Raw genomic sequence first — 56,243 nt, 5'->3', positions numbered from 1 at the left:
ATACGACCGTCAGGTCGCCGCCGAATATGCCTGGGTGCCGCGTCTGGTCTATGGCTTCAAGCGCAGGCGGGTGCTGCGCGGCTTTCTGGACCAGGCCTTCATCTATGCCACACCGCACTTTCGGCAACTGCTGGAGGCCCAGGCCCGCAGCAATCTGCAGCGGATCACCTGAACAGGTCTACATCTCGTCAATGACCGTGCTGGCCGTGGCGCTCAGCGCGGGCGCCCTGCCCTCAAGGGCCTCGACGGCAAAGCGGTCGCGGCAGTTGACGTAGAAGCTGGCCCCGAAACGCCCTACCGGGAAGAACTCCTGCAGACGCACCCGCCATTTCTCGGTGTCCACCAGCCCTTCGCGCACGGCCAGCCACTGGACGCCGCCGATAAAGACATAGCGGCTCTCGGTCTCCAGCGTCTCGTGCAACACGCATTCAAAGGCCACTGGCGCCTGGGCAATGCGCGGCGGCTGCACGCTCTGCGACGGGGTCGCTGTCAGGCCTGTGTGCTGCAACTCGCTGTGCTCGGGCGGCAGGCTGTCGCCGCAGCGGTGCATGGCGGCGGCCATGGCCTCGTCGGTGATGTGCACCACGAACTCGCCCGTGCGCAGGATATTCGTGGCCGTGTCCTTCTGCGCCATATCCTGGCGCTTGTTGACGCTGAGCATGACCACCGGCGGGTCCTCGCCCATCATGTTGAACATGCTGAAAGGCGCCGCGTTTACCGTGCCATCGACTCCCAGCGTGGTCACGAGTGCAATCGGGCGCGGCACGATCAGGCTGGCCATCAGCTTGTAGCGGGCATAGGTGTCCAGTTGCGCAAAATCAATTTCGGTCATTGCAGTCTCTCCCGGCCCTTGCGGCCGTTCTCGCCCTGGCGGCGGATCTGGTATGGATTCGATAGCAGGCTGCGCAATCAGCAGCAGCCCTGAAGCTGTACAGGACTGCAATATTCATGCCGGACGCCTCCGGACGACCCGCTCTCGATCTGCGCACGGCCACGCACCATCGCAGGCACCCCATGCACCAGAGCCGGACATGCAGGTACGGCACGCACCGTCGCAGTGCCCTCTCCAGCGGTTCACACTTTGTATACACATTGGCATCGATCTTGCGCACAGGCAGCAGTCCCTTCGCCATCGATAAACCAAGGAGTCATATGCGCAAACGAACCTTTCTTCAGGCCGCCACGGCCGTTGCAGCCCTGAGCTGGGGCGCTGCCCAGGCGGCGGACACGCCGCTCAAGTTCCAGCTGGACTGGCGCTTCGAAGGACCTGCAGCCCTGTTTGTCCACCCCGAGCAAAAAGGCTATTTCAAACAGGCCGGTCTGGATGTGAATGTGGAGGCCGCCAGCGGCGCAGGCGCCATCCAGCGCGTGGCCTCCGGCACCCATGATCTGGGCTTTGCCGACCTCGCCGCACTGATGGAATTCCACGCCAACAACCCCGACGCGCCCATCAAGCCCGTGGCGATCATGGTGATCTACAACACCACACCGGCCTCGGTGATGGCACTCAAGAAGTCGGGCATCACCAAGGCCGCCGACCTGACGGGCAAGAAAATGGGAGCCCCCATCTTTGACGCCGGCCGCCGCACCTTCCCCATCTTCGCCCAGGCCAATGGCGTGGGCGAGGTGCAATGGAGCACCATGGAGCCGCAGCTGCGCGAAACCATGCTGGCGCGTGGCGATCTGGATGCCGTCACCGGCTACACCTTCACCAGCCTGCTCAATCTGGAGGCCCGCGGCATCAAGCGCGAGGATGTAGTGGTCCTGCCCTACGCCACACACGGCGTTCAGCTCTACGGCAATGTGATCATCGCCAGCCCCAGGCTGATTGCCGAAAAGCCGGAAGCCGTACGCGCCTTCCTCAAGGCCTTTGCGCGGGGTGCCAGGGAAGGGATTGCCAATCCCGAAGCCGCCATTGCGTCCATGAAAGCCAAGGATGGACTGGTCAACGTGCCGCAGGAGGTCAAACGCCTGAAGCTGACGATCGAGACCGCCATCGACAGCAAGGGCGCACGTGAAGAAGGCTTTGGCCAGTTGCGCACCGAGCGCCTGGCCAGGATGGCCGAGCAGGTTGCCAAGGCCTATGCCACCAAGAACCCGGTGCCGGCCAACGCCGTATGGAACGGCAGCTTCCTGCCCACCGCAGCAGAGCTGGACATCCTGCCCAAACGCTAGGCCTACATTGAGTCAGCCACCGCCGAGGCCTCAGGCCTCAGGCCTCGGGCACCATGGCGTCGGCATAGTCGTAGAGCTCGCCCAGAATCTCCTCGGCGCGCTCGTCGGCGGTTTCGGACAGGGTGTCGATCATGGCGAACATCTGCTCCGCCGTGCGCGCCCCACCCTGGCCTTCGATCAGGCAGGCAGCGCGGTGCTGCTCCCAGCGCTGCTGCTCGCCGGCATCGAGCGTCTGCGGGAAGTTGCGCGCACGGTAGCGCCAGACCAGCTCGGTCAGGCGTGCGTCATCAAAGCCGGTCTTGTCCAGCGCCAGCTCCTGGGGCGAGAGGCGCTTGATGCGCTCCAGACGGCGGCGGTCCTCGTTGCCTACAAAGCCGCCATACAGATCCTGGTCGGCATCCAGCGGCTCACCCGCCTCGCGCGTGAAGACGGCCTTCCATTGCGCGCTCATATCGGGCAGGTCTCGGGCCACCGCCGCATGCCGCATCGCCAACTCCATGTCCACGCCCCATTTTTCGGCCATGGCCGGGCTCAGGGTCTTGAGGCTGCCCACCACCATGGGCGACTTGTTGACGTGGATGCTCTTGATGGGCAGACGGCTCACACCCTCGGGCAGCTCGGCCTGGCGCGTAAACAGGCGCAGACGCAGGTCTTCGATGCTGATGCCGGCCAGCTCCGAAGGGTCAGCTGCCAAGTCCCAGCAAATCACCTCGTTCTTGTTGGTGGGGTGGGTAGCCAGCGGCCACATCACGCCGATGCAACCACGTGCGGGGCTGATCATGCCGGTCACATGCAGAAACGGGCGTGCGTGCTCCTGCGTGGCGGGCAGGCCCATCTCGCGCAGAGCGCCTTCCTTTTTATGCAGACCAAAGGCAAAGTCAAACAGGCGCGGCTGCTTTTCTCGGATCAGCCGAGCCAGGGCGATCGTGGCGCGCACATCGCTCAGCGCATCGTGTGCCTGCTCGTGCAGCAGACCATTGGCGCGGGCCAGGTCCTCGAGTTTGAAGCTGGGCGTGCCGTCCTCCTTGGTCGGCCACTGAATGCCATCGGGACGCAGCGCATAGACCATGCGCACCACATCCAGCAAATCCCAGCGGCCGCAGCCATTCTGCCACTCACGCGCATAGGGGTCGGTGAGATTGCGCCAGAACATGAAGCGCGTGATTTCGTCGTCGAATCGAATGGTGTTGTAGCCCACGCCCACGGTACCGGGCTGCGCCAGCTCGGCCTCGATCAACGCTGCAAACTCATGCTCGGCAACGCCTTCCTGCAGTGCACGCTGGGGCGTGATGCCCGTGATCAGGCAGGATTGCGGATCGGGCAGATAGTCATTGGCCGGCTGGCAATACCACATCACGGGCTCGCCGATCTCGTTGAGCTGGTCATCCGTGCGTATGCCCGCAAACTGCGCGGGACGGTCATAGCGCGGCTGAGCGCCAAAGGTTTCGTAGTCGTGCCAGAAGAAGGTATGAGCCATGGGCCCGAAGTATGCCTGCGAACCGGCACAGCTTAGGACTCAGCCCCATCAACTTCAAGCCTTTTTGGCCTTTATCCCTTATGGATAAAGCGCAAGCAGCTATCAATATGATTGTTTGAGCTGCTCCCAATTCAAACCAAATTTGTGCAGAAATTTACGCAGCCGGTCTGCATCGTTGACCACGGCTTTCTGCTGGCGCGACTGATCAAACAGTTTGCGACCCGCATCGGACAGCGTGGTCGATGCGCGGCAGACGGCGATGACGGACTGCAGTTGCAAGCGGTCAAACAGATCGATCTGGGCGATGGCGTCTTCGGACAGATAGTCGCCCAGATCCACCTCAGCCTTGGGCAGGACATGGCTTTGCGAATGCTGCCACAGCCAGTCCAGGCGCTTGATCTCGGCCTCCACCTGCCTGGTCGTGATGCGACCGCTGTCGGCCAGTGTGGCCAGCCGCGTGATGCTGGCCGCAAGGTCGCGGAAGTTGCCGCTCCAGGGAGCCTGGGCAGACTTGGCGAACTGCAGATACAACGCCCTGGCCTCGGCGTTGAAACGCACGGAGCTGCCGGTCTCGGCCACAGCGCGCAGCAGCAGGTGGTCGATATTGGGCTCCAGATCCTCGGGGCGCTGTGCCAGACCTGGCAAGGTATAGGACCAGAGATTGATACGCGCGAACAGGTCTTCGCGAAAGCGCCCCTCGGCCACATCGACGCGCAGATCGCGATGGGTACCGGCTATGAGCTGGAAGTCGCTGCTGACCTCCTTATCACTGCCCATGGGGAAAAAGCGCTTTTCCTCCACGGCCTTGAGCAGCATGGCCTGCTCGTCCAGACCGAGCTCGCCGATCTCGTCGAGAAACAGTACGCCTTCATGCGCCGTGCGCAGCAGGCCAGCACGGTCTGCCGCCGCCCCGGTGAACGCGCCCTTTCTGTGGCCGAACAAGGTGGAGGCCGCGCCGTCGCCACGCAAGGTGGCGCAGTTGACCTCGACAAAATCGCCAACCACTTGGTGGCGCGATTTCTTGAGCTCGAAGATGCGCCGCGCCAGATGAGACTTGCCCGCACCCGTGGGCCCGGTGAAAAGAATCGGTGCACGCGAACGAATCGCCACGCGCTCTATCTCTTCAATCAACTGGTTGAACTGCGGGTTGCGCGTGGCAATGCCGTTCTTGAGGAAGTCCAGCGCCTCGGTCTGGGCCTGATGGAAGCGCTGGGCCAGGGCTTCGTAGCGCGTGAGGTCCAGATCGATCAGGATCATGCTGCCTGGCGAGCCCGCCTGCTGCTTGCGCGGTGGCGAGGTCTGCAGCAGCACACCCGGTATCTGGCGCGACTCCACCATCAGGAACATGCAGATCTGGGCCACATGGGTGCCCGTGGTGATGTGTACCCAGTAATTCTCGCGCTCGGTATCGAAACGGTAATTGCGCGCCCAGTCGTAAAGCGCGGCATACATCTCGCCAAAGTCCCAGGGGTCCTGGACCTCGGAGTCCACCAGGTTGACCCGGGTTTCGGGCGAGACATTGGCAATGTCCTGCACCAGGGTCTGCGCCAGCTTGTCATAGCGGCTGGAGTACAGCAGCTCCAGCCGGTCTATCACCTGGTCTTCATGCTGCATCAGAGACACCGTGGGCCGCCACTTGCTCCAGCGCCCTGCTCCCTGCCCTGAATCGAGCTGCGTGCCCATGAAGCCAATCACCACATTCTTTTTGGACATATCTTTCCAGATAAATATCTATCTTTAATTCTAATAATCTTTCAATCTCTCTTCCACCACATCTACCACAACAAACAGTCGAAATGAAATTTATCCAATAAATTCAATGACTTAAAAATTAATCACTCCCTCCTCAAGAAGTTGGCACACCGCTTGCAATAACCAAAGCATCTGCAAGTTGAATGCAAACAGGAGAAGAAGAATGGTCAACACGCAATTGTTTCAAACCAGCCGCGGCGCACTGGCTGCAGCCGCCAACACGGTCAATCAGCAAGGCGCAGCAGCCTATGCCTTCAGCCCCCGCCACCAGCTGGCCCAGATGGCCGTGACCGGCTGCCTGAGCCAGACTTTCTATGCGGATGGTCAGGATCAACTGGAGCAGCTGAGCAATCTGGTGCTGGAAGTGGACACGCGCTTTACAGCCCAGACGGCCGTCTATGCCCGCCAACGCGGCTATATGAAGGACATGCCAGCCACCCTGGCTGCCGCGCTGGCTGTCTGGGATACCGCGCTGCTGAGCCAGGTGTTTGGCCGCGTGATCGACAACGGCAAGATGCTGCGCAACTTTGTGCAGATCGTGCGCAGCGGCGCCATGGGTCGCAAGTCCCTGGGCTCGGCACCCAAGAAGCTGGTGCAGAACTGGCTGCTCAATGCGAGCGAGAAGCAGCTGCTCAGCGCTGCCGTGGGCAAGCAGCCATCGCTGGCCGATGTCGTGAAGATGGTGCACCCCAAGCCTCAGGAGGCCTGGCGTTCCGCATGGTTTGCCTGGTTGATCGGCAAGCCTTTTGATGAGGCATCTCTGCCTCCCATCACCCAGGCCTTCGAGCGTTTCAAGCGCGATGCGGCCCAGGGCCTGGTGAGTGCCGAGCTGCCTGATGTGCCGTTTCAGATGTTGACCGCGCTGGAGCTGAACGCCCAGCAATGGGCGCAGATCGCCCGCAGCGGCTCATGGCAGATGGTGCGCCAGAACCTGAACACCTTTGCACGCCACGGCGTGTTCGAGATCAAGGGAATGGCGGAACTGATCGCCCGCAAGCTGGGAGATACCGACGCCGTGGCCAGGGCCCGTGCCATGCCCTACCAGCTGCTGTCGGCCTACCAGGCTGCCGGTGAGCAGGTACCGGCCCAGGTGCGCGATGCGCTGCAGGATGCCATGGAGCATGCCATTGCCAATGTGCCCTGCTTTGCGGGAGCGGTAGTGGTCTGCCCCGATGTATCGGGCTCCATGCACAGCCCTGTGACGGGTTATCGCGCCGGAGCCACCACGGCGGTGCGCTGCATCGATGTGGCCGGGCTGATGGCCGCCGCTGTGCTGCGCAAGAACAGGACGGCCCGCGTGCTGCCCTTCGAGCAGAAGGTGGTGAAGCTGGAACTCAACGGCCGCGACTCGGTGATGACCAACGCAACCAAGCTGGCAAAGATCGGCGGCGGCGGCACCAACTGCAGTGCACCACTGAAGCAGCTGGCCGATGAAAAGGCCAGGGTGGATATGGTGATCATGGTCTCGGACAACGAGTCCTGGGTCGACGGTGTGCGCCGCGGCGCCACCGAAACCATGTTGCAGTGGGAGCGCATCAAGCAGCGCAACCCCGACGCCCGGCTGGTCTGCATAGACATCCAGCCCTACGGTACGACGCAGGCCATGGAGCGTGACGACATTCTGAATGTCGGCGGCTTCAGCGATGCGGTTTTCGATGTGGTGGCAAGTTTTGCCGAAGGCACGCTTGGCGCCGAGCACTGGGTGGGCGAGATCGAGAAGATCGCTCTCGGGCCCCAGTGAGAGCTGATGGCACGGTCCAGCAAACCCAAGGTTTGCGTTTGAGACGATGCGCTTAGCCGCAGGCAGTACAAAAGTACGACAAGGCTGAGCAACGACGTATCAAGGTTCGTGCTAGCAGCTCGGAGTTGAAGTGATCATCTGTTGCTGGTGAATGCTGGTGGGACTACATATCCAAACTGTCCCGTCTCACCAACCCTTGTCGCCCGCAGCAGATGTCCTGAATGAAGTTGAACGGTTTGAATGGCTGGCTGCGAATGCCGGTGGAACTACATGGGTACCCGGATTGCAGGTTCGATTCCTGCCCGCCTCGTCGGATCGGAAGATCAACGAGCGGTAGCCAAAGGTACAGCACGGGTTATGTTTCACCCAACCCTTGTCGCGGCAAGACATTCATCACCACGGTTTGAGTTTGGCGCGAATGCCAGCAGGACTACATCGGTTGCCACGGGTTCGATTCCCAAGCCGGGAGACCGGTCATGGCTATGTCTTGCTTCTCTGGTCGCGCCGCCTTTTTTCGAAAACGACTTGCGCGAGCGTGAGTCCTGATGAATTTTCGGTTTGGCTGCCTTGCAGCGAATGCCGGTGGAACTACAGACTTTTAATCTCGTGGTCGCGGGTTCGAATCCCGCCAGCAGTTGCAAAGCTGTTGTAGCTCAGCCTGGTAGAGCACGATGTTTCACCAACCCTTGTCGCTGCAAGACCGCCATCCATGACATGAACAACAAGGAAACAACTTAGGCAAAACGGGTTCAGGCAAGACGACTGCCGCAGCAGGCAGCCCGTTGTTGCATTCTTGTTTGCGTAAGTGCTAAAGGAAATCAAGATGTCCGAACAGAATTACCAACTACTGGAAGTCGCTGGCGGCGTGCCCGTCAAGATGTGGACCAAGGGTGTGCCCGTGGAAACCGAGGCCCGGCAACAGCTGTCCAACGCTGCTCGCCTGCCCATTGTCTTCAAACATATCGCCGCCATGCCCGATGTGCACCTGGGCATTGGTGCCACCATCGGCTCGGTGATTCCCACCGTCAAGGCCATCATCCCTGCAGCCGTCGGCGTGGATATCGGCTGCGGCATGATGGCCGCCAAGACCACGCTGCGCGCCGAAGACCTGCCCGACAGCCTGGCCGCGCTGCGCTCGGCCATTGAGAAAGCCGTGCCCCATGGATCGGCACCCAAAAGCCGTGGCCGTGATCCTGGCGCCTGGGAGAACCCTCCCGAGCTGGTGGACCAGAAGTGGGCCACGCTGGCGGACGACTTCGACGCGCTGTGCGAGCTGCACCCTCGCCTGGAAAAGACCAATAACCGCAAGCACCTGGGAACTCTGGGTAGCGGCAATCACTTCGTGGAAGTGTGCCTGGACGAAGTGGGCTTTGTCTGGTTCATGCTGCACTCTGGCTCGCGTGGCGTGGGCAATGCCATCGGCAACCATTTCATCGAGCTGGCCAAGAAGGATGCCGAGCTGCACCAGCGCAATCTGCCCGACCAGGACCTGGCCTACCTTGAAGAGGGAGCCCGCTACTTTGGCGACTATGTGCGCGCCGTGTCCTGGGCACAGAAGTTCGCCATGAGCAACCGCGAAGTGATGATGGCCAACCTGATCGCCACCGTGCGCAAGGTGATTACCAAGCCTTTCGAGTCCCATGTGGAGGCCGTGAACTGCCACCACAACTATGTGCAAAAGGAAACTCACTTTGGCGAGGATGTGTTCGTCACCCGCAAGGGCGCCGTGAGCGCCAAGCGCGGCGAAATGGGCATCATCCCCGGCAGCATGGGTGCGCGCAGCTATATCGTGCGCGGCCTGGGCAACCCCGAGAGCTTTGAAAGCTGCAGCCACGGCGCGGGCCGCGTAATGAGCCGCACCAAGGCCAAAAAGCTGTACTCGGTGGCTGACCAGATCAAGGCCACCGAAGGCGTGGAATGCCGCAAGGACGAGGGCGTGATTGACGAGATCCCCATGGCCTACAAGGACATCGACGCCGTCATGGCCGCCCAGAAGGACCTGGTGGAAGTGGTCCATACCCTCAAGCAGGTGATCTGCGTCAAGGGTTAGCAAATGCAGCGGGAGCATTGGTTCTCGCTGCTTGTAAAAGAACGAGAACCATCATGCAAACCGTTGAACAAGAATTCAAACCCCAAGAGAGCGTGCTGAGCGCACACCCGATATCCGGCGCCATGCGCAGTGCCGTGCAAGCCCAGCTCAAGGCACTTGAGCGTGAGCGCGATGTGAAGGTGCTGTTTGCCTGCGAGTCAGGCAGCCGCGGCTGGGGCTTTGCTTCGCCCGACAGCGACTATGACGTGCGCTTTGTCTATGTGCCGCGCCTGCCCTGGTATCTGCGCACCCGCACGGGCCGCGATGTGATCGAGCTGCCTGTGAGCGCCGAGCTGGACGTGAGCGGCTGGGAACTGCGCAAGACTCTGCAACTGATGCAGGCTTCCAACCCGGTGCTACTGGAATGGCTGCGCTCGCCCGTGGTCTATTGCAGTGAGACAGACTGGGTCGAGCGCCTGCACAAGCTGGCGCTGCAGAGCTTTTCGCCAGTGCGCGGCTATCACCACTATCTGTCCATGGCCCGCAAGACCATGAAGAACCACCTGCGTCCGGACAGCGAAGTCGTGAAGTACAAAAAATACTTTTACGCGCTGCGTCCCCTGCTGGCTGCGCGCTGGATACGCGATATCGGCGGCGTGCCGCCCATGCGCTTTGCCGAGCTGGCGACAGCGCTGCTGCATGATGCCGACCTGCTGAGCGAACTCAATGCCTTGCTGACGGTCAAGATGCGCGCCGGCGAAGCCGCCACCAGCGCCCCCTGGCCTCGCATACAGGAGTTTCTGCAGACCGAGCTGGCCCTGGCCGAACAATATGCGCCGCAGGCCAAGCCATTGAGCGCCGAAACGGTGCAAACCACCGATGCGTTTTTGCTGGAGGCCGTAACGCGCTTCAGCACCCAGTAATCAAGAAAAAATCAAGAACAAGAGGAATAGAGCAATGATAGAAATCGACGGCTCCCAGGGCGAAGGCGGCGGCCAGATACTGCGCAGCGCCTTGGCCCTGTCCATGTGCACGGGCCAGGCTTTTGCCTTGACCCGGATCCGCGCGGGCCGCTCCAAGCCCGGGCTGATGCGCCAGCACCTGACCTGCGTTCACGCAGCCAGCGAAATCAGCAGCGCCCGGGTGGAAGGTGCAGAGCTCAATTCGCAGGCACTGCAGTTCACGCCCGGCACCGTGCGCTGCGGCAGCTATGCGTTCAATGTGGGCTCGGCCGGAAGCTGCACCCTGGTGCTGCAGACGGTGTGGCCCGCGCTGATGCTGGCTGCTGGCGAAAGCCGTGTCCAGCTCAGAGGCGGCACGCACAATCCCATGGCTCCGCCCTTCCATTTCCTGGAGCGCAGCTATGCGCCGCTGCTGCGCCGCCTTGGCGCGCCTGTGCAGCTGACACTGCAGCGCCACGGCTTCTACCCTGCCGGAGGCGGCGAGTTCGAGGCCGTGATCGGCGGCGCCCGAGAAGCGCTGACTCCTTTTGACCTTAACGAGCGAGGCAGCGCTCTCGAGGCGTATGCGGATTGCCTTGCTCCGGCCCTGCCTTCGTCGATTGCCCGGCGCGAACTCAACAAGCTGGCCGCCCTCATGGCCTGGCAGCCCGAGCAGTTGCGCCAAGCCGGCGTGCGCCAGAACGAGGGTCCTGGCAATGCGCTGCTGGGCACGCTGGTGCATGAGCAGGTGACCGAGGTCTTTACCGAATTCGGCGAAAAAGGCGTAACCGCCGAAACCGTGGCCACCCAGCTTGCGCAGGAAATGCGCCGTTACCAAAGCAGCGACGGCGCACTGGGGCCGCACCTGGCTGACCAGTGGGTGCTGCCGCTGGCGCTGGCCGTGCATTTGCGCGGGCAGCCCGCCAGCTACAGCTGCACGGAGCTGACGCCCCACGCACTGAGCAACTTCGCGGTGATTCAGAGCTTTCTGCCTGTGCGGATCACGACGGAGTCCGGGGCGAACGCCCATCGGGTGCGGATCACCCCGGGCTGATCCCCTTGCAGGAGCGGCTAGAGGCTCAGGCTCGTCAAGACCTGCCCCACATCGGCCTCGAGCTTGAAATCCAGCAATGCGTCGGCTCGCGTCACCCCCTGATTGATGGCCACGACGGACTTACCCTGCTCATGCGCTGCCAGCACAAAGCGGTAGCCCGAATACACCATCAACGAAGAGCCGGCGATCAGCAGTGCATCGGCCCTGGCGACGGCAGCCATGCAGGCCTGCACACGCTCACGCGGCACGGTCTCACCGAAGAACACCACATCGGGCTTGATCAGGCCCGTGCCGCAATGCGGGCAGGCCGGCACGACAAAGCGGCTGAAGTCCTGCCCTTGCAGATCGGCATCGCCATCAGGGGCAGGAGCCGCATACAGTTCGGCCCAGGCCGGGTTCAGCGCCAGCAGCCGCACTTGCAGATCGGCGCGGGCAGAGCGCTGGCCGCAGTCCATGCAGCGCACGGTGTCGATGCGACCGTGCAGGTCCACGATGTTCTGACTGCCGGCCGCATCATGCAGGCCATCGACGTTCTGGGTAATCAGCAACTCCAGCCGGCCTTGCTGCTCCAGCCGCGCCAGCGCCTGATGGGCGGCACCGGGCCGCGCCTGGCCCATCACGCGCCAGCCCAGCATGGAGCGCGCCCAGTAGCGCTGACGCACCAGCGCATCGCCCATGAAGGCCTGATAGGTCACGGGCTGCGGACGTTTCCACTGCCCGTTGCGGTCACGATAGTCGGGGATGCCGACTTCGGTGCTGCAGCCGGCACCGCCAATGACCACCACGCGCGGATGCGCATGCAGCCAGTCCTGCAGGCGCCACAGCGCCAGAGCGTCCACACAATGATTCACGGTTTCACTCATTACAGCAGCGGCGATGTCAGCCGGGCCATGGAGCCGAACAACCGTCGCCGCAGACCTTTCTCGCTGCGATATTGCACCATTCGAGCCTGGCCCAGGTCTGCCTCGAACTGGGCAGCGATGGCCTGATTGAGCTCCGGCCCATAGCCGATCACGCAGACCTCGTAATTGAGGAAAAAGCTGCGATAGTCAAAATTGGCCGTGCCAATCATGGCCATGTTGTCATCGACCACCAGCGTCTTGGAATGCAACATGCTGGCCGCATATTCATAGATGTGCACACCACAGCGAATCAGCTCGTCAAAATAGGAGCGCGCAGCGGCCGTCACCAATAGCGAATCCGACTTCTTGGGCACGAGGATGCGGACCTCCACACCGCGCAACGCTGCATTGGTGAGAGCCGTCAGTGCGCCTTCGGTCGGCACAAAATACGGTGTGGTCAGCAGGATGCGCTGCTGAGCCGCGTTGATGGCCGCCAGATAGGCGCGGTAGATGGCGTCCAGCTGATCGTCAGGCCCCGAAGTCACGACCTGCATGGGCATGGAGCCGTCTTCGCAGTCGGGCAGCAGGTCATCAAGATCGTCGGGCAGGCGGTGCGGATCATCGCTGCGGGTGTAGGCCCAGTCCTCGAGAAACACCGTCTGCAGCCAGTTGACGACGGCGCCTTCGACGCGCAGATGCACGTCGTGATAGGCATCGTCGCAGATGCGCTCGTTCTCTTCGTCGGTGACGTTCACGCCTCCCGTAAAGCCCACCTTGCCATCGCAGACCAGAATCTTGCGGTGGGTGCGGAAGTTGACCACAGGCCGCAGCCGCCGCCCTATCTTGGCGTCGTGAAAGCGCAGCACCTCGGCCCCGGCCTGCAGCAGCGGCTCCAGAAATTTGCGCCCCAGCTTCTTGGAGCCCAGAGCATCCACCAGCAAACGCACCTGCACACCTTCGCGTGCTTTATCGACCAGCAAATCACGCAAGGCCGTGCCGGTCTGATCGGGCTCGTAGATGTAGTACTCCAGATGCACATGGTGGCGTGCGGCGCTCACGGCCTCCGCAATCGCATCAAAGGTCGCGGCTCCGCCCACCAGCAACTGCATGGAGGTGGCCGTGCTTACCGGGAAATCGCTGGTCATGCCGACCAGCCGCGCCACCTGGCGCAGGCGCTCCTGCTGGGCCGGAATGCGTTCCCTGAGCTTTTGCATGCTGTTGCGCACTCGCGAGCGCTTTCGCGAGCGCAGCCGCTTGATGCGCTGGCGCTTCATGCGTTGCGGGCCGAAGTAGTAATAGACCAGCAGGCCCACCACGGGCAGCGCCGCCATGGACAGCAGCCAGCTCAGCGTGGCAATCGGCTGGCTGCGCTGCAGCAAGATCCAGATGCCCACCACGATGACATACAGCGACCAGCCCACGGACAGCCAGAGCTTGACGCTCTCGTGGCTCAGCTGCATTGCTATCCAGTCCAATTGCGCACTCCTGTTGTTCCGTGAACCATCACCACCATGCCCTCGCAGTATGGCAGTGACGTGGCAGACTGCGGCGCCCGGCCTGCTCCGGGGAAACACCCTCCAGCAGGCGCCACGCTTTTGTACCGCGCTACAAAGAGTATATTGATACGCATGACTTCCGAACTCATCACGACTTTGGCCCAGGCCCGCAAGGCTGCCCGTATCACCCAGGCCGATCTGGCCGAACGCGCCGGTCTGTCGCGCATGGCAGTGCAACGCACGGAAACCGGCGATGTCGACCCGCGCTTTTCCACCCTGCAGGAAATGGCCCGTGTGCTGAATATGGAGCTGATCGCCGTACCCGCCGAGCTGCATGCCCAGGTGCTGGCGCTGATCCAGACTCAAGCCGGCCAGGATTCACTTTGAAGTCTTACGTATTGTTAACTTGAGAACCCTGTTGGCTCGGCCACAATGGACCGAGTTTTTGCGCGATATGCAGAGGTTTGAGAGATGGCGATTCACAACTGGGACTACGCACCCGAGGCACTTGAGGTACAGGTCAGCGAATTGTTGCTGGCCACGGCAGATCAAAGCGACGAACTGGTCGATGAAAACGTGCGCCTGGTCCTGCAGGAGCTGCGCCAGCACCTGCATATGGAGGTGATTTTTGTCTCCGAGATCCGCAACGGCCAACGCATGTTCCAGCATGTCGATACGGCCCCCGGCAAGGAATTGATTGCCACCGGCGGCGGTGGCCCTCTGGAAGAGTCGTTTTGCCAGTGCGTGCTCGACGGCATTCTGCCCGGCCTGGTTCATGATGCTGCCACCCATCCGGCCTTTTCCAAGCTGCCGGCAACGCCTTTTCGCGTAGGCGCCCATCTGAGCACCCCTATCGTGCTGGCCAGCGGCAAGGTCTACGGCACGCTGTGCTGCTTCAGTCAGGCTGCCGATGAAAGCCTGACGGCCAAGGACCTGCAAAAACTCGAATGCGTGGCCAAGATCACCGCCAGACGAATCGACATCAAGCAGGCCCAGCATCCGTAGCCGGCCGAAGAAAGGCGCATGTCTTCCGATCCGGCGTCTCCCGGAATGCTCTGAAAGCCAGCTCTCCAGGAGGAATGCAGCTCAGTTCACGGCCACGCAGACCTGACGCTGCTCGCCCAGCCCGTCGGCACCCAGCCGCACCACGTCGCCGGGCTTGAGAAAGACGGGCTGCGGCTTTTGCCCCAGACCCACGCCTGCAGGCGTTCCGGTAAGAATCACATCGCCTGCCTCCAGGGTCATGAACTGGCTGATGTAGCTGATGACCCTGGGCACGCCAAAGATGAAATTGCGGGTGTTGCCGCTTTGCATGCGCTGGCCGTTCACTTCCAGCCACAGCGCAATGCAGTGCGGATCGGCCACCTCGTCGGCCGTCAGCAGCCAGGGCCCCAGCGGGGCAAAACTGTCATGGCTTTTGCCCTTGTCCCAGGTGCCGCCGCGCTCCATCTGCCAGGCACGCTCGGACACATCGTTGCCCAGCACATAGCCTGCCACATGCCCCAGCGCAGCCTGCTCGCTCACCCGCGTGGCGCGGCTGCCGATGACCACACCCAGCTCCACCTCCCAGTCCACCTTGGTCGCCGCCGGAACGATCTGTATGGCGTCGTTGGGCCCGCTGATGGCCGTGACCGCCTTCATGAACAGCACCGGCTCGGCCGGTGGCGCAGCCCCTGCCTCTGCCGCATGGTCCGCATAATTCAAGCCCACGCAGACGATCTTGCCTACCTGCGCCACCGGGCAGCCCAGTCGGGGGGCTCCTGACACTGCCGGCAGCTCCTCGGTTTGCCGGCCGCGCCATTGCGCCAGCTTTTCAGGTTGCAGCTCGGTGCCGCGCCAGTCGGCCACCCAGCTCGAGGCATCGCGCAACACCCCTTGCGCATCCAGCAGGCCGGGCTTTTCCTCGCCGACAGCTCCAAATCGAACCAGTTTCATAGTCTCTCCATTCCTCGGACATCACTTTCGGGCGCCAGGCACAGGCCCAGGCACTCCATCACCAGGCGCCCTCATCCTCGACTCGTCTTTCACCACCGCCTGCCGGCGGCCCATGCTTGAGCCACCGGCTGTCACGCCACTTCAAACAAGCGTCCCCATCCCTTGATATCTGCCGGATTGCGTCCTGCCGCACGCAGCATCCCCCACACCGTGGTGCTGACAGTATCGAGCAGCGGCACATTCCAGCGCCGCTCCACCTGATCCGCCAGCTGCGCTGCATGCAGATTCGTGCAGTAAGTCACCACCGCATCGGGGGCGCCCTCCTCGATCACCTCTTCGATCAGCCCCAGCAGTTGCTCAGGCTCCACGAGCGCAAAACGGTGATTGACTGAAATGTTCAGATGCCGGTGAGCCGTGGTCTCCACGCCGGCTGCGCGGTAATTGTTGACGATACATTGCTGCACATCCGCGGTATAGGGACTCACGATGGCCAGCTTCTTGACGGAAAGCTTTTGCATCAGCTCATTGAGCGCCAGGATGGCCGTCGTCGCCTTGATGCCCGTGCGCTGCTCGATGCGCTCGCATAGCTGCCGATCGCAGTCAAAGCCTCGCCAGCCTGCGGCGGTACCACTCCAGCCGATCACATCCACTTTGGCATCCGCCAACAGCTCTGCGGCCGCAAGAATCCTGCTGTCATCAAACTGATTGAGCGCGGCCTGAGCCAACGAAATCTCCGTCACCGTGAAGCGCGAAAAATGTGCCGAGCATCGACCCGCGCTGGCGGCAAGCGCACTGGTCAGAGGCTCCAGCGCCGTATTCGAGGAAGGCGTCAGCACGCCCAGGCATGTCTTGGTTGCAGTCATCTCTTGTGTTTCTCCGTGAAAGGTCGACCGTCTCGGCGGCCGGATCACATTGTTCTCAGTTCACCACAAAGCGTCAACAATACTGTCAACAACAATAAAAGCATCACTTCTTAAATTCGCCAGAAAATACATCCCACTTCGTCTGCTGCACTGTAGAAATTCTGATATCTCATCGCCAATTTGGTCGAATAGGTGTTTTCTATATTGTTTACAACATTGTCGACATTTAAATTTTCACCACATCAACCAACCCTGGATGGAGTGACCCCGAAGATGCATATCCCGACCACAGCCGCAGCGGAGCACACGCAAGCTCCGACCAAAGTCCGATGGAAGATCTTCCTGATGATGTTGTTCCTCATCTCGATCAACTACATCGACCGAGCTTCGCTATCGGTGGCCATGCCGATGATTGCCAAGGAATTCGATCTGAGTCCTGCCATGCAGGGTTTGCTGCTGAGTTCGTTTTTCTGGACCTATGCCTTCATGCAGATCCCGGGAGGCATGCTTGCCGACAAATATGGCCCGCGCTCCGTCATCGCCGGCGCCACCCTGGGCTGGGGTCTGTTTCAAACCATCGCCGCCTTCACCACGGGCTGGTTCTCTCTGCTGCTGACACGCCTGGGGCTGGGAGCCGCCGAAGCCCCCATCTACCCGGCCGGAGGCAAGCTCAACGGCATCTGGATGTCCCAGAACGAGCGCGGTCGCGGCGCCACGCTGCTTGACGGTGGCGCACCGCTGGGGGCCGCCCTGGGAGCCATCATCATTGCGAGCCTGATCGCCTTCTTCGGCTCCTGGCGCATCTCCTTCGTGGTCGCCGGCGTCGGCACGATGATCGCAGGCTACTTTGCCTGGTCCTATATCCGCAATCACCCTCGCGAGCATTCCGGTGTGAACGAGGCCGAAGCCCGTCACATCGAAGCAGCACATGCCGAAGATGCCAGGGCCGACGCCGGAACCAGCAAGGGCAAGCTGCTGGACTTCTTCAAGTACCGCTCGGTGTGGGGCATGTTCTTTGGCTGGATGTGCTTCAACGCGCTCTTTTACGGCCTGCTGACCTGGATGCCCACCTACCTGTCCAAGGTGCACGGCATGGACATCAAAGCCATGGGTGGCGCACTTTTCGCCATGTTCTTTTCCGGCTTCGTGGGAGAAATGATCGGCGGCTGGATCGCCGACAAATGGCGCGAGAAAGGTGGCAACCAGGCCACCGTGCTGCGCACCCTGTTCGGCATTGCATCCATCATCGCCACCATCGCCATCTATGGCGTCTCGCAGATCACCGACCCTGTCACGGTCGTCATCCTGCTGTCGATCACCTTGTTCTTCCTGCGCTGGTGCGGCCTGTTCTGGTGCATCCCCTCTCTGATCGGCACCCGCAATCGCGTCGGCTTTCTGGGCGGCGTCATGAACCTTGGCGGCAATTGCGCCGGCATTGGCGTGCCCATCATCGTGGGGCTGATCGTGCAGGCAACAGGTTCCTACTTCATGGCGCTGATGATGTTCACCGGCGCAGGCCTGGGCTTGTTCATCTGCTCGGCCCTGCTGATCGACTACAGCAAGAAAGTACCTGTATAGACCTCGGACCCGAAGACGGCAGGAGCCGCACGCTCCTGCCCGCCCGGCACCAGCCTCCCCCTCGCTGGAAGCGATGACATCTCGTCGCTCTGGAACCTCGCCACAGTCATGCCAGCTGCAACTGGCCTCTCACACTTACCGTAAAACCGATCCCGAACATGAACCCCTGCGAATTCGATATCGTGGTGCGCAATGCACAAGTCGCGACTGCCAGCGACATCTTTGAAGCCGACATCGGCATACGCAACGGCAAGATCGCCCAACTGGGCAAGCAGCTGCCCGCCGGCACTCACGAATACGACGCTCAAGGCCGGGTCGTCACACCGGGCGGCATCGACGCCCACTGCCACCTGGATCAGCCCATGGAGCCGCCAGTGCGCATGGCAGACGATTTCGAAAGCGGCACGCGTGCGGCAGCCTGCGGCGGCACCACCACGATCATTCCCTTCGCCGCCCAGGCCAAAGGCCAGTCCTTGCGCGCTGCCGTGGCCGATTACCATCGCCGCGCAGAAGGCAAGGCCTATGTGGACTATGGTTTCCACATGATCGTCAGCGACCCCACGCCCGAAGTACTGGAAAACGAGTTGCCCGCGCTGATTCGGGAAGGCTATACCTCCTTCAAGATCTACATGACCTATGACGATCTGAAGCTCGATGACGGTCAGATTCTCGATGTCCTGGACGTGGCCCGCAAATACGATGCCACGGCCATGATCCATGCCGAGAATGCCGACTGCATCCAATGGCTGACCAAGCGCCTGGAAGCCAGCGGCCGCACCGCCCCTCGCTATCACGCAGTCTCTCGCCCCATGCTGGTGGAGCGCGAGGCCACGCACCGCGCCATCGCGCTGTCGGAGCTTGCCGATGTGCCCATCCTCATCGTCCATGTCTCGGGCCGCGAGGCTGTCGAGCAGATCCGCTGGGCGCGCTCCCACGGCATGAACATCATGGCCGAGACCTGCCCTCAATACCTGTTCCTGAGCGCAGAAGACCTGGGCCTGGACGACAGCTACCAAGGCGCAAAGTGCGTCTGCAGCCCGCCGCCACGCGACAAGGCCAACCAGGAGGTCATCTGGAACGGTCTCAACGACGGGCTCTTCACCGTGTTCTCATCCGACCATGCGCCATTCAACTACGACGCCCCGGAAGGCAAAAAGCCGGGTGGCCAGGAAGTGTCCTTCAGCCATATTCCAAACGGCATCCCGGGCATCGAGACCCGCTTGTCCCTGCTCTACACCCATGGCGTGCTGGCGGGACGCATGACGCTCAACCGCTTCGTGGAGCTGACCTCCACCAACCCGGCCAAGGTCTATGGACTGCATCCGCGCAAGGGCAGCATCGCCATAGGTGCCGATGCCGACCTGATCGTCTGGCAGGAGGGCGAGCGAACCATTCGCAACCGCGACCTGCATCACAACGTGGACCATACTCCTTACGAAGGCCAGTTGATCAAGGCCTGGCCCTGCCTGACCCTGTCGGGCGGCCAGATCGTCTGGGACGGAGAGAGATTCCAGGCTCGCGCCGGCCAGGGACGATTCCTGCAGCGTGGTGCCCCGACCTTGCTGCCCAAGCGACCCGCACCCCGCTTCTGAGCTGGAGCACACACCATGAAACTGCTGATCATCAATCCCAATATCTCCGAGAGCGTCACTTGCTTGATAGAGAAAGAAGCCAGGCTGGCCGCTGCTCCGGGGACGGAAATCACCATGCTGACCGCCCCCATGGGCGTGGCCTATATCGAGACGCGCTTCGAGGCCATGATTGCAGCCTATGCCGTGGCCGAGCTGGCAGCCACCCATGCGGCGCGGCATGACGCCGTCATCCTGGCGGCCTTTGGCGACCCCGGTCTCGAAGGCCTGCGCGAGGCCCTGGACATTCCCGTGCTGGGCATGACGGAGTCCGCGCTCATGAGCGCATGCATGCTGGGCAAGCGCTTTTCCATCATTGCCATCTCCAGGCGCATTGCCGCCTGGTACCGAGACATGGTCGAGCGCAACGGACTCATAGACCGGCTGGCCAGCATTCGCTGTCTGGACGAGCCTCTGCGAGACATTGCCAGCGTACAGGACGATCATGGAGCACGCCTGCAAGCCTTGTGCGAAGCAGCGGTCAGCGAAGACGGCGCCGATGTACTGATCATTGCCGGTGCGCCGCTGGCCGGCCTGGCACGCTCCATCAAGCAGCGCTTGCCGGTGCCAGCCGTCGATGGCGTCTCCAGCGCCGTCAACCACGCGCAAAGCCTGGTCTCGCTGGCACCCGCAGCGGCACGCGCCGGCAGCTTTGCCAAGCCGCCACGCAAGGAGTTCAGGAATCTTCCCCCGGGACTCACCCAGCTCCTGAGCCAGCTACCCTGAACACGCGGCTGCGGGATAACCTTCATCGAGATGATGCAAGCCAGCATGCTGTCTGACACTAGAATTCAGCAGCATGTCGACAAAAAGCACTACAAAAGTGAACAATCGAAGCAATACATCTCGATCCGAAATTACCGTGGATGAAATGGCCGCCCGCATTGCCACAGCCATCCATGAGCATCGGCTGCTGCCGGGAACCAAACTCGGCGAAGACCGGCTGGCCAATATCTTCAACACCAGCCGGGCTCGCGTACGCGAGGTGCTGGCCCGCATGGCTCGCGACCAGATGGTGGAGCTGTTCCCGCAGCGCGGAGCCTTTGTCGCCAAGCCCAGCATCGAACAGGCACTGGACGTCTTCGAAGCACGCCGGCTGATAGAGCCGGGCATTGTGCGCCGCCTCGTCCTGCACATGGACAATGGCAAGATCCGTCGTCTGCAGGCCCATCTGAAGCAGGAGCGCGATGCTCGCGCCAACTCCGACAAGCGAGCCACGGTGCGCCTGTCCGGCGAGTTCCATGTGCTGCTGGCGGAGCTGGCCGGCAACTCCGCGCTGCTGCGCAGCATGCGTGAACTGTCCACACTGACCTGCCTGACGATCTCGCTGTATGAATCGGCAGTCAACACCTGCTGCCTGGTGGACGAGCACGAAGCCGTGGTCGATGCCATCGTCGCGGGCAATGGCGAGCTGGCAGAACAGCTGATGCTCAGCCATCTGGATCACATACAGGGCAGCCTGCGCCTGGAGGCCGATGCCGACGACGCAGATCTGGAACAGATACTGGGCGACCTCTGATCACAGCCGGCGTCGCGATCCGGCAACGGGAGCCATCGCAGTGATCGATACGCCCTTCTCGACTGGAGATGGCTGGCAGCTATCCGGGCAGAGGCGCCCGCATTAGCATCCACGGCTGATCGCCATCACTTTCTCCAGAGGCCCCGAGGCCGTTTCAATGAGCGCACCCGCCCCACATTCCTTGCCGCAAGCCCAGCGGCCACGCCCAGCCCATCTGAGCGAACTATTCTGGTCGCTGACCTTTCTGGCCTTGCAGGGCTTTGGCGGCGTGCTGGCCGTGGTGCAGCGCGAACTGGTCGAAAAGCGCCAATGGCTGAGCAATGAGGAGTTCATGGAGGACTGGGCTGTGGCGCAGATCATGCCCGGCCCCAATGTGGTGAATCTTTCCATCATGCTGGGCGAGCGCTACTTCGGCTGGCGCGGTGCCCTCGTGGGGCTGTGCGGCATGCTGACCTTTCCCATGCTGGTGGTCATCAGCCTCACCCTGGTCTATACCCAGTTCGCGGCCAACCCGGCCGTGGCCGGCGCCCTGCGCGGCATGGGTGCCGTGGCGGCGGGACTGGTCGCAGGCATGGGTCTCAAGCTGGCCGGCACGCTGCGCAAACACCCGCTGGGCAAATGGTATTGCGCAGGGCTGGCCATTGCCGCCTTTGTGCTGGTCGCCGTGCTGCGCCTGCCGCTGTTCTGGGCCTTGCTGCTGGTGGGCGCGACCGGCTGCGTGCTGACCTACCGGAGGCTGGCATGAACACGCTGGTGATCGATCTGCAGACCGTGGACTGGCTGCATCTGCTTGTCTACTTCCTGACGCTGTCGCTGATGGCCGTGGGTGGAGCCATCACCGCCGCGCCCGATATGCACCGCTATCTGGTCGACGGCAACCACTGGCTGTCGGAAACCCAGTTCACAAGTTCCATCGCCATTGCCCAGGCAGCCCCCGGCCCCAACGTGCTGTTCATCGCCCTGCTGGGCTGGAACGTGGGACTGAATGCAGGTGGCGGCACCGGCCCTGCGGCCTGGGGTCTGGGTGCACTCGGTGTTGCCGTATGCATGGTGGGCATTCTGCTGCCCAGCTCGCTGCTGACCTGGCAGGCTTCGCGCTGGGGCCAGCGCAATCGCGACAAGCGCGGCGTGCGCGCCTTCAAGCAAGGCATGGCTCCGCTGGTGATCGGGCTGCTGCTGGCGACCGGCTGGCTGCTGGGCAGCGCCAGCGGCAGCCCTGGCAAGGACTGGAAACTATGGCTGCTGAGCCTTGCGTGCACCCTGCTGGTATGGCGCACCCGGATTCACCTGCTGTGGCTGCTGGCTGCCGGTGCGGCGCTGGGTGCGCTGGGCTGGGTCTAGAGGCAGGAGTCAGCAGAGCTGTCTCGGCTGCGAGCCATCCCCGGGACTTGCCAGCAGCAAGGGCAGCGCCTGCGCCGACGGCATGGCGATCATCTGATCGGCCACCGAGTCCAGCTCGCTGGCATGCGGGTTGACAATGACCACGCGGGCCCGGTTGCGCCTGGCGATCTTGGCCAGACCTGCGGCCGGGTAAACGGCGCCCGACGTGCCGATCACCAGCATCAGCTGACATTGCTCTGCCGCCTGCTCTGCCCTGGCCCAGGTCTGGCTGGGCAGCGATTCGCCGAACCAGACGACCGCAGGCCGCAGCAAATTGCCGCAGGCAGCACAATGCGGCGGCTCGCCAGGGACAGCATGTTCGAGATCGCATGACGCACAGCGGCGATTCAGCCAGCGATTCCTGCTCAGCTCGCCATGCAGACTCAGCACATCTTCGCTGCCCGCCTGCTGGTGCAGCCCATCCACGTTCTGCGTGATGAGCGTCATCTGGCCTGGACGCTGCCTTGCCCAGCGCGCCAGCGCCAGATGCCCCTCGTTGGGAGCGACCTTGGCAAGCAGGGATCGCCGGTGCTGGTACCAGCGCCAGACATGAGCCGGATCGCGGCGATACCCCGCCTCGCTGGCCATTTCCTCCGGCTTGAACCGGGACCAGTAAGCGCTTGCCGTGTCCCTGAAAGTGGGCACTCCCGATTCGGCACTGACGCCGGCCCCGGTAAGCACGGTCAGCCGCTGCGCCTCGCCCAGCCAGCGACGTACGCAGGCAATCGCACCCAGGGAGGCCGAAGAATTGTCAATAAGTGCTTGAACCAAGGCAATGACCCCAAAAATCAAGTTGCAACGTGGAATACTTGAATCACTGTGCAGAGCGTTTGCCCTGCCGGATATTGCACCACACCAGCACATGAACGAGTCGGGCCGATTGTTCGCACTTCAGCAAGCCATGATGCCTGCAGCATTGGCATGGGCTCTTGTCGATGCCAGAACGCTGGAACTTCGCTTTGCCAACCCCGCAATGCAGCGGCTTCTGCAAGCCGGCAGTCAATCCTCCACCACGCGGGGGCTGGCGATGTTCGAGTCGGCCCGGCGGGCTGTCGGCCAGTGCATGGAAACAGGCCGGGAAACCACGACCCACCTGCCCGGTCACGCCGGGCTCTGGCATTTCTCACCGATTCCCGATGATGAAACGATATTTTCGGTGCAGTGCTATGTATTGCAGGCGGAGACCGCATCGCCCGAGCCCGATGACGAACTCGGGCTGGGCCATGTCAACCGCTTCGAGGCCTTTCTGGATCACCTGCCCTATCAGATCTGGATGGCAACCCCCCATGGAGAAGTGACCTGGTTCAACCAGGCCCTGCAAGAGTATGCCTACCGGGAGGTACGCCCGCTGAGCCTGCGCGAAGGCATCTGGATCGACATCGTGCACCCCGACGATCTGGCCGCCGTCAACACCGGGCTGTCGCGTGCCCTGATCACCGAAAAGCCGACGGGATACCGGCTGCGCATCAAGCGCCATGACGGCCAGTTCCACTGGTTTTTTTCTTCGCTGTCTCCGGTCAAGAATGCGCAGGGCAGGATTCTCTACTGGGTCGGCGCCAATCTGGGCATAGACAGCATCCGGCAGTCCGAGAACCAGCTGCGCGACCAAATCACCACGCTGAGCCACCAGTTGAGGCTCAAACAGCAGGCTCTGGATCAGGCTGAAACCTACCTCGCCCAGGCCCAGAAAATGGGCATGGTGAACCAGCTGTCTGCCGGTGTCGCGCACGACATGAAGAACCTGCTTTTCATCACCGGCCTGCATGCCGGCATGCTGGAAAAGCAACTGGGCGAGCCCGAGCAGCTCGAGCATGTGGACGTGATCCTCAACACGATTCAGAAAGCGGGCAGCCTGGCATCGCATCTGACCGGCTTCAGCAGCCGCAAATCCATGCAGCTGGCCGCTGCCGACCCCCGTGCGCTGGTGCAGGATCTGGAGCCTCTGCTGAGCAAGGCCGTCGGCCAGAACGCCGAACTGCAGCTGCACATGGCATCCAGCATCTGGCCCATCAGCGTGGACAAGCTGTATTTCGAGAACTCGCTGATCAATCTCTGCATCAATGCGCGCGATGCCACCGAAGAACACGGCCAGATCACGCTGACCGCAGAGAACGTGCTGCTCAAACGTGCCGGCCATGCGGGCGACTATGTCATGGTCAGCGTGGCAGACAACGGCATGGGCATGAGCGAAGAAATCAAGGCCCGCATCTTCGACATGTTCTTCACCACCAAACCCGAGGGCAAGGGCGCGGGCCTGGGCCTGCCCATGGTCAAGAACTTCATGGACCATGTCCAGGGCCTGATCGAAGTCGAAAGCACCCAGGGCCTGGGCACCATCGTGAGCCTGTACTTCCCGCGTGCACAGCCTGCTGCTGCGCAGGTCCCGCAAGCGGCTACCCCGGCAGGCCGGCAGGAAACGATCTTGCTCATCGAGCCGGACCTGGCCGCGCGCAATGCCATGGCCCAGGTGCTGTACGGACTGGACTACCAGGTCGTGACCGCCTACCTGCCCGAAGTCGCGCTGCGCTATATCAACAGCGGCATGAAGGTGGACCTCATCATTGCCGCCGATGAGTTCCCGGCTCCTTTGAGCATCGCGAACATGCAGCAGGAGCTGGCCCGCAAGCAGATTCTCATTCCGCTCGTCCTCATGACCAGCAGCGAAGAGGCCGAACTGCCGCAGGCCCGGGAATGCCGCTATGTGGTGCTGAGCAAGCCCATGGATATTGGCGAGCTGGCACGCACCGTACAGCGCATGCTGCACCCGGGCTGCACGACCCCGGCCGATCTGCCGGCCGCCTGAGAACGGTTCGGCCGCCCACAAAAAAGGCGTCACCGCTCTCGCAGTCGCGCCTTGCTTTCGCTTTCAGCGGCCTGGCTAGCCTGCTCAGGCTTTGATCGCCACGGCTACTGCCAGACGCTGGCGCAATGCCTCATACAGGCACACACCACTGGCAACGGACACATTCAGGCTTTCCACCGCACCTTGCATGGGGATGCTGACCAGCGCGTCGCAGGTCTTGCGGGTCAGCTGGCGCATGCCATCGCCCTCGGCCCCGAGCACCAGCGCCGTCGGACCGGTCAGATCCATCTGGTAGAGATGCTTGTCGGCATCGCCGCTGGTGCCGATGATCCAGACGCCGCGCTCCTTGAGTTCCTTGAGCGTGCGCGCCAGATTGGTGACCATGAAGTAGGGCACGGTCTCGGCCGCACCGCTGGCCACCTTGGCCACGGTGGCGTTGATGCCGGCCGCATGGTCCTTGGGAGCGATCACGGCGTGCACGCCTGCACCATCGGCCACACGCAGGCAGGCGCCCAGATTGTGAGGATCGGTCACGCCGTCGAGCACCAGCAGCAGCGGTGCCTTCACGCCTTCATCTTCCAGGTCATCGAGCAGCTCGTCGAGCGTACGTGTGTCCTTGACCTCTTCCACACGTGCTGCCACACCCTGGTGACCGTGCGAGCCGACGAGCTTGGCAATGCGCAGGGCATCGGCCTCGATCAGACGCACCCCGGCCTCCTTGGCGCGCTCCAGAAACTGGCGCATGCGCGCATCGCGGCGCGAAGCCTCGAAATAGACTTCGATGATGGATTGAGGGGCGGTCTTCAGACGCACGCCGACGGCGTGAAAGCCGAAAAGAACTTTGGGGGACGACATGGGGCCGTATTATCCCGGCGTTTGTGGCAGACCTGGGACTCGCAGGGCCATGTCTGGGCTGGCAGCTGAGGTTTTTCATTGCCGCTACACTGCGCCCCCAACGGGCGGTCCCCCATTCATCAGGCAGAACCGACATGGCTTTTGCCGAGTGCAAGTCTTTACATGAAGCCGCGTAGCCGCCCAGAGCGACTGGCAGCAGGCTTGCCCTGCAGCTCCCCCTGCATTCGCGCACAGGATCTCTTCATGCCCGGCATGACGAGAGTGGCGCGTTTGCATCCCCTTCCAATCCCCCTAACGAATACCCTGCATGCTCAAAGCCTTGCTCGATTGGTTCAACCGCACCAGCCTGGTGCTGCAGATTGTGATTGCCCTGATTCTGGGCGGCCTGGTGGCCTGGCTGTTCCCGGCTGCCGCCCAGCCCGCATCCTTGCTGGGCAGCCTGTTCATTGCCGCCCTCAAGGCCGTGGCCCCGGTGCTGGTCCTGCTGCTGGTCATGGCGGCCATCAGCAGCCACCGTCCGGGCCAGGAAACGCAGATCAAGCCCGTGCTCTGGCTCTACGTCATCGGCACGCTGGCGGCGGCCTGCGTGGCCGTGGCAGCCAGCGCCATCTTCCCCTCGGTGATTCACTTTCGTGAAGCGCCCAAAGTCCAGAGCGTGCCCGGCGAGATCAGCCAGGTGCTGAGCACCGTGGTCCAGAGCCTGTTCGACAACCCCGTCAATGCCTTGCTGAATGCCAACTACATCGGCATTCTGGCCTGGGCCATCGCCCTGGGGATTGCGCTGCGCCACGCCAGCCCCGGCACCCGCACCATGGTGGAGGACTTCGGCCATGCCATCACCCGCGTGATTCAGGGCGTGATCCGCCTGGCCCCCTTCGGCATCTTCGGTCTGGTGGTCGCCACCTTCTCCTCGGGCGGGCTGGATGCACTCAAGGACTACGCCCATCTGCTGGCCGTACTGGTCGGCTGCATGGTGTTCGTGGCACTGGTGGTCAACCCCGCCATTGTCTGGACGCAGACTCGCCGCAACCCCTACCCGCTGGTGCTGACCTGCCTGCGCGAGAGTGCGGTAACCGCCTTCTTCACGCGCAGCTCCGGCGCCAACATTCCCGTCAACCTGGCCCTGGCCCAGAAGCTCAAGCTCGACGAGAACACCTACAGCATCTCCATTCCGCTGGGCGCCACCATCAATATGGCCGGCGCGGCCGTCACCATCAGCGTGCTGACGCTGGCCGCCGCCCATACGCTCCATATCCCGGTGGACATCCCGACGGCCATCCTGCTGTGCGTGGTCTCTGCGGTCTGCGCCTGCGGCGCATCGGGCGTTCCCGGCGGCTCGCTGCTGCTGATTCCGCTGGCCTGCAGCCTGTTCAACATTCCCAACGATGTGGCCATGCAGGTGGTTGGCGTGGGCTATGTCATCGGCGTGATTCAGGACTCTACCGAGACGGCTCTCAACTCCTCGACCGATGTGCTGTTCACCGCCGCCGCCTGCCGCGCCGCCGAACGCAAGGCCGGACTGGAAGTGGCACGCATCTGAGGCCTGCTTCTCGAAAGCGATTGATTTGACAGCTGCGAGCGCTTTTCCGATAAGCGCCAGATGAAAGAAGGCCTGTGATCACACAGGCCTTTTTGCTTCCTAGACCGCGCGGCCGGCCTCGATGGTGATGCTGCGCTCACATTGCGCCGCTATCTCGCGGTCATGCGTGACCAGGATCAGTGTCGTGCCGCGCTCGCGGTTGAGCGCAAACATCAGCTCCATGATGGTCTGGCCCGTGGCGAAGTCCAGGCTGCCCGTGGGCTCGTCGGCCAGCAGCACGGCTGGCTCCACCACAAAGGCACGCGCCAGCGCCACGCGCTGCTGCTCGCCGCCCGACATCAGCCTGGGATAGTGATTGAGGCGCTGACCCAGGCCCACGCGCTCCAGCATCTGCGCGGCGCGCGCCCTCGCATCGCGCTGCCCCGCCAGCTCCAGCGGCAGCATGACGTTCTCCAGCGCCGTGAGATTGCCCAGCAACTGAAAGCTCTGGAAGACAAAACCCATCTTCTGAGCCCGCACCGCCGCCCTGTCGTCCTCGCTGAGTGCAAACAAATCCTGGCCCAGCAGCCGGACCGTGCCGTGACTGGGGGTATCCAGGCCGGCCAGAATCGACAGCAAAGTGCTTTTACCCGAGCCCGAGGCACCCACAATGGCAACGGTTTCACCGGCCGTGAAACTCAGATTGATATCCCGCAAAATATCCAGCACGCCTGTGGAATCGCTCACCGATTTGGATAGTTGCTCAACGGCAATCAAAGGAATGGCAAGAGTTGTGGACATGAATCAATTGGATAGCAAAAACGTCAAGGATCGCAGCCCGCAGTTTGCACTGCAGCGTCGTCACTGTATCGCTGTTGCTCTGACGCTCGCCACTTCGGGGGCTTGCTGCATTGCAGCGGCGGCCGCACCCGGAGCTAAATCCGGCCCGGTGCTGGTGCTGGGCGATTCGCTGAGCGCCGAGTACGGACTGACGCGCGGCAAGGGCTGGGTTCAGTTGCTGCAGCTGCGCATTAATGATGAAAAAAACCCGCGCAAGGTGGTCAATGCCAGCATCAGCGGCGAGACCACGGCTGGCGGCAGAGCGCGCCTGGCGTCGCTGCTCAGGCAGCATGAACCCGGCATCGTGATTCTGGAGTTGGGCGGCAACGACGCATTGCGCGGCCTGGCGCTGCAGAGCACGCAGCAGAATCTGGAAGTCATGATCAAGGCCGCCAAGGAAGCCGGAGCCCAGGTGCTGCTGGTGGGGATGCAGGTGCCTCCCAACTATGGAGCAACCTACACCGAGCAGTTCGCCGGCATGTTCAAGAAGGTTGCCGATGCGCAAAAGCTGCCGCTGGTGCCGTTTCTGCTGTCGGGAATCGGCGATGCAGCGGATGCCGAGCAGTGGTTTCAGAGCGACCGCATTCACCCCAATGCCCAGGCCCAGCCCCAGATGCTGGCCAATGTCTGGCCCAAGCTCAGGCCGCTGCTGAAATAGGCGGTGCCCGCGCGGCCTCAGTCGCTGCCGCCGCCTCCCCCATCACCGCCGGAATCGCCGCTGTCCGTGCTGCAGGCACTCTCGCCGCTGCCCGAGCCACAAAAATAGCTGTCGTTGAAGACGTCGCTGCCGTCTTCACGGCTGCTCGCCGAAGTCCACGCCAGCTGCGAATCGGCGCTGCGCCCCGGCACGCCGGACTGAGGCGAGAAGACTTTTTTCAACCAGTTCCAGAACTCCATGGCATCCCCCTCATTGCGCCTCAGGCAGCGACCTCCTTGCTTTCGGCGCGGACGCTGGCTTTGTACGCATGCCAGCTGGCACAGCCCAGCAGCGGCCCGATGACGATCAGACCCACACTGTAGAACAGCAGCGAGGCCGCGATCAACACGGTGATGATCAGCCCCCACAGCAGCATCACGCCCATGTTGGCGCCCACCACACGCATGCTGGTGATACAGGCCGTCAACGCATCGGTATCCAGATCGAGAATCGTGGGCAGCGAAACCACCATGCTGGCAAACACCAGGGCCGCAAATATCCCGCCAACGGCGCTGTAGCCCAGCAGGAACTCCCAGTTCTCGGGGCGCAGAAGGGTCTGCAGCAAGGTTGCCGTGCTGGGCATGCCGGTGTCGAACGAGATGGCAAACACCACCATGGCGGCGCGCCCCCAGAGCATCTCCAGCACCATCAGCACCATGACCAGCATGCCCATGCTGGCCAGGTGTCGGTCCCAGCAGGTCAGCGACTCCGACAGCAGCACGGGCTTGCCCTGCTCCAGCTGCTTGCTGACGTAGTACAGGCCCATGGCCATGAAGGGGCCGACCAGCAGACAACCGCTGGCCATGGACATCACATATTCGGGACTGGAGCGGAACACCCAGGCCAGCAGCCGCGCCATGCCCCAGAAGCACAGGCCGTAGAACAGCGCAATGACGGGTGCGCGCCGCACATCGCGCAAACCGAGCAGCAGCCACTGCCAGGGCTCGCTCCAGCGCAGCTGCAGAATCTGCAGATTGCCGGACTCGGCCTTGACTTCGGAAACAGGGGAAGCTTGCATGCGAGACCCTCCTTGTCGCCCGTGCCGCGCCTCGGTGGCGGCAGCTGACAGGAACAAGTTACCCGCTCAACCTTGAATCTGCATTGCGGAAAGCCCGCATGCCCAAGCATAGGTCTTCACTATAAAAACAAGAGCTTATAGCGTCTATCCATACTTAATTTCAATCAAAAAACACCTTGAAATCAATGATCAGGAGGCGCTATAAGCTCTCATCTCAATAGCATCAACCAAAAGCCTTGAACAGCGCCTGGGCCAGATCAGCCTGCAGATCGGTCGCATCTTCGAGGCCGATGGCAAAGCGCACCACGGTCCCCGCCTTGATATGCGGCGTGGCACGGCTGCGCATCTCGGGCAGCTCGTAGGGCACGACCAGACTCACCGGCCCGCCCCAGCTGTAGCCCAGCTTGAACAGACGCAGGCTGTCGCAGAAGCGATCCACGGCCGCCTGGTCGAAGCGTTCGTCGATGACCACGCTGAACAAACCGGCAGCCATGCCATCCTGGCCCTGGCCTTGTGCGCACAGCTGCTTCCAGTAAGCATGACCCGGGGCGTCAGGCATGGCGGGGTGCAAGACCTGCGCCACCGCACTGTGGGTGTCCAGCCACTGCGCCAGCTGGCGTGCCGAGCGATCCTGTGCGTGATAGCGCAGGCCGATGCTGGGCAGGCTGCGCAGCACGGCCTCGGCGTCGTTGCCGCTCACGCCCAGACCCAGGCGCATGTGCGCAAGCTTGATGCGCATATGCAGAGGCTGGTTGCGCGTGATGATGCTGCCCATCAGCACATCGCCGCCGCCGCTGGGGAACTTGGTCAGTGCATGGGCCGTGACATCGACGCCCAGGCTGCCGTCGCCCAGCAGGTCGAAGGGACGAAAAGCCAGACCCGCGCCCCAGGTGTTGTCCAGCACCATGGTCACGCCCCTGGCCCGGCACAGGCGCACCTGCTCGACGAGATTCGGGAACTCCATGGTCACCGAGCCCGGAGCTTCCAGCCAGACCAGCTTGGTGGCGGGCGTGATCTTGGCCGCAAGATCTTCGACACTCATGGGGTCGTAGTACTGGTGGCCGATGCCGAAATGGGCCAGTTCGCCTTCGGTCAGCGTCTTGTTGGGGCCGTAGACGTTATCGGGAACCAGCACCTCGTCGCCCGTCCTGAGCAGCGCCAGCGACACCGTGGCAATCGCGGCCAGGCCGCTGGGCACCAGCAGGCATTGCAGGCCACCCTCCAGCGAAGCCAGACGCTCTTCCAGCGCATAGGTCGTGGGCGTGCCATGCAGGCCGTAGGTGTAGCTGCTCTTGTCCAGCCAGCGGCGTTCGCGCATGGCCTGTACGTTCTCGAAGTACACGGTCGAAGCCTTGTGCACGGCCGGCTGCGGGCCTTCGAAGTCCGTGGGAGCCTTGTAGGGATGGTGAATCAGATGGGTGGAAAGCTTGTGGTCGGCTTGGGTCATGCCCTGATCTTAGTGCCATGCGAGCACAAAAAAGCCAGAGGGCTTGCGCGCTCTGGCTTCATGCGAGATGCAGGCCGAAAGGTATCAACCAGCCTTCACGGTCAGATTGTTGTTGACCGAGGTCACACCCTTGGCAGCCTTGGCGATATCGCCGGCCTGGGTCTTGACGGCTTCGCTGGGCACGGTGCCGGTCAGGGTCACTGCGCCGGCCTTGGTGTCCACATTGATCTGCAGCGCGCTGATTTCCGGGGCCTTGATCAGGTCGGTCTTGACGGCGGCGGTGATGCCTGCGTCATCCAGGGCAGCACCTGCCTTGGCAGCGCCCTCTTCCATCTTCTCGCCAGCCTTGTCCACAGCAGCGCCAGCAGCTTCACCAGCCTTGGCCAGCGCATCGGCAGCCGCATCGCCGGCCTTGGCCGTGCCTTCTTCAATCTTGGTGCCTGCATTTTCCGCAGCCTTCTCGGTCTGGGAAATGGCGGAATCGAGCTTCTGGCCAGCGGTCTTGTCCTCGGACTTGCCGCAGGCAGCCAAGCCAAAGGCCAAGGCGGTAATGGCCAGAACTTGAGCGGAACGCTTGAACATAGTGGTCATATCGATTTCTCCCTTAATGCTTGCAAAAACATGACTAGTAACTGTAACCAGCCCCCATTTTGGCCCGGATACGAACTTTTCCCGCATCCCTGTAGGACAAATTTATCCAAATTTGTGACATTTAATTAATTAATGTTAGTTTCTGTTATTTACAGAAACTATCTGCAAGCCCTTCCTCAGTCCGTAGCCTCCCGCATGCGTGGGTGCCGCACGAATGCCAGTCCCAACAGGGTAGCCAACAGCATGACAAAACAGGCAAACAGGCTCACGGCCAGCGTGATGCTCCAACGGTCTGCAATCCAGCCCACGACCAGCATGGGCAGCATGGAGCCGAGCAAGCCTATGGTCTGATAGGTGGACAGCAGGCCTGCCCGGTTGTCAGGCCCCGCAAGACGGCCAACCATGCTCATGCCGGCCAGCATGCACATGCCATGCCCGAGCGCCGTCAGACACACGCCCAGGACAAACAGCAGCATCGATCGGGCCTGCAGGTTCAACATCAGCACGGCGTTGCTGAGCGCCAGCAGCGCCATTCCGGCAAAGCCGCAGCGATGCAGCGGCAGACTGGCAGCCAGGAGCTGAATGCCCGCAGAGACGAGCAGGATCACCGCAATGGCCGTGCCGCTGACCACGGGGCCGCTCCAGGCAATCATCTGCTGCAGAAACAGCGGCGCCATGGAGGCATAGAGCCCGAACACGCCAAATGCCACGAACGGATATCCGCAGGTCAGCGCAAAAGCCAGGGAGTCCGCGCGCCCAGGCCAGGTTAGCCGCGGCAGACAGTCCTGCCAGCGCAGGCGAGCCACCACCTGGGCGGGCCGCCCTGCATTCAGCTGCGCCGACTCAGGCAGCTTGACCATGAGGACGCCGGCCACGCCAATGCAGCCCAGCACCAGCGGCACCAGATAGGCCGTCGCCAAGGGCCGAGGCAGCCACTGCCCGGCCACACCGCCGATCAGCGGCCCCAGGCCGAAGCCCAGCACATTGAGAAAACTGGCCACCATGGCCACACGCCGAGGCTGCAGACGGGTGGCACCGCTGGCCGCCAGCTGCGTCAGTCCCGTGGTGGCGCTGATGGTGATGATGCTTGAAGACAGCCCCACCACAAAGCGCCCGACGATCAGGCTGGGCAGATTCCAGGCCAGCATCGAGATCAGCGTGCCCACCAGCGTCAGACACAGAAAGCACAGCATCACGCGCTGGAAACCGATGCGATCGGGCAAACGTCCCAGAAACAGCAGGGCGCACAGCCCGCCGCACATATAGAGCACATAGATCAGCGAGATATCGCTGGGCCGCAACTGCCAGTCCTGCTGGTAGAGCGCATACAGAGGGCTGATCAACGCTGCCCCCAGCACTCCCACCACCAGGCCGAAGCCCACCCACCAGACTGCGGCCTGTGCCGTTGCGACTTCTGCCTGCCATGTATTGCCTTGCGACATCTGCTGCCTCTTCATGGTGCCGCTCCCGCATCAGGGACAGAGCGCACAGGAGTTCGTCCTGCCGCGCCGTCAGAAGGGGCCAGCCACTTGCTTGCGATGAGAACATTGTCGGCAGCGCGGCTTGCTCGCGCATAGGCCAAACAAGGGATACATGCCTCAAACGATTTACAGGCAAGCGATGAAAGCTATGCTTTTTGACGAGCAAAACCGCACATCACCGACTCCGGCCCCCATCGCTATACTTTGCGCCCTAATGACAGCAGGATTTCCCGGCATGCGCCCGAACGTTTTTTTGCGCCCTTTGCTCTGTTTGAGTCTGCTCGGCCTTGCCGCCTGCGGCAGCAATCCGCCCAGCCCCGCAGCGACACCCGAGCCGCCTACCACCACCTCGGCCCCCGCGATCAAGATCGGCCTGGCCCTGGGCGGCGGTGCGGCCAAGGGCTTTGCCCATATCGGGGTCATCAAGATGCTCGAGGCCAATGGCCTGACGCCCTCGTTCGTGGCCGGCACCAGCGCCGGCAGCGTGGTGGGCGCGCTCTATGCGAGCGGCATGAACGCCTTCGAGCTGCAGGAAAAAGCCGTGGCGCTGGACGAGGCCAAGATCCGCGACCTGCAACTGTCCGCCGGCGGTCTGGTGCTGGGCCAGAAGCTCGAAGACTATGTAAATGAACAGGTGCACCGCAAGCCGCTTGAGCAGATGGCCAAGCCCTTTGTCGCCATCTCCACGCGCCTGGAAGACGGTGAACGCACGGTGTTCGCCCGTGGCAATGTGGGCCAGGCCGTGCGCGCCTCCAGCAGCGTGCCCGGCGTGTTCCAGCCCGTCACCATCGGCAAGTACCACTATGTGGATGGCGGCATTGTCAGCCCCGTACCCGTGGATGCAGTGCGCAATCTGGGGGCCGACATCGTGATTGCCGTGGACATCTCCAACAAGGCCAGCGGCAAGAACCCGGCCAATATGCTGGGCGCGCTCAACCAGTCGATTGCCATCATGGGCCAGAAGCTGGGCCAGGCCGAGCTGGCACGCGCCGACATCATCATCCGCCCCAAGGTTCTGGACATCGGCCCGGCCGACTTCGCGCAGCGCAGCCATGCGATTGTGGAAGGCGAGAAGGCCGCGACGGCGCTGATGCCGCAGATTCGTGAACGCATCGCCCAGCTGCGCGCCGAGCGTGCCAAGGCCACCCAGGTGGCGCAGCAAAAAGCCGCCGAAGCCAGCTATCAGGAATGTCTGAAACAGCGCTCCAGCCTGCAAAAGCTCTCCGGCATGGTGGGCATGAGCAGTAACTGCGAAAAGCCCTGAGCTGAGCCCTCGCCATGAAAAAGGCCCGCTGACGCGGGCCTTTTTGTTGCGCTGCGTGGCTTAGAACGCCTCTTCCTCCATACCTGCACAGGTCATATCGCGCGCCTTGACCACCTGCAGCCAGGCGCCGATACGTGGCAGCTCGTAGTGGAAGAAGTAGCGCTGCGCCGCCATGCTGCCGCGATGGGCGGCAATCGCCAGATCCCTGTCCATGGCCAGCACGGCCAGCGCCACATCCAGCCAGATCCAGGCCAGCACCATATGGCCGAAGGCCTGCATATAGGGCACGGCATTGGCCAGGGCCTCCTGGGGATTGCCGCTCGCCCAGGCCGCCTTGGTGGCGGCTCCGACATCGGCCAGCGCGCGCGCCAGCTGGTTGGCATGGCTCGCCAGCTTTTCATGCTGCATGGCACGCTGGATGGTTGCATTGATGCGGGCCGCCAGCAGCTGCAGCCCCTTGCCACCGTCCATGACGACCTTGCGGCCCAGCAGATCCATGGCCTGGATGCCATGCGTGCCCTCGTGAATCATGTTCAGACGGTTGTCGCGCCAGTACTGCTCGACCGCGAAGTCCCGCGTATAGCCATAGCCGCCATGGATCTGGATGGCCAGCGAATTGGCTTCCAGGCAGAACTCGCTGGGCCAGCTCTTGGCAACCGGCGTCAACACTTCCAGCAGCAGCCTGGCTTCTGCCGCCTCCTGGCTCTGACCGGTGTACTGTTCGTCCACCAGCCTCGCGCACAGCAGGTTCAGGGCCAGCGCGCCTTCGCAATAGGCCTTCTGCGCCAGCAGCATGCGCTTGACGTCGGCATGCTCGATGATGCGCGACTGTGGCCGGCTCGCATCCTTGCCGCCCTCGCCTATGGGCCGGCCCTGAGGGCGGCTTTGCGCATATTCGAGACTGGCGTGGTAGCCAGCCATGCCCAGCATGGAAGCCGCCATGCCGATGGAGATGCGCGCCTCGTTCATCATGTGGAACATGCATTTGAGGCCCTCGCCGGGCTTGCCGACCAGATAGCCGATCGCACCCGCGCCGCGTCCATCCAGGACCCCGCCATGCTGGCCGCGCACCGGGTATCTGCCTTCGCCGAAATTGAGCAAGGTATTGGTCGTGCCGCGCCAGCCCAGCTTGTGGTTGAGGCCCGCCAGGGCCACGTCGTTGCGCTCGCCGGTCAGTCGCCCCTCGGCATCGACCAGCTTCTTGGGCACGATGAACAGCGAAATGCCCTTCACGCCGGCAATGGTCTTGCCATCGGCGCCGGGAATCTTGGCCAGCACCAGGTGCACGATGTTCTCGGTCATCTCGTGGTCGCCCGAGCTGATCCACATCTTGTTGCCCTTGAGCCGATAACGCGGCCCCAGCGCATCGCTCTCGTACTCGACGCCATCGGGCTCGGCGCGCGTGGCGATATCCGATAGCGAGGAGCCCGCCTGCGGCTCTGACAAGGCCATGGTGCCGGCCCAGCGGCCGTTGAACTCATTGGCGGCAAAGACTTTTTTCTGCCGCTCGGTGCCATGGGCCATGATGGCGTTGGCATTGCCCGAGGTCAGCATGTTCGAACCAATGCTGATCGAGGCCGCAGCAAAAAAGCAGTTGGCCGCCGCCTCCACGGTATAGGGCAGCTGCATGCCACCCATCTCGTAGTCCTGGGCCGCGCTGAGCATGCCCGAGTCGGCATAGGCCTCGCGCGCTTCATAGGTGCATTGGGGCAGGATGACTTTTTCGCCATCGAACTGCGGCTCCTGCAAATCCACCGTGCGGTTGAAGGGCGCGTATTTCTCGCGCGCGATGCGCTCGCAGGTATCCATCACCGCATCAAAGGTATCACGCGAATGATCGGCAAAGCGTGAGCGACTGGTCAGTCCTTCAGCCTGCAGCCAGTCGTAGAGCAGAAAGTCAATGGTGGAGCGCAGGCGCATAGATTACCTATCAAAACAGGCCTCACCGCTTATGAATAGAGCGATTGAAGCTATCAATTTCACAAATCCAGAGGAGAAAAAAGCCGCCTCCAGCCCCAACCCCAAGGTGGCCAGAAGACGGCTTGACCCAAGCCCTGCTTACAGGACTTCAAACACGCCTGCCGCGCCCATGCCGCCGCCAATGCACATGGTCACGCAGACACGCTTGGCGCCGCGGCGCTTGCCTTCGATCAGTGCATGGCCCGTCAGGCGCTGGCCCGAGACGCCATAGGGGTGGCCCACGGCAATCGCACCGCCGTTGACGTTGAGCCTGTCTGCAGGAATGCCCAGCTTGTCGCGGCAGTAGATGACCTGCACGGCAAAGGCTTCGTTGAGCTCCCACAGGTCGATATCGTTGATCGACAGACCCAGCTTCTTGAGCACCTTGGGAATGGCGTAGATGGGGCCGATGCCCATTTCGTCGGGCTCGCAGCCGGCCACGGCAAAGCCCAGGAAACGGCCCAGGGGCTTGAGGCCCTTGCGCGAGGCGTATTCCTCGCTGACCACGGCGCAGGCGCCGGCGCCGTCGGAGAACTGGCTCGCATTGCCGGCGGTAATCACCCCGCCGGGCAGCGCGCTGCGCAGACCGCTGATGCCTTCCTTGGTCGTGCCCTCGCGAATGCCCTCATCCTTGCTGACGGTCACCTCCTTGGTGATCAGGCCGCGCACCTTGTCGGCCACACCCATGACGGTCTTCATGGGAGCGATTTCCGCTTCGAACAGGCCGGCCGCCTGTGCCGCAGCCGCTTTCTGCTGGCTGGAGGCGCCGTACTCGTCCTGGGCATCGCGACTGATGTTGTAGCGCTTGGCCACCTGCTCGGCAGTCTGCAGCATGCTCCAGTAGATCTCGGGCTTCATGGCTGTCAGCTCGGGATCGAAAGCCATGTGCGGGTTCAGATGGGGTTGCACGCAGGAGATGCTCTCCAGACCGCCGGCCACCAGCACATCGTTCTCGCCCGCGATGATGCGCTGGGCAGCCAGCGCAATCGCCTGCAGGCCCGAGGAGCAGAAGCGGTTGATGGTCAGGCCCGATGTCGTGACCGGCAGACCTGCACGCATGGCGATCAGACGGGCGACATTGCCGCCTGTCGTGCCTTCGGGCAGGGACATGCCCATGATCACGTCCTCGACCTCGGCGCCCTCAATGCCTGCGCGCTCCACAGCCGCCTTGACGGCGTGGGCACCCAGGGTGGGGCCATAAGTCATGTTGAAAGCGCCCTTCCAGCTCTTGGCCAGCGGAGTGCGCGCGGTAGAAACAATCACTGCGGATGTCATATTCTGTCCTTCGATTCTGGGTATTTCGTGGCAGATCGCCGTTCACACAGGCCAGCAAATCGACGATTTGCGTTGGAGACGAGGAGCGAAGCCGCAGGCAGTACGAGTAGTACGACAAGGCTTCGCTACGGCGCCTCAAGGTCTGTGTGCGCGGCGCTTAGCTGAACTGCTTGCCTTCGGCGGCCAGCTTGGCCAGCAGCGGAGCGGGCTGCCAGAACTTGGCATCGTCGTTGGGGTTCTGGGCAAAGCGGCCCATGGCCTGAACCACGTTGAACAGGCCGACTTCGCCCGCATAGTGCATGGGGCCTCCGCGCCACAGCGGAAAGCCGTAGCCGGTCAGATACACCATGTCGATATCGCCGGACTTGCTGGCAATGCCGTCCTCCAGAATGTGCGCGCCCTCGTTGACCAGCGCAAAGACCAGGCGCTGCACGATTTCCTCGTCGGAGATCTTGCGCGGCGTGATACCCAGGCTCTTGCGGTGCTCGTCGATCATCTTGGCCACCACCTCCGAAGGGATGGCATCGCGCTTGCCGGGCACATAGTCATACCAGCCCGCACCGGTCTTCTGACCAAAGCGGCCCAGCTCGCACAGACGGTCCGCACTGGCGCTGTACTTCATATCGGGTTTTTCGACATAACGGCGCTTGCGGATGGCCCAACCGATGTCGTTGCCCGCCAGATCGCCCATGCGAAACGGTCCCATGGCAAAGCCGAACTTCTCGATGGCCTTGTCGACCTGCTGTGGCGATGCGCCTTCGTCGAGCAGGAAGCCGGCCTGGCGCGAGTACTGCTCGATCATGCGATTGCCGATAAAGCCGTCGCAGACGCCGGAGACCACGGCCGTCTTCTTGATCTTCTTGGCCACCTTCATCACCGTGGCCAGCACATCCTTGGCCGTGGCCTTGCCACGCACCACTTCCAGCAGCTTCATCACATTGGCGGGACTGAAGAAATGCATGCCCACGACGTCCTGCGGACGCTTGGTGAAGGCTGCGATCTTGTCCACATCCAGGGTCGAAGTGTTGGATGCCAGAATCGCGCCGGGCTTTGCCACCTCATCGAGCTGCTTGAAGACCTGCTCCTTCACGCCCAGCTCCTCGAACACGGCCTCGATGATGAGGTCGGCATTCTTCAGATCGCCATAGTTGAGCGTGGTGGACAGCAGGCTCATGCGCTGCTCGTACTTCTGCTCGGAGAGCTTGCCCTTCTTGACCTGGGCCTCGTAGTTCTTGCGGATGGTCGCCACGCCACGATCCAGGGCTTCCTGCTTGGTCTCCAGAATCGTGACGGGAATGCCCGCATTGAGGAAGTTCATGGAGATGCCGCCGCCCATGGTGCCGGCACCGATCACGCCCACAGTGCGGATCTCGCGCACCGGCGTATCGCCGGGCACGTCGGGGATCTTGGAGGCGGCACGCTCGGCCATGAACAGATGGCGCAGCGAACGCGACTCGGGCGTCATCATCAGCTGCATGAAGGCTTCTCGCTCAGCCACCATACCGTCATCGAACTTCTTGGTCGTGGCGTTCTTGACAGCTTCCAGGCAGCGCAGGGGCGCAGGGAAGTTCTTGGACATGCCCTGCACCATGGTGGCGGCAAACTCGAAATAGGCTTCGCCCTGGGGATGCTTGCAGGACAGGTCACGCACACGCGGCAGCGGGCGGACATCGGCGACCTCCAGCGCCAAGGCCTTGGCCTCGGCCAGCAGCGTCTCGGCCGAGGCCGACATCTTGTTGAACAGCTTCTGGCCGGGCAGCGTGGCCAGCATTTCGCTCATCACGGCCTCGCCGCTTACGATCATGTTGAGCGCGGCTTCCACACCCAGGACGCGCGGCAGGCGCTGGGTGCCGCCGGCGCCTGGCAGCAGGCCGAGCTTGACCTCGGGCAGCGCCACGGCCGTGCCGGGAGCCGCAATCCGGTAATGGCAGCCCAGCGCCAGTTCCAGCCCGCCCCCCATACAGACGCTGTGAATCGCAGCAATCACAGGCTTGGTCGACAGGTCCAGTTGCTGGATGACCGAAATCAGATGCGGCTCACGGTAGGCATCTTCCTTGCCGAATTCGGTGATGTCGGCTCCGCCCGAGAAGGCCTTGCCGGCCCCGGTGATCACAATGGCCTTGACGGCCTTGTCGGCCAGAGCCTGGCGCAAGCCCTCAACCACACCTCGTCTGGTGGCCAGACCCAGGCCGTTGACCGGCGGGTTGTTCAAGGTAATGACGGCGATGGCTCCGTCCACTTTGTATTCAGCAGTCATGCTGTTGTCCCCTGTTCAATAAATAGAAAAGAACGGTCGTGCGTTTTTTATTTTCCGAGTTTTGCTGCGTTGCGCAACTGATGCTTGTCCTCAATGAGACATCCCTTGGCCGCAACCACTAGCGCCATCCCCGTCAGAGATGCCAAGCAAGCCGCGTCGCGGCGAGGCCGCCCGGGCTGGCATCCTTCCCCTCCCCCAAGGCGAGGCAGGGGAAAGGCGCTAGAAGCGCCCCAGGGCGAGATTCACCTCAAACCTCCAGCCACTCCTTGCGAACCTTTTCGTTCGCCCTGAGGGTCTCGGGAGTGCCGTCGAACACGATATGTCCATGGCCCATGACCAGGGCCCGATCCGAGATATTCATGGCAATGGTCAGCTTTTGCTCGATCAGCAGCACGGACACGCCGCGATCCTTGATCTTCTTGAGGTACTCGCCCACCAGCTCCACGATCTTGGGTGCCAGCCCTTCCGTGGGTTCGTCGATGATGATGAGATCGGGGTCGCCCATCAGCGTGCGGCAGAGCGTGAGCATCTGCTGCTCGCCGCCCGACATCACGCCGGCCTCGGTGTGCTGGCGCTCCTTGAGGCGAGGAAACATGGCATACATATCGTCAAAACCCCAGCGGCTGCTTTTGCCCTTGCCTTTCTGGCCCAGCATCAGGTTCTGATGCACGGTCAGATTGGGGAACACATCGCGGCTCTCCGGTACATAGCCGATACCCAGATGGGCCACCTCATAGGCTTTCATGCCGTTCAGGTTCTTGCCTTTCCAGTCCAGCGCACCCTCCCAGTGCACCAGGCCCATGATGGCCTTGGCCGTGGTGGAGCGGCCCGACCCGTTGCGCCCCAGCAAGGCCACGATCTCGCCAGCATGGACCTCGAAGTCCACGCCATGCAGCACATGGCTTTTGCCGTAGTAGGCATGCAAATCGTTGATCTTCAGCATCTCAATGCGCTCCTGCCTGTTGGTCTGCGACGGAAGATCCCAGATATGCTTCTTGCACTCTGGCGTTGGCCCGCACGGCTTCGGGCGTGTCGTAGGCGATGACCTCGCCGTAGACCACCACGGCAATCTTGTCCGCGAGACCGAAGACCACGCCCATGTCGTGCTCCACGGTCAGCAGCGTCTTGCCTTCGGTAACCTTCTTGATCAGCTGAATGAAATGCGCGGTTTCGCTGTTGCTCATGCCGGCCGTGGGTTCGTCCAGCAGGATGACGCTGGCACCGCCGCCGATGGTGATGCCGATCTCCAGCGCACGCTGCTCGGCATAGGTCAGGTTCACCGCCAGCGTGTCGCGCTTGCGGTGCAGGCCGATCATCTCCATCAGCTCGTTGGCGCGTTCGTTGGCGTCATGCAGATTGGAGAGAAAGCGCCAGAAGCTGTAGCGATAGCCCAGGCTCCAGAGCACGCTGCAGCGCAGGTTTTCAAACACCGAAAGCTTGGGAAAGATGTTCGTGATCTGAAAGCTGCGCGACAACCCCATGCGATTGATTTCGAAGGGCTTCTTGCCGTTGATGCGCTGGCCGTGCAGTAGCACCTCGCCGCTGCTGGGCTCGAAGCGACCGCTGATCAGATTGAACAGCGTGCTCTTGCCCGCACCGTTGGGGCCGATGATGGCGATACGTTCGCCGGCATTGACGGCTAGGTTGGCGCCGCGAATGATTTCGGTCTTGCCGAAGCTCTTGCGCAGATCACGCAGCTCCAGTGCATGGCCTGACTGCTGCACCGCTTGCGCAGCCGGTTGATGGATGGCGATGCTGGACATGGTTCAGCCCTCCCCTTTCTTGATGCTTTCTTCGATCGCTTCCTGTATGCGTCCCCAGCGGCGGGCCGTCAGGCGGCGCACGCCCTCCAGCAGGCCCAGGCCCACCACGAACACCACAATCGCCACGGTCCAGGTGGAGGCAGCACTGGTGTCCAGCTCAGCGCCCATGAAGGGCACCTTGGGGCCCAGCGCCGCATTGAGCTGCATGTGATAGATCATCTCGATCAGCGACGCGGCACCGACCACCGTCACGATGCCGGCCGCCAGAATGCCCAGATAGGGCATCAGCAAGCGCTTGAAATGGCCGAACTTGGCTACGCGCAGATTCATCATGATCAGGCTGGCCACACCGCCGGGCGCATACATGACCATGAGCAGGAACACCAGGCCCAGGTACAGCAGCCAGGCCTTGGTCAGCTCGGACAGCAGCACCGAAGCCAGCACCAGCAGCACGGCACCGATGATGGGGCCGAAGAAGAAGGTGGCACCGCCCAGGAAGGTGAACAGCAGATAGCCGCCAGAGCGCACCACGCTGACGCTGTCCATGGCCGTGATGATCTCGAAATTGATGGCCGTCAACCCGCCGCCGATACCCGCAAAAAAGCCTGCAATGATGAAGGCGAAGTAGCGCACGCGCTGGGTGTTGTAGCCCACGAACTCGACACGCTCGGGGTTGTCGCGCACGGCATTCAGCATGCGTCCCAGCGGCGTACCGGTGAAGGCGAACATGGCGGCCGTGCAGACGAAGCAGTACACGGCAATCAGGTAATACACCTGCAGACCCGAGCCGAAGTCCAGCCCGAAGAACTTGCTGTAGACACGGTCCGTGGTGATTCCGCCCTCGCCGCCGAAGAACTCGGGGAACATCAGCGCCATGGAGGCCACCAGCTCTCCCAGCCCCATGGTGATCATGGCAAAGGTGGTGCCCGATTTCTTGGTCGTCACATAGCCGAAGAGCACCGCGAAGAACATGCCCGCCAGCCCGCCCACGATGGGAATCAGCACCAGCGGAATGGCCATCTCGCCAGCGGCAGCCTTGTTCATGGCATGAATGGCCAGGAACGATCCCAGGCCGGTATAGACCGCATGCCCGAAGCTCAGCATGCCGCCCTGCCCCAGCAGGATGTTGTAGGACAGGCAGATGATGATCAGATAGCCGATCTGGCTGAGCATGGTCAGGGCCAGCGAGCTGGTGAAGATCAGCGGTGCCACGATCAGCGCCAGCGCAAACAGACCCCAGACCAGAATGCGCCCTATGTTCAGAGGCTTGAAGCGGTAATGTGCCTGCGCCCGAGCTTTGTCTGCAGCAGAAGAATTCATGGGTGTTTTTGCAATCGAAGACATGGCTCAATCTCCTCTGGTACCCAGCAGGCCCTTGGGCCGGAAGATCAGAATCAGCACCAGGAACAGGTAAGGCAGAATCGGCGCGACCTGAGACAGCGTCAGCCGCAGCACGGGCCAGCCGAAGGTAGATTCGTTGACCTGATGCCCCATGGAGCTGAACAGGCCGGCCAGCGACCAGTCCAGCGCCACGGCAAAGGTCTGAACCACGCCGATCAGCAGCGAAGCCACGAAAGCCCCGGCCAGCGAGCCCATGCCGCCGACCACCACCACCACGAAAATGATGGAGCCCACGGAGGCCGCCATGGCGGGCTCGGTCACATAGGTATTGCCACCGATCACACCAGCCAGACCTGCCAGCGCGCAGCCGCCGCCAAACACCAGCATGAAGACGCGCGGCACGTTATGGCCCAGCGCCTCCACCATTTCGGGGTTCTTGAGCGCGGCCTGGATCACCAGGCCGATGCGCGTGCGCGTCAGCAACAGCCAGACGGCCACCAGCATCAACAGCGCCACCAGCATCACAAAGGAGCGCGACTTGGGGAACTGCGTGCCATACAAGGTAAACAGCGGCCCCTGCAGCGCCGTCGGCAGCGCATAGGGCACGGTGCCGCGCCCCCAGACCAGCTGCACCACTTCCAGAATCAGATAGGACAGGCCAAAGGTCACCAGCAGCTCGGGCACATGGCCGTACTTGTGCACCCGGCGCAGGCTGTAGCGCTCGAACAGCGCCCCCAGCACGCCCACCAGCACCGGACTGAAAAAGAGCGCGGGCCAGAACCCTATGATGCCGCTGAGCGTGTATGCGAAATACGCGCCAAGCATGTAGAAGCTGGTGTGGGCGAAATTCAGCACGCCCATCATGCTGAAGATCAGCGTCAGGCCCGAGCTGAGCATGAAGAGCAGCAGCCCGTAGCTCACGCCGTTGAGCATGGATATGGTGAAAAATTCAGGCGTCATCGACTTGCCTTGTTCTCATGAGCGAAAAGACCGCTGCAGCACTGCACCTGTTATACGTTCTGGTCGGCGCGGATGCTGCAGCACGAGGGAGGGTGAGAATATGCGAGCCTGGCTCAGGACGGACGCTTCATCTGGCAGCTGGTGGGCGTGCTGGCCACATAGGGCTCGTAGTACTTCACGGGCGCAAAGGTGTAGCCAGTATTTTCGGCGTCATAGGGGAACTTGCCACCCGCCTTCTGCCACTTCGAGATGTACAGGCCCTGCTGCAGCTGGTGGTCGCTCTTGCGCATTTCGACTTCGCCATTGAAGCTTTTGAGCTTCATGCCTTCGAGAGCCGCCGCCACCTTGACCGGGTCCGTGGAGCCCGTCTTGACAAAGGCCGCATCCAGCAAGGCGAACACATGGTAGATCGAGCTTTGCGTCAGGTCATCGTTGAACTTCTTCTTGAAGCTCTCCATGCTGGCCTGAATCGGCGCTCCCATGTTGTAGTGCCCGTAAGTCACGGTATAGACCTTGCCGTCGGAGGCCGCGCCCATGGCGGTGGGAGCGCCGGCGCCAAACGCGTAATAGGTATAGAACTTGACGTTGTTCAGGCCAGCGTCATTGGCCGCCTTGAGCAGCAGCGACAGATCAGCCCCCCAGTTGCCGGTGATCACCGTATCGGCTCCCGACTGCTTGATCTTGGCCACATAGGGAGCGAAGTCGCGTACCTGGGCCAGCGGAGAAAAATCATCGCCCACGATCTGCACATCGGGACGCTTTCTCTTGAGCAGGTCCTTGGCGTACTTGGACACCTGCTGGCCGTGCCCGTAGTTCTGGTTGATCAGATAGACCTTCTTGACCTCGGCATCGTCCTTCATGTAGGTGGTCAGCGCCTCCATCTTCATGGAGGTATCGGCATCGAGGCGGAAATGCCAGTAGCTGCACTTGCTGTTGGTCAGGTCCGGGTCCACGGCCGCGTAGTTGAGATAGAGCAGCTCCTTGCCCTTGTTGCGGCTGTTGTGCTTTTCCAGCGCATCCATGATGGCCAGCGCCGGGCCCGAGCCATTGCCCTGCGTCACATAGCGCACGCCCTGATCCATGGCCGAGCGCAGGGCGGCCGTGGTTTCCTGCGGGCTGAGCTTGTTGTCCAGCGCCACGATCTCGAACTTCACGCCCGAGGCATTTTTCTTGTTGAACTCCTCCGCCAGCAGCTGAAAGGTCTTGAGTTGATTCGTTCCCACGGCGGCCATCAGGCCGGACAAGGGATCGATCCAGGCGATCTTGACGGTTTCGCCCTTTTGAGCCCAGGCTCCACCTGCACTCACGGCCATGGCCGAGACGGCCACTGCTCGCATAACCCATTTCATACTTGTCTCCTTTCACCATTTTTGCTAGCGACTGACGCCAATCTACCGGTCGGTAGACTTTTTCCCGCTGGGGAAAGCCTTAGGAACTATCACGCATGCGACTTGCCGGGCCGATTCGCGGCAGTTGGCGACACTTGCGCGACAGCTGCTCGCACTTGCAGACGAATGAAACCCGCGATCAAAAAAGGGCGCCACCAGGGCGCCCCGAAATTCGCGTCTCTCGCATCGCCTCAGGAGGGACGCTTCATCTGGCAGCTGGTGGGAGTGCTGGCCACATAGGGTTCGAAGTACTTCACGGGTGCAAAGGTATAGCCCGTGTTCTCGGAGTCCATGGGGTATTTGCCGCCGGCCTTTTCCCAGCGCGCGATGTACAGGCCCTGCTGCAGCTGGTGATCGCTCTTGCGCATCTCGACTTCGCCGTTGTAGTTCTGGAACTTCATGCCCTCCATGGTCGCGGCTACCTTGACGGGATCGGTGGTCTTGGCCTTGGCAAAAGCCTGATCGAGCATGTTCAGCCCCGTGTACACGGTGCCGGTGTACATATCCTCGTTGACCTTGGCCTTGAAGCCCTTGACGATCTTGTCCATGGCACCGGGCATGTTCAGGTGGCCGTAGCCCACCATATAGACCTTGCCGGCCGCTGCCGCACCCATGGCCGTGGGTGCTCCCGTGGCAATGGCGTAATAGGTGTAGAACTTGACGTTGTTCAGGCCCGCGTCGTTGGCAGCCTTGATCAGCAGTGCCAGATCCGAGCCCCAGTTGCCCGTGATCACCGTGTCTGCGCCCGACTGCTTGATCTTGGCCACATAGGGCGCGAAGTCGCGCACCTGGGCCAGCGGCGAGAAGTCGTCACCCACGACTTCCACATCGGGGCGCTTGCGCTTAAGCATCTCCTTGGCGTACTTGGACACCTGCTGGCCATGCGAGTAGTTCTGGTTGATCAGATAGACCTTCTTGATCTCAGGTACGTCCTTCATGTACGTGGTCAAGGCCTCCATCTTCATGGAGGTATCGGCATCGAGACGGAAATGCCAGTAGCTGCATTTGCTGTTGGTCAGATCGGGGTCCACCGCCGCATAGTTGAGGAACACGACCTCCTTGCCCTTGTTGCGCGCATTGTGCTTTTCCAGCGCATCCATGATGGCCAGCGCCGGTCCCGAGCCGTTGCCCTGGAACACATAGCGCACGCCCTGGTCCATGGCCGAACGCAGTGCGGCCGTGGTCTCCTGCGGGCTGAGCTTGTTGTCGATGCCGATGATCTCGAACTTCACCCCCGAAGCATTGCCCTTGTTGAGTTCCTCTGCCACGTACTGCAGGCTTTTGAGCTGGTTGGAACCCAGCGCTGCCATCAGGCCCGAGAGCGGGTCAATCCAGGCGACCTTGACGGTCTCCCCCTTCTGGGCCATCGCACTCCCCGCGCACGCCAGGATCACCGATGCTGTCAAAGCCTTGATTGCAAACTTCATAGAGCGTCTCCGTTGGTGTTTATGAGCGACGCCCAGACTAAAGGGCAAGCCTGCGCCTGCGGCCTGGGGGTTGCCCTAGCGCATATCACATTGGCGACTGCAGGGTTTACCTCAAGCCATAACTTCCAAAACCATAGCTAGCATCCCCCACCCACAAAGGGCCAGAGACAGCTTTGATTTCAAAAGCCTGAAGCGGCAACCGGCTTTCCGTTAGCCGCAGGCCGTCCAAGCTGCCCAGCACCTGGGGCTCGGGCTATTCCCTGTCCTCCAGATGCAGGCCTATCTCCTGCAGCAACTGCTCGAAGCTCAGCCTGCCAGCCTTGACCCCGGCCAGCAGCGCCACCTCACCGGGCAGCTGATCAAAGCGTGCCCCGGCCATCAGTGCCACACACAGATAGTCGAGCGGGCCGCGCGTTCCCTCAGGCCCAAGTGACTACAGCACCACCATCAAGCGAGCGGCCCCGGCAAGGTCGAGCCCCATAAGGCCACCGGGAGCAGAAGGAATGGATGTCGAACAATGGCGCCGGAAGAGGCCCGGACAAATGGAGCCCAGACAAAAAAAGCCATCATCCCACGATGATGGCTTTGCTCTGGTCGTGCCAGCCCGAGCCGGGCCCAAGGCCGCTCAGGCGGCCGTGGGCAGCTTGTAGTCCTTGAGCTCCTCGCGCAAACGGGTCTTGAGCATCTTGCCCGTGGCGCCAATCGGAATCGCGTCCACAAACACCACATCATCGGGAATCTGCCACTTGGCCGTCTTGCCCTCGTAGAACTTCAGCAGCTCTTCGCGCGTGATTTCCGCGCCGGGCTTCTTGACCACGGCCACGATGGGGCGCTCGTCCCACTTGGGATGCGGCATGCCTATGCAGGCTGCCATGGCCACGGCCGGGTTGGCCATGGCGATGTTCTCTATATCGATGGAGCTGATCCACTCGCCGCCGGACTTGATCACGTCCTTGCTGCGGTCGGTGATCTGCATATAGCCATCGGGGTCGATTGTTGCCACATCCCCCGTCGGGAACCAGCCATAGCCGTCAGCACCGCGCACCAGGGGATTGCCACTGCCTTTGTAGTAGCTGTCGATGATCCAGGGGCCGCGCACCAGCAGGTCGCCATAGCTCTTGCCATCCCAGGGCTGCTCGTCACCGGCGTCGTTGACGATCTTCATCTCCACGCCATAGATCGCGCGCCCCTGCTTCTGCCGGATCTTCATCTGCTCGTCCTTGGGCAGGTCCAGATGCTTGTTCTTGAGCGTGCACAGCGTGCCCAGGGGGCTCATCTCCGTCATGCCCCAGGCGTGCAGGACCTCCACGCCGTAATCGTCCTGGAAGGCCGTGATCATGGCTGGCGGGCAGGCAGAGCCGCCGATCACCGTGCGATTGAGCTTGGAAAAACGCAGGCCGCCCGGCTTCATGTAGCCAAGCAGCATCTGCCAGACGGTGGGCACGCCGGCAGCAAAGGTCACGCCTTCCGACTCGATGAGTTCGTACACCGACTTGCCATCGAGCGCAGGGCCCGGGAAGACCATCTTGCAGCCCGTGAGCGCCGCCGAATAGGGCAGGCCCCAGGCGTTGACGTGAAACATGGGAACCACGGGCAGCACCGAATCACGGGCCGACAGGCACATCACGTCCGGCAGCGCGGCAGCATAGGCGTGCAAGGTGCTGGAGCGGTGGCTGTAGAGCACGGCCTTGGGATTGCCGGTGGTGCCGCTGGTGTAGCACATGCTGGATGCGGTGTTTTCGTCGAACTGCGGCCAGCGGTATTGATCGGACTGGCCCGCAATCCAGCTCTCGTAGCTGATGAGGCCGGGAATGCCGCTGTCTGCCGGCAGGCGGTCTGCATCGCAGAGCACCACCCATTGCTGCACCTCTGGGCATTTGGCATGCACCGCCTGGATGATGGGCAAAAAGGTCAGGTCAAAGCACAGCACCTTGTCTTCGGCGTGGTTGACGATCCAGGCAATCTGCTCGGGATGCAGGCGCGGGTTGACGGTGTGCAGCACCCGACCCGAGCCGCTGACGCCGAAATACATCTCCATGTGGCGATAGCCATTCCAGGCCAGGCTGGCCACTCTGTCGCCCTGGGCCAGGCCGATGGCATCGAGCTTGTTGGCCAGCTGACGCGAGCGCGCAGCCAGATCCTTATAGGTATAGCGGTGGATATCGCCCTCCACACGGCGGGAGACGATCTCCCCGTCGGCATGGTTGCGCGCGGCAAACTCGATCAGGGAAGAAATCAACAGCGGCTGGCTTTGCATCAGACCCAACATTGGCAGTCTCCTGGATAGCGTTGTGATGATCGGCAAGCATCCTAGCGCGGGCTTCCCTGCCGTCATCTGAGGACTGTCACCAATGCGTAACCGTGGCGACGTTTGTCTGCATCCTCCCTCTGAACGATAGACAAGCACTCAGGGAAAAACCTAGGACGATCTCCGGCGTCAACCGGCTCAACAACCCTGCAAGCCCTGTCCTTGATGCCGCTCAAGCACAATGCCTGCATGAGCGAATCCCCTGCCCCGCAATGGCGCAAGCCCGGCCGCTTCGAAGCCCTGGGCCCGGCTTTTTTCACCTATCTGCAACCCACGCCCGTACCCGAGCCGCACTGGATTGCCACCAGCACCAGCACGGCCCGCTGGATGAATCTGAACCCCGAATGGCTGCATAGCGCCGAAGCACTGCAAATCCTCAGCGGCAATGCCGTCTCCGACCAAGACAGCGGCGGCAGCAAGCCGCTGGCCACGGTCTATAGCGGTCACCAGTTCGGCGTATGGGCCGGTCAGCTCGGCGACGGCCGCGCCATCCTGCTGGGCGAAACCGAGCAGGGCTTTGAAATCCAGCTCAAGGGAGCAGGCCGCACGCCCTATTCGCGCATGGGCGACGGCCGGGCCGTGCTGCGCTCGTCGATTCGCGAGTTTCTCTGCAGCGAAGCCATGGCGGCCCTAGGCATTCCCACCACGCGTGCGCTGGCGCTGACGGGCTCGCCCCTGCCCGTGGCGCGCGAGACCATGGAAACCGCCGCCGTCGTGACGCGTGTGACCGAGAGCTTCATCCGCTTCGGCCATTTCGAGCACTTCGCCGCACGCGATATGCAGCCCGAGCTGCGCGCCCTGGCCGATCTGGTCATAGACCAGCACTATCCCGAGTGCCGCACTGCCACCGCGCTGAACGGCAACCACTACGCCAATTTGCTGCAGGCCGTGAGCGAGCGCACGGCCCGATTGCTGGCCCGGTGGCAGGGCGTGGGCTTCTGCCACGGCGTGATGAATACCGACAATATGAGCATTCTGGGCCTGACCATCGATTACGGCCCCTTCCAGTTTCTCGACGCCTTCGACCCCGGCCATATCTGCAACCACAGCGACAGCCAGGGCCGCTATGCCTTCAACCGCCAGCCCCAGGTGGCCTACTGGAATCTGTATTGCCTGGGCCAGGCCCTGCTGCCGCTGATCGGCGACGAAGAGCTGACGATTGCGGCGCTGGAGTCGTACAAGACCGTCTTTCCCGCCGCCTATGCGCGCCAGATGCTGGCCAAGCTGGGCCTGCCCGAGAACGAGGCCGGCACGCCGGCCACCGAAGGCCGCTTTGCACTGCTGGTCAACCCGCTGCTGCAGATCCTGGCCGACAACAAGGTGGACTACACCATCTTCTTCAGTCGCCTGACCGACGCCGTCGCACAGGGGCAGGCAGGGCCGATCGACTTCGAGCCGCTGCGTGACATCATTCTTGACCGGGCCAGCTTCGATGCCTGGTCGCTCACTTATTCAGAGCAGCTGGCGCAAGTGGATAGCGCGCAGGCCATGGCTTTGATGCAAAAATCCAATCCGCGCTTCGTGCTGCGTAACCATCTGGGCGAAACCGTGATCCGCGCCGCCCGGGACGGTGACTTCGCGCCGGTGCAGCAGATGCTGGCCGTGCTGCAAGCGCCTTATGACTCGCATCCGGACCACGCTGACTGGGCCGGCTTCCCGCCCGACTGGGCTTCCTCGATTGAAATCAGCTGTTCATCATGAGCTTTCCCATCCAGAAATCCGACCAAGAATGGCAAGCCCTGCTGCAGGACAAGGGTGCTGAAGCCGCGGCCTTCCAGGTCACGCGCCATGCGGCCACCGAGCGCCCCTTCACCGGCAAATACGAGCAGTTCTGGGCCGACGGCAGCTACCACTGCGTCTGCTGCGGCAACAAGCTGTTCGACTCGCACACCAAGTTCGATGCGGGCTGCGGCTGGCCCAGCTTTGACCAGGCCGTGCCCGGCGCCATCACCAATATCGTGGACCGCAGCCACGGCATGGTGCGCACCGAGACGGTGTGCAGCAACTGCGGCGCCCATCTGGGCCATGTCTTTCCCGACGGTCCCACCGACACCGGACTGCGCTACTGCATGAATTCAGCCTCGCTGGATTTCCAGGACGAGCCCCAAAAATAAGAGCTGACAAGGCTTGAGCAGCAAGGCCGCAGCCATGCCGGCGCGGGCGCGCTGCGCAGGCTCAGGCTATCAGCTTTGATAGCTGAATCCGTCCGGCTCACAAGGCTTTGCTGGCGGTACGGCCCGGGCTTTGGTGCATGATGCGACTTTGCTCGCAGCACCGGGAACCTTGCCGGTGCTGCGCAGTCTGAATTTTCAGAACGACTACCATTTCGCGCATGAAGCTGCTGATTGATTTCTTCCCCATCATCCTGTTTTTCGTGGCCTTCAAGGTCTGGGGCATCTACACCGCCACGGCTGTGGCCATAGTCGCCACCGTGGCGCAGATCGCCTACCTGCGCTTCAAAACCGGCAAGATCGAACCCATGCAATGGATGAGCCTCGGCGTCATCGTGCTGTTTGGCGGCGCCACTTTGCTGGCCCATGACGACAACTTCATCAAATGGAAGCCCACGGTGCTGTACTGGCTCATGGGCGGCGCGCTGCTGATCGGTCAGCTGGTGTTCAAGAAGAACCTGCTGCGCTCCGTCATGGGTGCCCAGTTGCAGCTGCCCGATGCCATCTGGCTCAAGCTCAACTGGGCCTGGACCGCGTTCTTCGCGGCCATGGGCGCGCTCAACATCTGGGTGGCCTACAACTTCGACACCGACACCTGGGTCAACTTCAAGCTGTTTGGCGGCATGGGGCTGATGGTGGTGTTCGTGATTGCGCAAGCCATCTACATGAGCCGCTACCTGCCCCAGGACGGCGCGCCCGGCACCGCCGAAGCCAAGGACAAGCAGCCATGAGCGTGATCCTCAGCGCCCAGGCCATGGAGGCCGCCCTGCGCGAGCGTCTGGCCCCGAGCCAGCTCGAAGTCATCGACGAGAGCTACCAGCATGCTGGCCATGTCGGTGCCAATGACAGCGGCGTGGGCACGCATTTTCGCGTGCGCATCGCCTGCGCCGCCTTTGATGGCAAAAGCCGCGTGGCACGCCATCGCCTTGTGTATGATGCACTGCAAGACTTCATTGACCAGGGTGCTCATGCCATCGCCATTGAAGTACTTTGAGAACCCACGGTTCTGACCACAGGCTCCTTGACGGGAGCCTGTTGTGTATGGACTGAACTTCATTCACTTTTCTCGATCTCAACTCGAATGAGCATGAAACAAAAGCAACTGGCCCGCATCGTGGGCGCCACAGTTCTGGGCTTTGCCGCCCTGTCCGCCTCGGCCCAGAATGTGGCCATCGTCAATGGCAAGGCCGTTCCCATGGCCCGCGTCAACGCCCTGAAGGCCCAGATCGAAGCCAGCGGCCAGCCCGTGGCTCCCGAGATGGACAAGATGATCAAGGACGAGGTCATCGCACGTGAAGTCTTTATGCAGGAAGCCAACCGCCGCGGCCTGGCAGCTTCCGAGGCCTACAAGCAGCAGATGGACATGGCCCGCCAGACCGTGCTGATCCGTGCGCTGTTCGAAGACTTCCAGAAGAAGAACCCCGTGACCGACGCTGAAGCCAAGGCCGAATACGACAAGTTCGTCGAAGCCAATGGCGGCAAGGAATACAAGGCCAGCCACATCCTGGTGGAATCCGAAGACCGCGCCAAGGCCATCATCGCCGAAGTGAAAGCCGGCAAGAAGTTCGAAGACATCGCCAAGAAGGAATCCAAGGACCCCGGATCGGGTGCCCGCGGCGGCGACCTGGACTGGGCCAACCCCAACAACTACGTGCCCGAGTTCACCGAGGCACTGATCAAGCTCAAGAAGGGCGAGATGACCGACGCGCCCGTCAAGAGCCAGTTTGGCTGGCACATCATCCGCATGGATGACGAGCGCCAGGCCGAAATGCCCAAGTTCGAGGACGTCAAGCCCCAGATCACACAGCAGCTGCAACAGCAAAAGCTGCAGCAATTCCAGGATCAGCTGCGCAAAAGCGCAAAAATCCAGTAACATGCTCTTACGCCAGACCTGAAAAGGACTGGCCAGACCATCACCCAAGCCCGCGTCAAGCGGGCTTTTTTTGTCTCAGCGCTGCGGTTTTGCTACATCTTCCGCAGCACCCTGATCAAACTCAGACTTGGCTGACGGCAATTGCTCGTGCTTTCGCGGACGGCAATGCAAAGGCTTTGCCGGCGCGCCGGAGGCTGTGCCCTCGGCCTCTTTGGCGGCTTGCTCAAGAACTTCTTTATCGGTCTGCAAGGGACAAAGCGGCAATGGCGCGCCGGATAGCGAGCTTTGCGCCGCCGCGGCATCCGCTGCCGAAGCAGCATCACGCTGCGGCGCGGAAGCCCGGGGAGCCGGTCTGGCCGAGCGCGCCATGTCTTTAGCAGTGCTTGCGCCGGAAGCAGGCGCAGCCTCGGGCTGCGGTGCGGGGGCCGACGCCTGCCCATCCGGGCTAGGCGGCGCCTGCTGTGCCTTGGCTGGAGCCCGGCTCTGCCTGGATTTCTCGGCCTGCGAAGCCGAACCGGCTGCGCTGGCATCTGCGGCTGCCGGAGCAGAAGCGATTGCAGGCGCCTGCGCAGCCGGGTCTATATCCGCAGGTTGGGCAGGCTCGGCCGCGACTTCGGAGCTGGAGCCGGGTCCGGCGTCCGGCCCGCTCCACCAGGCACCATGCTGCAGCATCAGCCAGCCCACCAGTCCGACGGCCGCCAGCCCGCCCAGCGCATGCCGCAGCCAGTAGCGGTCGTTGGCCGCGGGCTGCTCCGCCGGTGTCCCGGCCGCACGCTGGCGTGCGCGCTCGAGAATGGCGGCGCTGCTTTGCGCACTGGGGCCACGGTCTTCTGCCACGGCCTCGTGGTAGAGCTCGCGCAGCACATCGGGCTTGTCGTTGCCGGGCGGAGTTTCGGGGTGCATATTCATGCCAGTTCCTCCAGCGCGGCGCGCAGTTTGGCACGCGCATAGCGCAAGCGGCTTTTGGCTGTTTCCTCGGCAACGCCGGTGGCCTGGGCAATTTCGGCCAGCGTCAGATCAGCCTCGACCTGCAGCAGAAAGCACTCGCGCTGCTCGCCAGGAAGCCGCGCCAGTGCCGCCAGAATGGCCTGGGCCATGAGTTGGCGATCGAGCTGCTGCTCGGGCTCGAAGCCCGATGCCGCAAACAGGCTTTCGGCCAGCCGCAGGGACTCTTGCGTGTCTGCTGACAGGCTGATGCCCGGCCTTTGCCTGCGCCAGTGATCGACCAGGCGGTTGTGTGCCATGGTGAAGAGCCAGGTCGTGAACTTGCTGCGCACCTCATAGCGGGAGGCGCTGTCCACCACGGAAAACCAGAGGTCCTGCGCCAGATCGTCGGCCAGCGCCGCATCGCCCGTGTTGCGATAGAAATAGCGCCACATACGCAGGCAGTGCCGGGCATACAGCGTCTCGAATGCCGAGCTCTGCCCTGCGGCATAGCTGCGCATCAGGGCTTCGTCGGCGGGTGTGTCTGGTGCAAGCTGCGGTGCGAGCATGCCCGCGATTATGCAAATTCCGCAGCCCACCCTGCTCAGTTGCGCGGCGGGTCCGGGACAAAGCCATTGTCGCCAGGAAAGGGATTGGGCACGCGCGGCAACGGCCGTGGACGGGGTTCGCGGATCACGCCTCTGGCGACCAGATTGGCATAGCTGTCGTAGCGGATACGCACCATCTGCCGGGGCTGCTCGGTGTCGGCCTCGAACTCCACCTGGGTGACTTGCGAGCGCTCAACCGCGCCATGGCCCGTGCCCAGCGAAGGGGCCGGCGAGGCCTGTGGTGCCCGGCGCTCGGCGCTGCTGCTCTTGCTGGCGGCCTGTGGCACGGCGACATCCGCCGCCGCAGACTCAGCCGCCGAGGCACTGGCCTGCGCTTGCGGCTCATAGAGCGGCCCCTGGTAGGCGGCAGGCTCGGGCAGCTTTTCGCGGTACAGCGCAACTCCGATCACACCGACATCCTGCGGCCTGCCGGTTCTGGCGGCATAGGACATATCGCTTTCGGAGAAATAGAACGCGGCCACGTTGTCATTGCTCTTGCGCCAGCCCCGCACGTCATAGCTGTCGCCCGCATCCAGCACATAGCCGCCTTCGGCGCGGGAGTTCGCCGTGCGGCCGTTGATGGCGTTGACCCCGTCGACGCTGATGACGCCCATGATTCTGCGGCTCTCGAGGTTGCGAATGCGTACCGCATAGTTGGCACCGGGGCGGCCCACCACCCACAGCTCGCCCTCGTGGCTGTACTGGGGCAGTACCCGCCCCGTGGCACGTTCGACGATGCTGATCTGGGCCAGCTTGTGGTTGCCGCGCGTCCAGGCCGAAGCCGGCGCGGCGACCGCCATCGCGGCAGCGCAGAGCAGCGAAGCGCGCAGCAGGCGGCCGCGCGACAGCAAGAAACCAGGAACCGGGGGGTCGATACGGACAGACAACATGAACAAGGCCTCCTCAAGATACAGCCACAGTGGCTGAAACAAACTTGTCGGAGGCTGAAACGCAGCAGCAGACGCAACGGGGTCAAGACAGGCTCTCTGAATTGCAAGCATTTGCAACACCGCTTGGCGCCGCAGTCCTGCTCCGGCCCGGCATGTCTGGCACAATCGCGCTCG

Annotated in this window: 51 protein-coding genes and 1 pseudogene (1 of these 52 only partly in view); 23 read left to right on the top strand and 29 right to left on the bottom strand. The window is 62.4% G+C overall.

Features of this window, described 5'->3' with window-relative positions; genetic code table 11:
• Nucleotides 1–172 (top strand): annotated as a pseudogene (locus tag ACLBXN_RS18715) (HD domain-containing protein); it begins 447 nt to the left of the window's first position.
• Between the two features lie 6 nt (nt 173–178).
• Here the strand turns inward: ACLBXN_RS18715 and ACLBXN_RS18710 are convergent.
• Complete coding sequence (locus tag ACLBXN_RS18710; protein WP_447613120.1) at nt 179–832, bottom strand: flavin reductase family protein; 654 nt, start codon at nt 830–832, stop codon at nt 179–181.
• A gap of 320 nt (nt 833–1,152) precedes the next feature.
• Here ACLBXN_RS18710 and ACLBXN_RS18705 point away from each other — a divergent pair, with 320 nt between their 5' ends.
• Nucleotides 1,153–2,175 carry an ABC transporter substrate-binding protein gene (locus ACLBXN_RS18705; RefSeq protein ID WP_447613119.1) on the top strand — a complete coding sequence of 341 codons (1,023 nt, stop codon included), beginning with the start codon at nt 1,153–1,155 and terminating at the stop codon, nt 2,173–2,175.
• 37 nt (nt 2,176–2,212) lie between these two features.
• Here ACLBXN_RS18705 and sbcB read toward each other — a convergent pair whose 3' ends face one another.
• Both sbcB and rtcR read right to left on the bottom strand, forming a co-directional pair.
• On the bottom strand, nt 2,213–3,652 hold the full coding sequence (gene sbcB / locus ACLBXN_RS18700; protein ID WP_447613118.1) for an exodeoxyribonuclease I: 1,440 nt from the start codon (nt 3,650–3,652) through the stop codon (nt 2,213–2,215).
• A 102-nt stretch (nt 3,653–3,754) separates the two neighbouring features.
• Nucleotides 3,755–5,365: an RNA repair transcriptional activator RtcR gene (gene rtcR / locus ACLBXN_RS18695; protein WP_211459109.1), complete on the bottom strand. Its 1,611-nt coding sequence runs from the start codon at nt 5,363–5,365 to the stop codon at nt 3,755–3,757.
• 202 nt (nt 5,366–5,567) lie between these two features.
• Between rtcR and ACLBXN_RS18690 the strand changes: the two genes are divergently transcribed.
• From ACLBXN_RS18690 to rtcA, 4 genes are all read left to right on the top strand, one after another.
• Nucleotides 5,568–7,145 carry a vWA domain-containing protein gene (locus ACLBXN_RS18690; protein WP_447613117.1) on the top strand — a complete coding sequence of 526 codons (1,578 nt, stop codon included), beginning with the start codon at nt 5,568–5,570 and terminating at the stop codon, nt 7,143–7,145.
• Between the two features lie 823 nt (nt 7,146–7,968).
• Nucleotides 7,969–9,195, top strand: coding sequence for an RtcB family protein (locus ACLBXN_RS18685; RefSeq protein WP_343677506.1), 1,227 nt, complete (start codon nt 7,969–7,971; stop codon nt 9,193–9,195).
• Nucleotides 9,196–9,248: 53 nt separating this feature from the next.
• The gene (locus ACLBXN_RS18680) at nt 9,249–10,097 is read left to right on the top strand and encodes a nucleotidyltransferase domain-containing protein (RefSeq protein WP_447613116.1); all 849 of its coding nucleotides are present in this window, start codon (nt 9,249–9,251) and stop codon (nt 10,095–10,097) included.
• A 34-nt stretch (nt 10,098–10,131) separates the two neighbouring features.
• The gene (gene rtcA / locus ACLBXN_RS18675; RefSeq protein WP_447613115.1) at nt 10,132–11,169 is read left to right on the top strand and encodes an RNA 3'-terminal phosphate cyclase; all 1,038 of its coding nucleotides are present in this window, start codon (nt 10,132–10,134) and stop codon (nt 11,167–11,169) included.
• A 17-nt stretch (nt 11,170–11,186) separates the two neighbouring features.
• Here rtcA and ACLBXN_RS18670 read toward each other — a convergent pair whose 3' ends face one another.
• Both ACLBXN_RS18670 and cls read right to left on the bottom strand, forming a co-directional pair.
• Nucleotides 11,187–12,032 carry an NAD-dependent protein deacetylase gene (locus ACLBXN_RS18670; RefSeq protein ID WP_211459119.1) on the bottom strand — a complete coding sequence of 282 codons (846 nt, stop codon included), beginning with the start codon at nt 12,030–12,032 and terminating at the stop codon, nt 11,187–11,189.
• Nucleotides 12,032–13,471 carry a cardiolipin synthase gene (cls, locus tag ACLBXN_RS18665; RefSeq protein WP_447613134.1) on the bottom strand — a complete coding sequence of 480 codons (1,440 nt, stop codon included), beginning with the start codon at nt 13,469–13,471 and terminating at the stop codon, nt 12,032–12,034. The genes ACLBXN_RS18670 and cls overlap by 1 nt, the downstream gene beginning before the upstream one ends.
• Nucleotides 13,472–13,639: 168 nt before the next feature.
• On the opposite strand from cls, the gene ACLBXN_RS18660 reads away from it, so the two are divergent.
• Both ACLBXN_RS18660 and ACLBXN_RS18655 read left to right on the top strand, forming a co-directional pair.
• The gene (locus ACLBXN_RS18660) at nt 13,640–13,894 is read left to right on the top strand and encodes a helix-turn-helix transcriptional regulator (protein ID WP_003053782.1); all 255 of its coding nucleotides are present in this window, start codon (nt 13,640–13,642) and stop codon (nt 13,892–13,894) included.
• A gap of 84 nt (nt 13,895–13,978) precedes the next feature.
• Entirely contained in the window at nt 13,979–14,512 is a 534-nt protein-coding gene (locus ACLBXN_RS18655; RefSeq protein WP_043005251.1) for a GAF domain-containing protein, read from the top strand.
• A gap of 81 nt (nt 14,513–14,593) precedes the next feature.
• Here ACLBXN_RS18655 and ACLBXN_RS18650 read toward each other — a convergent pair whose 3' ends face one another.
• Both ACLBXN_RS18650 and ACLBXN_RS18645 read right to left on the bottom strand, forming a co-directional pair.
• The gene (locus ACLBXN_RS18650; protein WP_211459123.1) at nt 14,594–15,442 is read right to left on the bottom strand and encodes a fumarylacetoacetate hydrolase family protein; all 849 of its coding nucleotides are present in this window, start codon (nt 15,440–15,442) and stop codon (nt 14,594–14,596) included.
• Between the two features lie 131 nt (nt 15,443–15,573).
• Nucleotides 15,574–16,305, bottom strand: coding sequence for a maleate cis-trans isomerase family protein (locus ACLBXN_RS18645; RefSeq protein ID WP_447613114.1), 732 nt, complete (start codon nt 16,303–16,305; stop codon nt 15,574–15,576).
• A gap of 273 nt (nt 16,306–16,578) precedes the next feature.
• Between ACLBXN_RS18645 and ACLBXN_RS18640 the strand changes: the two genes are divergently transcribed.
• From ACLBXN_RS18640 to ACLBXN_RS18615, 6 genes are all read left to right on the top strand, one after another.
• Nucleotides 16,579–17,883, top strand: a complete 1,305-nt coding sequence (locus ACLBXN_RS18640; RefSeq protein ID WP_447613113.1) for an MFS transporter — start codon at nt 16,579–16,581, stop codon at nt 17,881–17,883.
• A gap of 158 nt (nt 17,884–18,041) precedes the next feature.
• A complete protein-coding gene (gene hydA, locus ACLBXN_RS18635; RefSeq protein ID WP_447613112.1) occupies nt 18,042–19,475 on the top strand; it encodes a dihydropyrimidinase in 1,434 nt (477 codons plus the stop codon).
• Nucleotides 19,476–19,490: 15 nt separating this feature from the next.
• Nucleotides 19,491–20,237 carry an aspartate/glutamate racemase family protein gene (locus ACLBXN_RS18630; RefSeq protein ID WP_447613111.1) on the top strand — a complete coding sequence of 249 codons (747 nt, stop codon included), beginning with the start codon at nt 19,491–19,493 and terminating at the stop codon, nt 20,235–20,237.
• A gap of 145 nt (nt 20,238–20,382) precedes the next feature.
• On the top strand, nt 20,383–21,030 hold the full coding sequence (locus tag ACLBXN_RS18625; RefSeq protein ID WP_003053771.1) for a GntR family transcriptional regulator: 648 nt from the start codon (nt 20,383–20,385) through the stop codon (nt 21,028–21,030).
• 157 nt (nt 21,031–21,187) lie between these two features.
• Entirely contained in the window at nt 21,188–21,775 is a 588-nt protein-coding gene (locus ACLBXN_RS18620; RefSeq protein ID WP_211459130.1) for a chromate transporter, read from the top strand.
• Nucleotides 21,772–22,371 (top strand): chromate transporter, encoded by a 600-nt coding sequence (locus tag ACLBXN_RS18615; RefSeq protein WP_019042193.1) that lies wholly within the window; start codon nt 21,772–21,774, stop codon nt 22,369–22,371. The genes ACLBXN_RS18620 and ACLBXN_RS18615 overlap by 4 nt, the downstream gene beginning before the upstream one ends.
• Before the next feature lie 9 nt (nt 22,372–22,380).
• On the opposite strand, the gene ACLBXN_RS18610 is transcribed toward ACLBXN_RS18615, so the two are convergent.
• Nucleotides 22,381–23,181 (bottom strand): SIR2 family NAD-dependent protein deacylase, encoded by an 801-nt coding sequence (locus ACLBXN_RS18610; RefSeq protein WP_447613110.1) that lies wholly within the window; start codon nt 23,179–23,181, stop codon nt 22,381–22,383.
• A 91-nt stretch (nt 23,182–23,272) separates the two neighbouring features.
• On the opposite strand from ACLBXN_RS18610, the gene ACLBXN_RS18605 reads away from it, so the two are divergent.
• Nucleotides 23,273–25,213: an ATP-binding protein gene (locus tag ACLBXN_RS18605; RefSeq protein ID WP_447613109.1), complete on the top strand. Its 1,941-nt coding sequence runs from the start codon at nt 23,273–23,275 to the stop codon at nt 25,211–25,213.
• An 84-nt stretch (nt 25,214–25,297) separates the two neighbouring features.
• On the opposite strand, the gene rlmB is transcribed toward ACLBXN_RS18605, so the two are convergent.
• Nucleotides 25,298–26,068, bottom strand: coding sequence for a 23S rRNA (guanosine(2251)-2'-O)-methyltransferase RlmB (rlmB, locus tag ACLBXN_RS18600; RefSeq protein ID WP_447613108.1), 771 nt, complete (start codon nt 26,066–26,068; stop codon nt 25,298–25,300).
• A 307-nt stretch (nt 26,069–26,375) separates the two neighbouring features.
• On the opposite strand from rlmB, the gene sstT reads away from it, so the two are divergent.
• Entirely contained in the window at nt 26,376–27,608 is a 1,233-nt protein-coding gene (gene sstT, locus ACLBXN_RS18595) for a serine/threonine transporter SstT (RefSeq protein WP_407713480.1), read from the top strand.
• A 99-nt stretch (nt 27,609–27,707) separates the two neighbouring features.
• On the opposite strand, the gene ACLBXN_RS18590 is transcribed toward sstT, so the two are convergent.
• Nucleotides 27,708–28,388 (bottom strand): ABC transporter ATP-binding protein, encoded by a 681-nt coding sequence (locus tag ACLBXN_RS18590; RefSeq protein WP_029158317.1) that lies wholly within the window; start codon nt 28,386–28,388, stop codon nt 27,708–27,710.
• Here ACLBXN_RS18590 and ACLBXN_RS18585 point away from each other — a divergent pair.
• Entirely contained in the window at nt 28,387–29,085 is a 699-nt protein-coding gene (locus tag ACLBXN_RS18585; RefSeq protein WP_447613107.1) for an arylesterase, read from the top strand. The two genes, ACLBXN_RS18590 and ACLBXN_RS18585, sit on opposite strands and share 2 nt — an antisense overlap.
• Nucleotides 29,086–29,102: 17 nt before the next feature.
• Here the strand turns inward: ACLBXN_RS18585 and ACLBXN_RS18580 are convergent, their stop codons facing one another.
• From ACLBXN_RS18580 to ACLBXN_RS18560, 5 genes are all read right to left on the bottom strand, one after another.
• Complete coding sequence (locus ACLBXN_RS18580; protein WP_447613106.1) at nt 29,103–29,324, bottom strand: hypothetical protein; 222 nt, start codon at nt 29,322–29,324, stop codon at nt 29,103–29,105.
• 20 nt (nt 29,325–29,344) lie between these two features.
• Complete coding sequence (locus tag ACLBXN_RS18575) at nt 29,345–30,142, bottom strand: DUF2189 domain-containing protein (RefSeq protein ID WP_407713482.1); 798 nt, start codon at nt 30,140–30,142, stop codon at nt 29,345–29,347.
• A gap of 223 nt (nt 30,143–30,365) precedes the next feature.
• Entirely contained in the window at nt 30,366–31,589 is a 1,224-nt protein-coding gene (locus tag ACLBXN_RS18570) for a PLP-dependent transferase (RefSeq protein WP_447613105.1), read from the bottom strand.
• Between the two features lie 84 nt (nt 31,590–31,673).
• On the bottom strand, nt 31,674–32,180 hold the full coding sequence (locus ACLBXN_RS18565; protein ID WP_003053758.1) for a BON domain-containing protein: 507 nt from the start codon (nt 32,178–32,180) through the stop codon (nt 31,674–31,676).
• Between the two features lie 176 nt (nt 32,181–32,356).
• Entirely contained in the window at nt 32,357–33,637 is a 1,281-nt protein-coding gene (locus ACLBXN_RS18560) for an MFS transporter (protein ID WP_447613104.1), read from the bottom strand.
• Between the two features lie 259 nt (nt 33,638–33,896).
• Here ACLBXN_RS18560 and ACLBXN_RS18555 point away from each other — a divergent pair, with 259 nt between their 5' ends.
• Nucleotides 33,897–34,925, top strand: a complete 1,029-nt coding sequence (locus ACLBXN_RS18555; RefSeq protein ID WP_447613103.1) for a patatin-like phospholipase family protein — start codon at nt 33,897–33,899, stop codon at nt 34,923–34,925.
• Nucleotides 34,926–34,985: 60 nt separating this feature from the next.
• Here ACLBXN_RS18555 and ACLBXN_RS18550 read toward each other — a convergent pair whose 3' ends face one another.
• The 11 genes from ACLBXN_RS18550 to ACLBXN_RS18500 all read right to left on the bottom strand — a co-directional run bounded on the left by ACLBXN_RS18550 (nt 34,986) and on the right by ACLBXN_RS18500 (nt 49,564).
• Nucleotides 34,986–36,845, bottom strand: a complete 1,860-nt coding sequence (locus ACLBXN_RS18550; RefSeq protein WP_447613102.1) for an acyl-CoA dehydrogenase — start codon at nt 36,843–36,845, stop codon at nt 34,986–34,988.
• Between the two features lie 138 nt (nt 36,846–36,983).
• Nucleotides 36,984–38,159 (bottom strand): acetyl-CoA C-acyltransferase, encoded by a 1,176-nt coding sequence (locus tag ACLBXN_RS18545; protein WP_003069486.1) that lies wholly within the window; start codon nt 38,157–38,159, stop codon nt 36,984–36,986.
• Nucleotides 38,160–38,316: 157 nt separating this feature from the next.
• A complete protein-coding gene (locus ACLBXN_RS18540) occupies nt 38,317–40,416 on the bottom strand; it encodes a 3-hydroxyacyl-CoA dehydrogenase NAD-binding domain-containing protein (protein ID WP_447613101.1) in 2,100 nt (699 codons plus the stop codon).
• A gap of 247 nt (nt 40,417–40,663) precedes the next feature.
• On the bottom strand, nt 40,664–41,359 hold the full coding sequence (locus ACLBXN_RS18535; RefSeq protein WP_447613100.1) for an ABC transporter ATP-binding protein: 696 nt from the start codon (nt 41,357–41,359) through the stop codon (nt 40,664–40,666).
• Nucleotide 41,360: 1 nt separating this feature from the next.
• Nucleotides 41,361–42,179: an ABC transporter ATP-binding protein gene (locus ACLBXN_RS18530; protein ID WP_003077838.1), complete on the bottom strand. Its 819-nt coding sequence runs from the start codon at nt 42,177–42,179 to the stop codon at nt 41,361–41,363.
• A 3-nt stretch (nt 42,180–42,182) separates the two neighbouring features.
• Nucleotides 42,183–43,523, bottom strand: coding sequence for a branched-chain amino acid ABC transporter permease (locus ACLBXN_RS18525; RefSeq protein WP_447613099.1), 1,341 nt, complete (start codon nt 43,521–43,523; stop codon nt 42,183–42,185).
• 3 nt (nt 43,524–43,526) lie between these two features.
• Nucleotides 43,527–44,480: a branched-chain amino acid ABC transporter permease gene (locus ACLBXN_RS18520; protein WP_003053739.1), complete on the bottom strand. Its 954-nt coding sequence runs from the start codon at nt 44,478–44,480 to the stop codon at nt 43,527–43,529.
• A 113-nt stretch (nt 44,481–44,593) separates the two neighbouring features.
• The gene (locus tag ACLBXN_RS18515) at nt 44,594–45,829 is read right to left on the bottom strand and encodes a branched-chain amino acid ABC transporter substrate-binding protein (RefSeq protein ID WP_003053737.1); all 1,236 of its coding nucleotides are present in this window, start codon (nt 45,827–45,829) and stop codon (nt 44,594–44,596) included.
• Between the two features lie 230 nt (nt 45,830–46,059).
• The gene (locus ACLBXN_RS18510; RefSeq protein WP_003053735.1) at nt 46,060–47,295 is read right to left on the bottom strand and encodes a branched-chain amino acid ABC transporter substrate-binding protein; all 1,236 of its coding nucleotides are present in this window, start codon (nt 47,293–47,295) and stop codon (nt 46,060–46,062) included.
• Between the two features lie 253 nt (nt 47,296–47,548).
• Nucleotides 47,549–47,683: a hypothetical protein gene (locus tag ACLBXN_RS18505; RefSeq protein ID WP_447613098.1), complete on the bottom strand. Its 135-nt coding sequence runs from the start codon at nt 47,681–47,683 to the stop codon at nt 47,549–47,551.
• A gap of 237 nt (nt 47,684–47,920) precedes the next feature.
• Nucleotides 47,921–49,564 (bottom strand): 3-(methylthio)propionyl-CoA ligase, encoded by a 1,644-nt coding sequence (locus ACLBXN_RS18500; RefSeq protein WP_447613097.1) that lies wholly within the window; start codon nt 49,562–49,564, stop codon nt 47,921–47,923.
• A 204-nt stretch (nt 49,565–49,768) separates the two neighbouring features.
• Here ACLBXN_RS18500 and ACLBXN_RS18495 point away from each other — a divergent pair, with 204 nt between their 5' ends.
• The 5 genes from ACLBXN_RS18495 (at nt 49,769) to ACLBXN_RS18475 (ending at nt 53,647) form a co-directional block, all read left to right on the top strand.
• A complete protein-coding gene (locus ACLBXN_RS18495; RefSeq protein ID WP_447613096.1) occupies nt 49,769–51,304 on the top strand; it encodes a protein adenylyltransferase SelO in 1,536 nt (511 codons plus the stop codon).
• Nucleotides 51,301–51,717 (top strand): peptide-methionine (R)-S-oxide reductase MsrB, encoded by a 417-nt coding sequence (msrB, locus tag ACLBXN_RS18490; protein WP_043005228.1) that lies wholly within the window; start codon nt 51,301–51,303, stop codon nt 51,715–51,717. The genes ACLBXN_RS18495 and msrB overlap by 4 nt, the downstream gene beginning before the upstream one ends.
• A gap of 218 nt (nt 51,718–51,935) precedes the next feature.
• Nucleotides 51,936–52,505, top strand: a complete 570-nt coding sequence (locus ACLBXN_RS18485; protein ID WP_211459167.1) for a septation protein A — start codon at nt 51,936–51,938, stop codon at nt 52,503–52,505.
• Nucleotides 52,502–52,768 carry a BolA family protein gene (locus tag ACLBXN_RS18480; RefSeq protein WP_211459168.1) on the top strand — a complete coding sequence of 89 codons (267 nt, stop codon included), beginning with the start codon at nt 52,502–52,504 and terminating at the stop codon, nt 52,766–52,768. Before ACLBXN_RS18485 ends, ACLBXN_RS18480 begins: the two co-directional genes overlap by 4 nt.
• A gap of 87 nt (nt 52,769–52,855) precedes the next feature.
• The gene (locus tag ACLBXN_RS18475; RefSeq protein WP_003053722.1) at nt 52,856–53,647 is read left to right on the top strand and encodes a peptidylprolyl isomerase; all 792 of its coding nucleotides are present in this window, start codon (nt 52,856–52,858) and stop codon (nt 53,645–53,647) included.
• Between the two features lie 75 nt (nt 53,648–53,722).
• Here ACLBXN_RS18475 and ACLBXN_RS18470 read toward each other — a convergent pair whose 3' ends face one another.
• From ACLBXN_RS18470 to ACLBXN_RS18460, 3 genes are read right to left on the bottom strand one after another with little or no spacing between them, the layout of a single operon-like run.
• On the bottom strand, nt 53,723–54,556 hold the full coding sequence (locus ACLBXN_RS18470) for a hypothetical protein (RefSeq protein WP_447613095.1): 834 nt from the start codon (nt 54,554–54,556) through the stop codon (nt 53,723–53,725).
• Nucleotides 54,553–55,140 (bottom strand): RNA polymerase sigma factor, encoded by a 588-nt coding sequence (locus ACLBXN_RS18465; RefSeq protein ID WP_447613094.1) that lies wholly within the window; start codon nt 55,138–55,140, stop codon nt 54,553–54,555. Before ACLBXN_RS18465 ends, ACLBXN_RS18470 begins: the two co-directional genes overlap by 4 nt.
• Nucleotides 55,141–55,175: 35 nt before the next feature.
• Nucleotides 55,176–56,069 carry a hypothetical protein gene (locus tag ACLBXN_RS18460; RefSeq protein ID WP_447613093.1) on the bottom strand — a complete coding sequence of 298 codons (894 nt, stop codon included), beginning with the start codon at nt 56,067–56,069 and terminating at the stop codon, nt 55,176–55,178.
• Between the last annotated feature and the right edge of the window lie 174 nt (nt 56,070–56,243).

The organism is Comamonas sp. C24C, from assembly GCF_053345995.1.
Note: the sequence above shows the minus strand (reverse complement) of the source record. Positions and strands in the feature narration are given on the sequence as shown.

Excerpts from the sequence above, each read along its gene's own strand:
- ACLBXN_RS18585 (WP_447613107.1), top strand. The coding sequence starts at position 28,387 with ATGAATCAATTGGATAGCAAAAACGTCAAGGATCGCAGCCCGCAGTTT.
- ACLBXN_RS18545 (WP_003069486.1), bottom strand. The coding sequence starts at position 38,159 with ATGACATCCGCAGTGATTGTTTCTACCGCGCGCACTCCGCTGGCCAAG.
- ACLBXN_RS18680 (WP_447613116.1), top strand. The coding sequence starts at position 9,249 with ATGCAAACCGTTGAACAAGAATTCAAACCCCAAGAGAGCGTGCTGAGC.
- msrB (WP_043005228.1), top strand. The coding sequence starts at position 51,301 with ATGAGCTTTCCCATCCAGAAATCCGACCAAGAATGGCAAGCCCTGCTG.
- ACLBXN_RS18515 (WP_003053737.1), bottom strand. The coding sequence starts at position 45,829 with ATGAAATGGGTTATGCGAGCAGTGGCCGTCTCGGCCATGGCCGTGAGT.
- ACLBXN_RS18690 (WP_447613117.1), top strand. The coding sequence starts at position 5,568 with ATGGTCAACACGCAATTGTTTCAAACCAGCCGCGGCGCACTGGCTGCA.
- ACLBXN_RS18660 (WP_003053782.1), top strand. The coding sequence starts at position 13,640 with ATGACTTCCGAACTCATCACGACTTTGGCCCAGGCCCGCAAGGCTGCC.
- sstT (WP_407713480.1), top strand. The coding sequence starts at position 26,376 with ATGCTCAAAGCCTTGCTCGATTGGTTCAACCGCACCAGCCTGGTGCTG.
- ACLBXN_RS18705 (WP_447613119.1), top strand. The coding sequence starts at position 1,153 with ATGCGCAAACGAACCTTTCTTCAGGCCGCCACGGCCGTTGCAGCCCTG.
- rlmB (WP_447613108.1), bottom strand. The coding sequence starts at position 26,068 with ATGTCGTCCCCCAAAGTTCTTTTCGGCTTTCACGCCGTCGGCGTGCGT.
- ACLBXN_RS18550 (WP_447613102.1), bottom strand. The coding sequence starts at position 36,845 with ATGCGCCTGCGCTCCACCATTGACTTTCTGCTCTACGACTGGCTGCAG.
- ACLBXN_RS18575 (WP_407713482.1), bottom strand. The coding sequence starts at position 30,142 with ATGCAAGCTTCCCCTGTTTCCGAAGTCAAGGCCGAGTCCGGCAATCTG.
- ACLBXN_RS18520 (WP_003053739.1), bottom strand. The coding sequence starts at position 44,480 with ATGACGCCTGAATTTTTCACCATATCCATGCTCAACGGCGTGAGCTAC.
- ACLBXN_RS18615 (WP_019042193.1), top strand. The coding sequence starts at position 21,772 with ATGAACACGCTGGTGATCGATCTGCAGACCGTGGACTGGCTGCATCTG.
- ACLBXN_RS18565 (WP_003053758.1), bottom strand. The coding sequence starts at position 32,180 with ATGACCACTATGTTCAAGCGTTCCGCTCAAGTTCTGGCCATTACCGCC.
- hydA (WP_447613112.1), top strand. The coding sequence starts at position 18,042 with ATGAACCCCTGCGAATTCGATATCGTGGTGCGCAATGCACAAGTCGCG.
- ACLBXN_RS18500 (WP_447613097.1), bottom strand. The coding sequence starts at position 49,564 with ATGTTGGGTCTGATGCAAAGCCAGCCGCTGTTGATTTCTTCCCTGATC.
- rtcA (WP_447613115.1), top strand. The coding sequence starts at position 10,132 with ATGATAGAAATCGACGGCTCCCAGGGCGAAGGCGGCGGCCAGATACTG.
- ACLBXN_RS18540 (WP_447613101.1), bottom strand. The coding sequence starts at position 40,416 with ATGACTGCTGAATACAAAGTGGACGGAGCCATCGCCGTCATTACCTTG.
- ACLBXN_RS18650 (WP_211459123.1), bottom strand. The coding sequence starts at position 15,442 with ATGAAACTGGTTCGATTTGGAGCTGTCGGCGAGGAAAAGCCCGGCCTG.
- ACLBXN_RS18525 (WP_447613099.1), bottom strand. The coding sequence starts at position 43,523 with ATGTCTTCGATTGCAAAAACACCCATGAATTCTTCTGCTGCAGACAAA.
- ACLBXN_RS18570 (WP_447613105.1), bottom strand. The coding sequence starts at position 31,589 with ATGACCCAAGCCGACCACAAGCTTTCCACCCATCTGATTCACCATCCC.
- ACLBXN_RS18640 (WP_447613113.1), top strand. The coding sequence starts at position 16,579 with ATGCATATCCCGACCACAGCCGCAGCGGAGCACACGCAAGCTCCGACC.
- sbcB (WP_447613118.1), bottom strand. The coding sequence starts at position 3,652 with ATGGCTCATACCTTCTTCTGGCACGACTACGAAACCTTTGGCGCTCAG.
- ACLBXN_RS18630 (WP_447613111.1), top strand. The coding sequence starts at position 19,491 with ATGAAACTGCTGATCATCAATCCCAATATCTCCGAGAGCGTCACTTGC.
- ACLBXN_RS18460 (WP_447613093.1), bottom strand. The coding sequence starts at position 56,069 with ATGTTGTCTGTCCGTATCGACCCCCCGGTTCCTGGTTTCTTGCTGTCG.
- ACLBXN_RS18590 (WP_029158317.1), bottom strand. The coding sequence starts at position 28,388 with ATGTCCACAACTCTTGCCATTCCTTTGATTGCCGTTGAGCAACTATCC.
- ACLBXN_RS18685 (WP_343677506.1), top strand. The coding sequence starts at position 7,969 with ATGTCCGAACAGAATTACCAACTACTGGAAGTCGCTGGCGGCGTGCCC.
- cls (WP_447613134.1), bottom strand. The coding sequence starts at position 13,471 with ATGCAGCTGAGCCACGAGAGCGTCAAGCTCTGGCTGTCCGTGGGCTGG.
- ACLBXN_RS18485 (WP_211459167.1), top strand. The coding sequence starts at position 51,936 with ATGAAGCTGCTGATTGATTTCTTCCCCATCATCCTGTTTTTCGTGGCC.
- ACLBXN_RS18655 (WP_043005251.1), top strand. The coding sequence starts at position 13,979 with ATGGCGATTCACAACTGGGACTACGCACCCGAGGCACTTGAGGTACAG.
- ACLBXN_RS18625 (WP_003053771.1), top strand. The coding sequence starts at position 20,383 with ATGGCCGCCCGCATTGCCACAGCCATCCATGAGCATCGGCTGCTGCCG.
- ACLBXN_RS18670 (WP_211459119.1), bottom strand. The coding sequence starts at position 12,032 with ATGAGTGAAACCGTGAATCATTGTGTGGACGCTCTGGCGCTGTGGCGC.
- ACLBXN_RS18710 (WP_447613120.1), bottom strand. The coding sequence starts at position 832 with ATGACCGAAATTGATTTTGCGCAACTGGACACCTATGCCCGCTACAAG.
- ACLBXN_RS18645 (WP_447613114.1), bottom strand. The coding sequence starts at position 16,305 with ATGACTGCAACCAAGACATGCCTGGGCGTGCTGACGCCTTCCTCGAAT.
- ACLBXN_RS18580 (WP_447613106.1), bottom strand. The coding sequence starts at position 29,324 with ATGGAGTTCTGGAACTGGTTGAAAAAAGTCTTCTCGCCTCAGTCCGGC.
- ACLBXN_RS18530 (WP_003077838.1), bottom strand. The coding sequence starts at position 42,179 with ATGTCCAGCATCGCCATCCATCAACCGGCTGCGCAAGCGGTGCAGCAG.
- ACLBXN_RS18480 (WP_211459168.1), top strand. The coding sequence starts at position 52,502 with ATGAGCGTGATCCTCAGCGCCCAGGCCATGGAGGCCGCCCTGCGCGAG.
- ACLBXN_RS18495 (WP_447613096.1), top strand. The coding sequence starts at position 49,769 with ATGCCGCTCAAGCACAATGCCTGCATGAGCGAATCCCCTGCCCCGCAA.
- ACLBXN_RS18465 (WP_447613094.1), bottom strand. The coding sequence starts at position 55,140 with ATGCTCGCACCGCAGCTTGCACCAGACACACCCGCCGACGAAGCCCTG.
- ACLBXN_RS18620 (WP_211459130.1), top strand. The coding sequence starts at position 21,188 with ATGAGCGCACCCGCCCCACATTCCTTGCCGCAAGCCCAGCGGCCACGC.
- rtcR (WP_211459109.1), bottom strand. The coding sequence starts at position 5,365 with ATGTCCAAAAAGAATGTGGTGATTGGCTTCATGGGCACGCAGCTCGAT.
- ACLBXN_RS18510 (WP_003053735.1), bottom strand. The coding sequence starts at position 47,295 with ATGAAGTTTGCAATCAAGGCTTTGACAGCATCGGTGATCCTGGCGTGC.
- ACLBXN_RS18605 (WP_447613109.1), top strand. The coding sequence starts at position 23,273 with ATGAACGAGTCGGGCCGATTGTTCGCACTTCAGCAAGCCATGATGCCT.
- ACLBXN_RS18560 (WP_447613104.1), bottom strand. The coding sequence starts at position 33,637 with ATGAAGAGGCAGCAGATGTCGCAAGGCAATACATGGCAGGCAGAAGTC.
- ACLBXN_RS18535 (WP_447613100.1), bottom strand. The coding sequence starts at position 41,359 with ATGCTGAAGATCAACGATTTGCATGCCTACTACGGCAAAAGCCATGTG.
- ACLBXN_RS18470 (WP_447613095.1), bottom strand. The coding sequence starts at position 54,556 with ATGAATATGCACCCCGAAACTCCGCCCGGCAACGACAAGCCCGATGTG.
- ACLBXN_RS18475 (WP_003053722.1), top strand. The coding sequence starts at position 52,856 with ATGAGCATGAAACAAAAGCAACTGGCCCGCATCGTGGGCGCCACAGTT.
- ACLBXN_RS18555 (WP_447613103.1), top strand. The coding sequence starts at position 33,897 with ATGCGCCCGAACGTTTTTTTGCGCCCTTTGCTCTGTTTGAGTCTGCTC.